The organism is Streptomyces sp. ITFR-21 (genome assembly GCF_031844685.1).
In the GTDB taxonomy this organism is placed as follows: domain Bacteria; phylum Actinomycetota; class Actinomycetes; order Streptomycetales; family Streptomycetaceae; genus Actinacidiphila.
Genome location: NZ_CP134605.1, coordinates 6,572,081 through 6,628,387 on the forward strand (window position 1 = coordinate 6,572,081; position 56,307 = coordinate 6,628,387).

Consider the following 56,307-nt stretch of genomic DNA (forward strand, 5'->3'; position numbering starts at 1 on the left):
GGCGCCAACGTCATCTCGCTCCAGGCCGTCACCGAGCGCTGGGGCGGGGTGATCTGCGCCGAGACCGCGCACATCAACACCGACGAGTGCGGGGCCCCGGAGCGGGTCGGCGGCCTCAAGCTGCTCACCGTGCCGACACCGGACGGCAAGCTCACCCCCGAGCTGATCGACCGGCAGGCGTTCGGCTTCACCGACGAGCACCGGGCCCAGCCGCAGGTCGTCGCGATCACCCAGTCCACCGAACTGGGCACCTGCTACACGCCCGAGGAGCTCAGGGCGATCTGCGACCACGCCCACGACCTGGGCATGGCCGTCCACCTGGACGGCGCCCGGATCGCCAACGCCGCAGCCTTCCTCGACGTGCCGCTCGCCCGCTTCACCACCGAGGCGGGCGTGGACATCCTGTCCTTCGGCGGCACCAAGAACGGCCTGCTGTTCGGCGAGTGCGTGGTCGTGCTCAGCCCGGACCGGGTGCGCGGCCTGCCGTACCTGCGCAAGGAAACGATGCAGCTCGCGTCGAAGATGCGGTTCGTCTCGGTGCAGTTCGAGGCGCTGCTCACCGGCGACCTGTGGCTGCGCGGCGCCCGGCACGCCAACGCCATGGCCGGCCGCCTGGAAGCGGCGCTGCGGACGGTCGACGGGGTGCGGGTGCAGCGCCCGGTGCAGGCCAACGCGGTCTTCGCGGTACTGCCGCGCGAGGTCACCGAACGGCTCCAGAAGCGCTACCGCTTCTACGTCTGGGACGAGCGGACCGGCGAGGTGCGCTGGATGTGCGCCTACGACACCACCGAGGACGACATCGACGGCTTCGCGGAGGCGATCGCCGAGGAACTGCGCGCATACGCGGCCCAGCACGACCGCTCCGGCGTGACCGGCCCGGCGTGACCGGCCCGGCGTGACCGGCCGGGTGTGAGCCGCCCGGTGTGAACGGAGGCGGCGGGGCCGGCGGTTGCGCCGCCGGCCCCGCCGCGCCGTCTCAGGCGTGCGCTGTGGTGGCCCGCTTGATCAGCAGGTACATCTGGCAGCCCAGGCAGAACGCGAAGGCGGCGTTGAGGAAGGCGGCGGCCAGGGCGAACGCGGTGGCGACCGTACCGAGCCACTGCGGGCCGACGAGGTAGCCGACGACGCCGACGAGGGTGAAGACCAGGCCCACGGCCTGGGCGAACTGCGGCGGCGCCGCGTCCTCGGTGGCGGGCGGCGGGCCGAGCCTGGGCCGTACCACGGTACGGAACAGCCAGCCCCACGGTGAGTTCTGCGCGCCGGCGGCGGCGCCGACGGCGAAGAAGACCGCCTGCGCGGCCAGCAGCCAGCCGTTGCCCGTGACCAGCGTGATCATCAGTACCACGGTGGTGAGGGCGGCCCCGAAGCGGGGCCCTCGGACATCAATCTCCATCGTCAGATCATCGCTCACAAACGGCGGATCCGCGCCCCCGGGAATCATTGCGGTCGGATGAACGCTGCAATCGCTGAAGCGCTGCCGCCGCGACGCGGCCGGTCGCCCCAACGGCCGCCGGCGGCAACGGCGTGCGGAACGGCGGGCGGCGGGAAATGCCCGGCGGGAAGCACCGGGAACGAGAACCACCGGGAAGCGGAAAGCGGCCGGTATCGGGAAAGGGTGGGAGACGCGGAGATGACCGGACTGATCGTATGCCTGGCCGTGCTCGCTGCCGCGAGCGTCTACGGCGTCATCCACCGGCGCAGGGACGGGAGGGTCCGGGTGCGGGCGAAGGACGACGGTGAGCGGCTGACGGCCGAGGACCTCGGCGGGCCGCTGGGGGAGCGGGCGACGCTGGTGCAGTTCTCCAGCGCGTTCTGCGCGCCCTGCCGGGCGACCCGGCGGGTGCTCGGCGAGGTGACCGCCATGGTGCCGGGCGTACGGCATGTGGACATCGACGCGGAGAGCCGGCTGGAGCTGGTCAGGCGGCTGAACATCCTCAGGACGCCGACCGTGCTGGTGCTCGGCGCGGACGGGTCGATCGTCCGGCGGGCGGCGGGACTGCCGCGCCGTGCGGACGTCATCGCCGCGCTGGGCGCGGCGGTCGAACCGGTCTGAGCGCGGGGAAGCCGGCCGAGGCCGTGGGCATAGGCGGCCGGTCCGAAGATCACGCCATATGTCCATATAGTGGGAGACCCCTTGACGAGGCACCCCGGGAATCGTCACTCTTGCGTTGCGTCCCTTTGTGTGTCCCTTGACCCCCTTCTGCGCACACGGGCCGATGTCGATCTCGGGCGTCATTCCAGTGCGCGCTGTCGGGTCCGCTGAGCGTCTTCGACTCGCCCCACAGGCCCGCTCGCCCCAGAAGGACATCACGTGACCGCCACGATCGATTTGGGCCCCGCCCATGACCAGGCCGGCGATCCCGGCTTCGACCCGACGCTCTTCCGCTCCGTCTTCCGCCGACATGCCGCCGGTGTCGCCGTGATCACCGCGATGGGCACCGCCGGCCCGGTCGGCTTCACCGCGACCTCCCTCACCTCGGTGGCCGCCGAACCGCCACTGCTCTCCTTCGGCATCAGCCTGGGCTCGTCCAGCTGGCCCGCCGTCGCCGACGCGTCCTCCGTGGGCGTGCACATCCTCGGCGAGCACCAGGAGGACCTGGCGGCCGTCTTCGCCCGCAGCGGCGCCGACCGCTTCGGATCCGACACCGCGTGGTCGGTGGGACCCCACGGGGTGCCGCTGCTCGACGAGGTCTCCGCCTGGCTGGCGTGCCAGGTGATAGCCCGGGTGCAGGCCGGGGACCACTGGCTGGTGATCGCACGGGCGATGGCCGGCGACTCCGAGGGCCCCGGCGGCCCGCTCCTCTACCACGAGGGGAACTTCCACCGCCTGCCGCGTTGACGTCCACGCCCCCGGGGTGCTCCGCTCTCCGCCCGGGGGCGTCGGGCAGGTCACAGTGCGCGAGCCTTGCGGTTGTGTCGGCACGTCTGTGTACTGGCGAGTAATATTTCGCTCGGAACAGTTGCCGTGCCCCGGCCGGGAGCTGTCCCCGCAGGCGCCTATGCTGCCGTAACGGGGTGCCTGCCGGACTTCCGGTCCCGTCGCGGGCCGGGGCTTCGGCCGCCTTGTCCGGGGGCAGTTCACGAAGACGTGCAGGACGATGCAGTAGGAGAGCAGGCGTGAGCTTGAGGATCGTAGTCGCAGTGAAGTATGTGCCCGACGCCACGGGCGACCGTCACTTCGCCGAGGACCTGACCACCGACCGCGACGCGGTCGACGGCCTGCTGTCGGAGCTGGACGAGTACGCGGTGGAGCAGGCGCTGCAGATCGCCGAGGCCGCCGGCGACGCGGAGATCACCGTGGTGACGGTGGGTCCCGAGGACGCCAGGGGCGCGGTGCTCAAGGCGCTGCAGATGGGCGCGGCCAAGGGAGTCCACGTCGAGGACGACGCGCTGCACGGCACCGATGTCATCGGTACGTCGCTGGTGCTGGCCAAGGCGATCGAACACATCGGCTACGACCTGGTCGTGACCGGCATGGCCTCCACCGACGGCACCATGGGCGTGCTGCCCGCGCTGCTCGCCGAGCGGCTGGGCGTCCCGCAGGTGACCCTGCTCTCCGAGGTCGCGGTCGCCGACGGCAAGGTCACCGGCCGCCGTGACGGCGATGCGGCCAGCGAGCGGCTGGAGGCGTCGCTCCCGGCGCTGGTGTCGGTCACCGACCAGTCCGGCGAGGCCCGTTACCCGTCCTTCAAGGGCATCATGGCCGCCAAGAAGAAGCCGCTGGAGTCACTGGACCTGTCCGACCTGGACATCGACCCGGCCGAGGTCGGCCTGGCCGGCTCCTGGACCGCCGTCGAGGACGCCACCGCGCGCCCGGCACGCACCGCGGGCACGATCGTCAAGGACGACGGCGAGGGCGGCAAGCAGCTCGCGGCCTTCCTTGTGGAGCAGAAGTTCATCTGACGAGCCGTCCGGCCGCGCCCCCGTCCCGCCGACCGGGTCCGGGCCGTGCCGTCCCCGCCGCCCAGCGGCGCGACCGACGGCCGCCCGGCCTCCGGCCCGCCCCCGCCCGCAGACCTTCCGCAGGAGTGCATTCCCATGGCTGAAGTCCTCGTCTACGTCGACCACGTGGACGGCGCCGTCCGCAAGCCGACCCTCGAACTGCTCACCCTGGCCCGCCGCCTGGGCGAGCCGGTCGCCGTCCACCTCGGCCCCGGCGCCGACACCGCCGCCCCCGTGCTCGCCGGGCACGGGGCGGTCAGGGTCCTCACCGCCGACGCGCCGGAGTTCGCCGACTACCTGGTCGTCCCCAAGGTCGACGCCCTGCAGGCCGCCGCCGAGGCGGTGTCCCCGGCCGCCGTGCTGCTGCCGTCCTCCGCCGAGAGCAAGGAGATCGCCGCCCGTCTGGCGCTGCGGCTCGGCTCCGGCATCATCACCGACGCCGTGGACCTGACGGCGGACGAGCAGGGCCCGGTCGCCACCCAGTCGGCGTTCGCCGCCGCCTTCACCACCAGGTCCCGGGTCACCAGGGGCATCCCGGTGATCACCGTCAAGCCCAACTCGGCGCCTGTGGAGAGCTCCCCGGCAGCCGGCACCGTCGAGCAGCTCGCGGTGGTTTTCGGCGGCCTCGCCACCGGTACCAAGGTCGTCCAGCGCGCCGAGCGCACGTCCAGCGGGCGTCCGGAGCTGACCGAGGCCGCGATCGTGGTCTCCGGCGGGCGCGGCGTCAACGGCGCTGAGAACTTCACCGTCATCGAGCAGCTCGCCGACTCCCTCGGCGCGGCCGTGGGCGCCTCCCGCGCCGCGGTGGACGCCGGCTGGTACCCCCACAGCAACCAGGTCGGCCAGACCGGCAAGTCGGTCTCGCCGCAGCTCTACATCGCCAACGGCATCTCCGGCGCCATCCAGCACCGGGCCGGCATGCAGACCTCGAAGACCATCGTGGCCGTCAACAAGGACGCCGAGGCGCCGATCTTCGACCTGGTGGACTACGGCGTGGTCGGCGACCTCTTCCAGGTCGTCCCGCAGCTCACCGAGGAGATCAACGCCCGCAAGGGCTGATCCCGGTCCGGCCGGACGGCCCCCTCGCGCCCCGCCGGGTGGCGGGGGCCGCCCGGCCGGGGGCCTGTTGACCCCCGCCCGGCTCCCGGCTAGCTTTCGCTTCAACGGTCCGTTGAAACCGGGAGGACGCGGATGGCGGCCCTGACGAGCCTGGCGGACACGGTACGTACGGGCATCGGCGCATCGCTCGCCGCCACCGACGCCGAACTCGCCCGCCGCTACCCGGGCGACCCCGGCACCCGGCAGCCGGTGCACACCGTCTACGTACCCGCCGACGCCTTCACCGCCGGGACCGTACGGCAGTGGGGGGACCGGGCGCTCGCCGCGCTCGACGCCCACGCGCCGGACGCCGCCGCCCTCGCCGCCGTGCTCGGTCTGCCCGCCGGTCCCGCCGCCGAGGTGCACGACCGGGTGCGGGCCAAACTGCGCCGCGAACCCGTCGAGGACCTGCGGATCGACTTCGAGGACGGCTACGGGCCGCGACCGGACGCCGAGGAGGACGCCGCCGCGGTCGCCGCCGCCCGTACCGTGACCGCGGCCGTCGCCGACGGGACCGCGCCCGCGTACATCGGCATCCGCATGAAGTGCCTGGAGGCGGCCGTGCGCGACCGCGGCATCCGCACCCTCGACCTGTTCCTGACCGCGCTGCTCGACGGCGGCGGGCTGCCCGGCGGACTCGTCCTGACCCTTCCCAAGGTCACCTTTCCCGCGCAGGTCGCCGCGATGGCCCGGCTCTGCGCGGAGTTCGAGCGGGCCGCGGGACTCCCGGCCGGCCGGATCGGCTTCGAGATCCAGATCGAGACCACCCAGGCCGTCCTCGGCCCGGACGGCACCGCGACCGTGCCCCGGCTGATCGACGCCGCCGCCGGCCGCGCCACCGGGCTGCACTACGGCACCTTCGACTACAGCGCGGCCTGTGGGATCAGCGCCGCCCACCAGTCGTTGGACCACCCCGCCGCCGACTACGCCAAGGCGGTGATGCAGGCCGCGGCCGCAGGCACCGGCGTACGGCTCTGCGACGGCTCCACCAACGTGCTCCCCGTCGGCCCCGCCGAGCGGGTGCACTCCGCCTGGCGGCTCCACTACGGCCTGGTCCGCCGCTCGCTGGCCCGCGCGTACTACCAGGGCTGGGACATGCATCCGGCGCACCTGCCCACGCGCTACGCCGCCACGTACGCCTTCTACCGCGAGGGGCTGCCCGCAGCCGCCGACCGGCTGGCCGCCTACGTCGCCAGGGCGGGCGGCGAGGTGATGGACGAGCCCGCGACCGCCCGCGCGCTCAGCGGCTACCTGCTGCGCGGCCTGGACTGCGGCGCCGTGGACACGGCAGAGGTGAGCGGGCGCACCGGACTGGGCCGGGCGGAACTGGACGCGCTGGCGGGGCGCTGACGGCGCCCGTCGCGGCGCCGGTCCGCCGGACCCGGTCCCGCGGGGGCGGCGCGGCCGGGGCGGCGCGGTGGGGCGGTCGGGCGGCGATCAGTCCCCGGGCCCGCGGGACGGCGGGATCTCGCCGGAGCCGCGCGGCACCAGCCGGGTCGGCAGCTCGATCCGGGTCGGCCGCTCGTCGGGGAGGAGGCCGTCCAGCCGGCGGAAGAGCAGCTGGGCGGCGGTGCGGCCGATGCCCGGCGCGTCCTGGGCCACCACGGTCACCGGCGGGCTGAGCAGGTCGGCGAGCTCGAAGTCGTCGAAGCCGACCAGGGCGACCGGGCGGGCCAGGGCGGACAGCAACCGGACCGCGGTGACGGTGACCCGGCTGTTGCCCGCGAAGACCGCGGTGACCGGTTCCGGCCCTGACAGCATCGCGTCGAGGGCGGCCCTGACCCGTTCCGGGGCGGTGGGGCCCATCGCGTACCACTCGGGCCGCACCGGCAGTCCCGCCCCGGCCATCGCCTCGTGGTAGCCGCGCAGCCGCTCGGCCGCGGTGTGGATGCTCCGCCGGTCGCCGATGAAGCCGATCCTGCGGTGGCCGTGTGCGACCAGGTGGGCCACCCCCTGCCGGGCGCCGCCGGCGTTGTCGGTGAGCACCACGTCCGCGTCCAGCAGGCCCGCCGGCCGGTCCACGAAGACGGTGGCCACCCCCGCCTCGATCTCCGGACCCAGATAGCGGTGGTCGTCCGAGGCCGGCACCACCACCAGACCGTCCACCCGGCGGGCGCAGAAGGCCAGGACCAGCTCCTGCTCGCGCCGCGGGTCCTCGGCACTGGACCCGGTGAACAGCAGCGCCCCGTGCGCCCGCGCCACATCCTCCACGGCGCGGCTCAAGGACGCGTAGAACGGGTCGGCGAGGTCCTCCAGGACCAGCCCGACGCTGGACGTGCGCCTGGTCCGCAGCAGCCGCGCGCTGTCGTTGCGGCGGAAGCCCAGCGCGTCGATCGCCGCCTGCACCCGGGCCACCGTGTCCGGCGTGACGCCCGCTTCCTCGTTCACGACCCGGGAGACCGTCTTGAGCCCGACACCCGCCCGCGCGGCGACGTCCTTCATGGTGGGCCGGGGAGGGCGGCCGGGTGCGTGGGTCACGGTCGTAGTATTCCCTGCGGCAAGTGATGGACAACGTTGTCAGAGGTAGGCGAGACTATCCCCGGGGGCCGTTTCCGCGGAACCCCGGCGACCGAAGCCGCCTCCGGGCCCGTCGCGGCGGCTTCGCCGCGCCGTCCCCCGGGCCGACACAAGAGGGAGACCCCCAGACGATGCACCCCTTCGGCGCGACCGGTCCACTCGTGGCCGCCCTGGACATCGGCGGTACGAAGATCGCCGGGGCGCTCGTGGACGCGGAGGGCCGCCTGCTGCTGCGGTCCCGGCGGTGGACGCCCGCCGCCGAGGACGCCGAGACCGTGATGCGGGCGGTCGCCGAGGTCCTGGCGGAGCTGCGGGCGGCCCCGGGGTGGCCGGCGGTGGTGGCGGTCGGCATCGGCAGCGCCGGACCGGTCGACGCGGCGCACGGCACGGTCAGCCCGGTCAACGTGCCCGGCTGGCGCGCCTTTCCGCTGGTGCCCCGGGTGGCGGAGGCCGTCGGCGGCCTGCCCGTGGTGCTCACCGGCGACGGCGTCGCCATCGCCGCGGCCGAGCACTGGCAGGGCGCGGCCCGCGGCTACGACAACGCGCTGTGCATGGTGGTGTCCACCGGCGTCGGCGGCGGCCTGGTGCTCGGCGGCGCGCTGCTGTCCGGCCCCACCGGCAACGCCGGACACATCGGCCACATCAGCGTCGACCTTGACGGCAACCTGTGCCCCTGCGGGTCGCGCGGCTGTGTCGAGCGGATCGCCAGCGGTCCCAACATCGCCCGCCGCGCTCTGGACTCCGGCTGGCGGCCACCGGCCGGCACCGAACCCACGGCCGCCGCCGTGGCCGGGTCCGCCCACGCCGGCGACCCCCTCGCGCTCGCCTCCTTCGACCGGGCGGCCCAGGCGCTCGCGGCCGGGATCGCCGCGACCGCGACCCTCGTCGAGATCCACGTCGCCGTCGTCGGCGGCGGCGTCGCCAACGCGGGCTCCGTCCTCTTCGACCCCCTGCGCGACCACCTCACCCGCTACGCCACCCTCTCCTTCGCCGCGGGCGTCCAGGTCGTCCCCGCCGCCCTCGGCACCGACGCGGGCCTGGTGGGCGCGGCGGCGGCAGCGGCCCGGGCCCTCGGCCTGGGGGCCTTCAACGTGGGGGCGTAAGGCTGCCCGGGCAGGCCCCGGAAAGGGCCGTCCGCGGGACGACACCGGCGGCCCGCCGGCGGCTCCTGGCACTCGGCGGGAGACCCCGGGCCGGCGCTCGGGGGGTGGCTCAAAGGCGTCTCTCTGCGGCGTCTCGGGGGCGGCGAGCGCCGGGGCGGCCGGACGGCGCGCGTTCCGCGGCGGGGGTCCGCCCCGGCCCGACGCAGCCCGGCGCGCCGCCCTTGGCGGCCGAAACGCCGCGGCTTCCGCGCCGCGGTCCCGGGCGAGCCGCCGGGCGGCGCGCCCGGCGGCTCCGCTCACGGACGTCCGGCCGCGTCGCCGGTCGCCGGCGGAACGGGCCCCGCCGTTTCGGGCGTGTCGGCTCAGCGGCCGCTGTTGCCGCCGGGCGGGTGCACCGGAGGCGGTGGCGCGTTTGCCGGGGTCGATGATCCGGGCAATTCGTAGGAGTCTACGGAGAAGGGGGCACCGTGATCATCTGGGTGAACGGGGCGTTCGGCGCGGGCAAGACCAGTGCGGCACGCGACATGCTTGACCTGATACCGGCAAGCACCCTGTACGAACCCGAGGTTTTCGGGGGCTGTCTGCGCCAGCTGCTGCCCGAGAGGCAGCTCCGGGAAGTCACCGACTACCAGGAGTCCCCCACCTGGCGGCGGCTGGTGGTGGAGACCGCCTGCTCGCTGCTGAACGAGGTCGGCGGGGTGCTGATCGCCCCGATGACCTTGCTGCGGCAGGACCACCGCGACGAGATCTTCGGCGGCCTCGCCGCCCGCGGCATCGAGGTCCGGCACGTCCTGCTCGATCCTGGAGAAACGATCCTGCGTGAGCGGATCGCCCTCCGGCGGGACCACCCTGACGACGAACGGGCCGACGACACCGCCCGCTGCTGGGCGCTGGACCGCATCGCCGACTACCGGCAGGCGCTGCCCTGGCTCACGCTGGACGCGTACGTGCTGCCCACCGCCGGGCTGACCGCCCGGCAGACGGCCGAGGCGGTCTGCGAGGCAGTGGGCAGCGGCGCGGGGGTCTGCGGCATCGTGCAGACCCCCGCGCCGCGCGCGGAGACGGTGGCCGCCGGCGTGCTGCTCTTCGACGACGACGACCGGGTGCTGCTCGTCGACCCCACCTACAAGCCCGGCTGGGAGTTCCCCGGCGGCATCGTCGAACGCGGTGAGTCACCCGTACGGGCGGGCCACCGCGAAGTCGCCGAGGAACTCGGGATCGAGCTGACCCGCGGGCTCGAACTGCTGGTGGTGGACTGGGAACCGCCGCAGCCGCCCGGACACGGCGGCCTCCGGCTGATCTTCGACGGCGGCCGGGTGCCCACCGCCGACATCGCCCGGGTGCTGCTGCCCGACGCCGAACTGCGCGACTGGCGATTCGTCACCGAGGACGAGGCGGCCGGCCTGCTCCCCCCGCTGCGCCTCGACCGCCTCCGCTGGGCCCTGCGCGCGCGGGAACAGGGCCGTCCGCTCAACCTCGAAGCGGGCCACCCGGCGCAATGACCCCGCCGGCCCCGCGGCGCCGTCCCGGCCGCCCGCGAAGGCGGCTGGGACGGGCAGGCGGGCGCCGTCCCCGTCCGGGGCCCCGTCCGGGGCCTTGGCCGTCACCCCGGTTCAGACGCCGAGGCCGGCCGACTGCGACGCCGCGTAACGCCGCAGGAACAGCGCCTCCGTCAGCGACATCAGCTCCAGCTCCCGAGGGGACAGGCTCTCGTTGGCCGCGTGGATCTGCGCGTCGGGCCCGCACAGTCCGATCAGCAGGATCTCCGCCTGCGGGTACAGCCCGGCCAGCGTGTTGCACAGCGGGATCGAACCGCCCAGCCCGGCCACGGCCATCTCCCGGCCGTACGCCTCGCGCATCGCGTCGGCCATCGCCTCGTACGCCGGGCTGCCGGTGTCCGCGGCGAACGGCTGACCGCTGCCGCGGACCGTCACCTCGACCCGCGCGCCCCAGGGCGCGGCCGACCTGAGGTGCGCGGTCAGCAGTTCGACGGTCTTGTCCGCGTCGAAGCCCGCCGGGACACGCACGCTCACCAGCGCGCCCGCGGCCGCCTGCACCGAGGGGGTGGCGCCGACCACCGGGGGCGCGTCGATACCGAGGACCGTCACCGACGGACGGGCCCACAGCCGGTCCGCGATCTCGCCGGTGCCGACCAGTTCCACCCCGTCCAGCACCTTCGCGTCCCGCCGGAAGTCGGCCTCCTCGTAGGCCAGTCCCGACCACCGGCCGGTCCCGTCCAGGCCGTCGATCGTGGTGGCACCGGTCTCGTCGCGCAGCGAGGACAGCATCCGGATCAGCGCGGCGAGGGCGTCCGGCGCCGCCCCGCCGAACTGTCCCGAGTGCAGGTTTCCCTCCAGCGTGGCCACCCGCACCTCCAGCAAAGCCATGCCGCGCAGTGAGGAGGTCACCGTCGGCAGACCAGCCTGGAAGTTGCCGGCGTCGCCGATCACGATGGTGTCCGCGGCCAGCAGCTCCGGGTGCCGGCCGACGTACTGCTCCAGGCCGCCGGTGCCCTGCTCCTCCGAACCCTCCACGATCACCTTGACGTTGAGCGGCAGCCCGCCGTTCTCCTTCAGCGCCCGCAATGCGGTCAGGTGCATCAGCAGCCCGCCCTTGCAGTCCGCGGCCCCGCGCCCGTACCAGCGGCCGTCCCGCTCGGTCAGCTCGAACGGCGGCGACAGCCACGCCGACTCGTCCAGCGGCGGCTGCACGTCGTAGTGCGCGTACAGCAGCACCGTCGGCGCGTCGGCCGGGCCCGGCAGGAAGCCGTACACCGACTGCGTGCCGTCAGGCGTGTCGAGCAGCGCCACCTCCTGGAAGCCCTCCTGCCGCAGCGCCTCCGCCACCCACGCGGCGGCCCTTAGGGACTCGCTCCTGGGGAATTGGCGCTCGTCGGCCACCGACGCGAACGACACCAGCTCGGTCAGCTCGGCCTTTGCACGGGGGATCAGCGACGCCACGGTGTCGGCGAGCGGAACGGAGGGCATGAGGACTCCTAGGGTCTGTCGTGTGGACCTGCGCGGCGCCGCGTGCCCCGGTACTGCGCACCTGCCGCGTTCCCGCCGGTCGGCGACACACCACGTCGCCTCCCTCCTCGGCCGTGCACGCGCACGCACCGGACCCCGCTCCTCGACCCGCGGAGATCCGAACGCAAGACCCTAGCAGGGACGGGCGGCAATTCTTCCGGCCGGCGCGGTCGTTGACCTCCGCGACGGCTCGCTGCCGATGGTGCCACAGCGAGCAGTCGTCACCAGGCGCCATAGGATGCGGCTGAACAGCGAAGACAGCCGAGCGGGCCGAGCGGGAGCGTAATCAGACGTGAGCGGTGAAGAAGCGCAGGACAGCGGTGCGGCGGACGACGGAACCTCGTCGGTCTGGGACGTCGTCGTGATCGGCGCGGGCCCCGCCGGAGCCTCGGCGGCCCACGCGGCGGCCGTGACCGGTCGGCGCGTCCTGCTGCTGGAGAAGGCCGAGCTGCCCCGGTACAAGACCTGCGGCGGCGGCATCGTCGGCTATTCCCGGGACGCGCTGCCTCCCGGGTTCGAACTGCCGCTGCGCGACCGGGTGCACGCGGTCACCTTCAGCCTCAACGGCAGACTCACCCGGACCAAGCGCTCCCGGCAGATGCTCTTCGGCCTCATCAACCGGCCCGAGTTCGACGCCGGGCTGGTGGAGGCGGCCCGCGCGGCCGGCGCCGAGGTGCGCACCGGAACGACCGTCTCCCGGGTGGAGCAGCACGGCCCCGGTGTCCCCGACCGCCGTACCGTGGCGGTGATACTCGGCTCCGACGGCAAGCGCGAGGAGGAGACCGTCTACGCTCGGGCCGTGGTCGGCGCCGACGGCAGCGCCAGCCGGATAGGAGCCCATGTGGGCGTCAAGGTGGACCAGGTGGATCTCGGCCTGGAATCCGAGATCCCGGTCCCCGCCTCCGTCGCCGAGGACTGGGCCGGACGGGTGCTCATCGACTGGGGGCCGCTGCCCGGCAGCTACGGCTGGGTCTTCCCCAAGGGCGACTCCCTCACCGTGGGTGTGATCTCCGCCCGCGGCGACGGCGGCGCCACCAAGCGCTACCTCGACGACTTCATCGCCCGGCTCGGTCTGGCGGGCTTCGAGCCCAGCGTGTCCTCGGGCCACCTGACCCGCTGCCGCGCCGACGACTCCCCGCTGTCCCGGGGCCGGGTGCTGGTGTGCGGCGACGCCGCCGGGCTGCTCGAACCCTGGACCCGCGAGGGCATCTCCTACGCGCTGCGCTCCGGCCGTCTCGCGGGAGAGTGGGCGGTGCGCATCGCCGAGTCCCACGACGCCGTCGACGCCCGCCGCCAAGCCCTCAACTACGCCTTCGCGGTGAAGGCCGGGCTCGGCGTCGAGATGGGCGTCGGCCGCCGGATGCTCGACCTGTTCGAGCGGCGCCCCGGGCTGCTGCACGCCGTGCTCACCACCTTCCCGCCCGCCTGGCGGGCCTTCGCGGGCATCACCCGCGGCAAGAGTTCGCTGGCCGAACTCGTCCGCACCCACCCGCTGGCCCGCCGCGCGCTGGGGGCCGTGGACCGGGCCTGAGCCTCCCGCCCCCGCCGCGAAGACCCGGCCGCGAAGACCCGGCCGCCGGGCCGACCGACCGCGGGCCGTCCGGCCGCTCACTCGCCGTCGGCGGGGTGGACCCGGAACACCGGGTGCCTGGGCGCTATCGCGCGCAGCTCCTCATCCGAGGAATCCGGGCCCACCCCGTCGAAGAACACCCCGACCTCGGCCTTCCAGCGCTTGAGGTACGCCCGCAGAAGGACGGGCTTGTCGTCGTCGGGGACCTCGGTCGCGGTGAACTTCTCGACCTTCCGGCCCAGCAGCAGCTGCCCGCCGCCGGCCGCCCGCATGTTGTGCGTCCACTGCACATGCCCGCGCGGGGCCACCAGATAGCGCCGCCCGTCCACGGTCAGCGGGTTGACCGGGGTGCGGCGCCACTCGCCGGACTTGCGCCCCTGTACCGCCAGCACCCGCGAGCCCCAGACGCTGAGGCCGCGCCGGGTCAGCCAGGCGACGGTGCGGTTGAAGACGTGGACGGTGAGCCAGCCGGGCTTTTTGACGTGCAGGGTCTGTTCGGACATGGCGGTCTCCCGGTTCGTAAGGCATGAGTGACGTGGGTGGGTGGTGCCCGGCGGACCGCGTTTCGTGAGCGGTGCTCTCGCCTGAGAACAGCCTGACACGTTCCGGAACGACTGACAAGAGCACTGCTCTATATTCCTTCTCCCGATCTCATTCTTGATCGACGCTCGCGGCGTGTGGCACACTCTCCGCATGAGCGTCATTCGAGGAGCCAGAGAACGCGCCCGCGTCGAAGTGACCGCGGCGATCAAGGACGAGGCGCGGCGACAGCTCGCGGCCGAGGGAGCGGCCCGCCTGTCGCTGCGCGCGGTGGCGCGCGAACTGGGCATGGTCTCCTCCGCGCTCTACCGCTACTTCCCCAGCCGGGACGACCTGCTCACCGCCCTGATCATCGACGCGTACGACGCGATAGGCGCCACCGCCGAAGCGGCCCTCGCCACGGCCGCCGAGGCGGACCCCGTCGACCGCTGGACAGCGGTCTGCCGTGCCGCCCGCGACTGGGCGGTGCTCCACCCCCACGAATACGCCCTCATCTACGGCTCGCCCGTGCCCGGCTACAGCGCGCCGGCCGACACCGTGGGCCCCGCCTCCCGCGTCGCCCTGGCCCTGGTCGCGGTGGTCCGCGACGCCTACCGCGCCGGCCGGCTCGGCGACCCGCCCGGCCGCCCCCTGGCGGCCCCCGTCCGCACCGACGCCGCCCATCTCGCCGCCGAGTTGGCTCCCGAACTTCCCATCCCGGTCATCGCCGCCCTCGTCGCCGTCTGGGCCCAGGTCTTCGGGCTCGTCAGCTTCGAGGTGTTCGGCCAGTTCAACCAAGTGGTCGAGGCACGTGGCCCGTTCTTCGACCAGGCCGCCGCCGCGCTGGCGGGACAGGTCGGACTCGACGTGCTCCCGGCGGAGTAGGCACGGCGCCCCGGCCGGTGGACGCACCACCGAGGACCGGGCGTCCGGCGTGGCACGCACGGCACATGTGCAACCGTCCGGGCCGTCGGGGCACCGCCCCCGCCGCGGGACGGCGGGTCCGGCTCCGCGCGACCGCACCCGACTGGCTGCGTTCGCCTACGAGTCCTGCCTGGTCCGCCCGGGCCGGCTCGGCCGACCGGCCGACACGTCGGCGCGCGGCAACCGGTTCTGCCGCTCGAAGCGCCGCAGTGTCAGCGCCACCCGCCAGCAGAAGATGGCCGCGGACGCCACGACCGCCCCGGTGAAGCACCCCTCACGGGCCGTACCGTGCGCCGCGTCCGCCAGCACCGGACTGATCGCCGCGGCGAAGGCCATGGCGGCGAACAGCGCGCCGGTGACGACCGCGTAGACCGTCTCCACCGTGACCGCGTCCTGCTCCTGCTGCGTCCTGACCCTGCGCATCCCCGGTTCCTCTCCGCCACGTCCCCCGACGGCGCGTCAAGTCTGCCATGAAGACGGGGCCACGGTTCGGCCCGCGCGTCCCCCCGCTAGCCGCGGGACCGAGGAAACCGGCCGCTCGCCCGATTCCGCCGCGGACCGCAGTCCCGACAAGCCCGGCAGCAGGTCCGTGGGCGCTGGGCATGCGGTCAGGCCCCGGACGGCGATGCGGCGGCTTCCGGCGGATCGCCGTCCGGGGGGCGCCGTGTCCGTGCTCGTCCCGTGCGCGACCGTGCTCCGCGCGGAGGCGGCGGAGCACGGCCGGCCGGTGAGGGTCAGCCGTGGCGCCGGTGCCAGATCACGACCACCGTGACGGTGGCGACCCCCGCCTGATGCGCGGCGCCGCGTACGAAGTGTCCGAGGAGCGCACGCCTTTGCGTTCTGACCGTTTGTGCAAGGTCGAGAATGATTCTGCTAATTAATACGATGAACTTTTCAATGTGGTGTCTGGGTGGGCACAAGATCGCGGTTACCTTGCGGAGCGTAACTCCAGTGTGGTTTCGTAACATGGGTTTCCTCTCGCTGCTGACCAGGGCGTCAGGGGGCCACGCAAGGAGCCCCTTGCTCCCCCGCGGTTGGCGCCGCGGGGGGTGATGAGCGGGGGCTCCTTAGCGCGTTCAGCCGACTTTATGCGCGGTCGATGGAGTGTGCGCCCGCCGGCGGCTGACCGGGTCGCTCGTCTTGATTTCAGGTTCACCCGACTGGTCGATGCCTTATCGGTGCAAATCGCTGTGAAATTTCCACTCGGTTTGCACTGTCGTGCCTGCAGAACTGACGGGGGTGATGTGTGGTGCGCCAGGTTGACGTTGTTACGTGGCGTTCTATTTCTCCGCCGGCGGGTCGGCAACGGTGTGCGTACACGGACTGCGCGAACGGCCGGCCGCCGCATTCGATGGCGCTGCCGGGTGCCATTCCGTGCGCAGGCCCGTCTCCTCTGCACGCGTTTGTTGTTCGAACATGTTGTTTTCCGGACTGCTACCCTCGCCGCATGACCGGCGACAAGGATGAGCGGGCGCTCGTGGCCGAGTGGCGGGAGATCCTCGCCGTCCACGCGCGCACGACGGGCGAGATTGACCGCGAGCTGCACCCGTACGGACTGCGTGCCAGTGATTTCGAGGTACTCGACGTACTGGTGGGCGGGGGTACGCAGGACGGCGGCTCCGCGTTCCGCGTGCAGGAACTGGCCGACCGGGTCCACCTCAGCCAGAGCGCGCTGTCCCGGTTGGTGTCCCGGTTGGAGAAGGACGGCCTGGTGGGCCGCGACACCTGCAGTGAGGACCGGCGCGGGGTGCGGGTCGCCATCACGGCGGCGGGGCGCGAACGGTACGAGGAGGCACGGCCGGGGCATCTGGCCGTGCTGGAGCGGATGCTGCCGAGGGGCTGAGGCTCCCGGCCGCCCGCTGCCGACCCGAATCCCCGCCGCGGCCCGGTGGTTACGCGGTCGCGCCGCTGTTCCGTGCCGCGTACGCGATCCCCGCCGCTACGGCGGCCAGCACCGAGACCGTGAGCAGCGCGGTCGGCAGGCCGAAGGCGTCGGCGAGGAAGCCGATCGAGGGCGGGCCCAGCAGCATGCCGCCGTAACCGAGGGTGGAGGCGGCGGCCACTCCGCTGGGGCCGGTCAGCTCCCCGGCCCTGGCGATGGCGGTCGGGAAGAGGTTGGCCAGGCCGAGCCCGGTGATCGCGAAGCCGATCATCACCAGCGGGATCGCCGGCGCCAGTGCCCCGAGCAGCATTCCGGCGCAGGCGACCACGCCGCCCAGCACCAGCGCGCGGGTCTGCCCGAGCCGGACCAGCAGCCCGGTGCCGGACAGCCGCCCCAGCGCCATGGCCAGGGTGACGCAGGCGTAGCCCGCCGCCGCGATGCCGGAGCCGCCGTGCAGATCCTGCTGGATGTGCAGCGGCCCCCACTCGGCGAGCGCGCCCTCGCCGTATGCCGTGCAGGCCGCGATCAGGCCGAAGACGGCGACCAGCAGGGTGGAGGGATTCTTCGGTGCGGGTGCGGGTGCGGGTGCGGGTGCGGGCGCGGGCGTCGGCGTCGTCGTGGTGGGAACCGGCACCGACGCCGCCGGTGCGGGCCTGTGCTCCACGTCCACGGCCCTGGTGCCCGCGCGCCCGCGCGCCGTGGGTCCGCTCAACGGGTGCGCCACCATGACACGCCCGGCCGCCACCACCGCGACCAGGCCGATCGGGGTGAGCAGCAGCAGGTGCGTGGCGGGGGAGAGGTGCGGCGCGACCAGTCCGCCGATGCCCGCGCCGGTCAGCCCGCCGAGGCTGTAGGCGGCGTGGAAACCGGACATGACCGGGCGGCGCAGCGCCGCCACCAGGTCCACCGCCACACTGTTCATCGCGACGTTCATGCCGCCGTAGGAGACGCCGAAGCACAGGAGGACCAGGCCGAGTGCGAGCGCCGAGTGGGTGCGCGGCGGAAGGGCGATGCTCAGCGACAGCAGAACGCCGGTGGCCACGGTCACCCGCTCGCTGCCGAACGTCCGGCACAACCGTCCGGTCAGCACCATGGTGGCCACCGCTCCGGCCGACACACCCAGCAGAGCCAGGCCCAACTGCCCGGCGGAGGCGCCGACCTGGGCCTTGATGGCGGGGATGCGGACCACCCAGCCGGCGAAGAGGAAGCCGTCCACGGCGAAGAAGACGGTGAGGGCGACGCGAAGCCGCCGCAGGGCGGGCTCGGCGGCGGCGGTGTGATGGGATCGGGGCGGCATGGAAAAATTCGAGAGAACAGTCCCTATTTTGTTTAGCGTCGGCACAAAGTCAGAATAGGGGGGTGACACAGATTCGGACAAGGCTTGAGCGGGGCCGGGGTGCGCTCGGACCGGCGCTCTCCCTGGTGCACACCGGACGCGCGGCGACCCGCGCGCTGCTCACCGCGGAACTCGGGGTGACCCGGGCCACGGCGGGCGCGGTCGCCGCCGAACTGGAGGCACTCGGGCTGATCCGGGTCGACACCCGGCCCGCCGGGCCTTCCGGCGCCCAGGGCCGCCCCTCGCACCGGCTCGACGTCGCCCCCGGCGGGCCGGTCGCGCTCGCCGCGCAGGTGCACGCCGACGGCTTCCGGGCCGCGCTGGTCGGGCTCGGCGGGGAGATCGTGACCACGTCGCCGCGGACCATGGCCGTACCGGCCGACCCGGCGCACGTACTCGGCGCGGTGGTCGAGGCGGGGGCGGAACTGCTGCGGGAGTACGGGCGGGTCTGTGTGGGCGCCGGGCTCGCGGTGCCCTCGGCGGTCGCCGAGCCCGACGGCACCGCGCTCAACCCGCTGCACCTGGCATGGCCGGCGGGCGCCCCGGTACGCGAGGTGTTCGCCGGGCAGGTCGCCCGGGTCGGCATCCTCGGGCCCGACGGCGAGCCGGTGCCCTCCTTCGTCGGCAACGACGTCAACGTGGCCGCGCTCGCCGAACACCGACACGGCGCCGGGCGCGACGCCCAGCACCTCCTGGTGGTCGCCTCGGGACACCGCGGCGTCGGCGGCGCGCTGGTCCTCAACGGCCGCCTGCACACGGGTAGCTCGGGCCTCGCCTTGGAGGTGGGACACCTCACGGTGCTGCCCGACGGCCGCCCCTGCCACTGCGGCAGCCGCGGCTGCCTGGACGTCGAGGCCGATCCGCTGGCCTTCCTGGAAGCGGCCGGCCGCGACCCGGGCCCGGAGGTCTCGCTGCTCCAGCAGTCCGTCGACCTGCTCCGCGAGGAGTACGACGACCCGTCCGTCCGCGAAGCCGCCCACGTCCTGATCGACCGGCTCGGGCGCGGCCTCGCCGGCCTCGTCAACGTCCTCAACCCCGACCGCATCCTGCTCGGCGGCCTCCACGGCCACCTCCTGAACGCCGACCCCGAGGCGCTCCGCGCGGTCGTGGCCGACCGCAGCCTGTGGGGACGCAGCGGAAGCGTCCCCGTACTCGCCTGCGCCCTCCACCACAACAGCCTCGTCGGCGCGGCGGAACTGGCCTGGCAGCCGGTACTGGACGACCCTCTGGCGGTCCTGGGCGGCTAGGGTCAGTCGGCGGGAGCTGCGCGGCGTCGCGGGGTCCGGTACGCACGTGTGCCGCGTTTCCGCCGGTCGGCGACACACCGCGTCGCCTGCCTCCTCGGTCTTCCGGCCGTACGCACCCGAACCCCGTCCCGCCACCCCCGCAGACCAACACCACAGGCCCTGGTCAGCGTTCGCCGGGGGAGGCGCGGCCGGGACCGGACCGGCCGCCGTCTGAGGGCTGGAGGCGGTGGCCGTTCCGGTCCCGGCCCGGGATCCGCCAAGGCCGTCAGGCGACCGAGGCGGCGACGGCGACCCGTTTCGGAGCGATCCGCTCCATCGGCATGCCCGCGGCCTTCAGGGGCGCCGGCGTGGGCGCCGCCAGCGGGGTGCGCAGCACGAACCACACCACCTTGCCGGCGTCGTCCGGCAGCAGGTCCGTACCCCAGCTGTCGCTCATCGCCTCGACCATGGCCAGTCCGCGGCCGGTGGTGGCGCTCGGCTCCATCGGCCCCAGATGCGGCAGCCGTGGGTCGTGGTCCGTGACGGCCACCAAGAGGCGGTCGGGGGCCAGGCTGAGCTTCACCGCGCAGCGCTTGTCGGGTCTGGCATGGCGGTGGACGTTCGCGAGCAGCTCGCTGATGCCGGTCGACGCCGCGTCGACGAGCGGGTCGAGACGCCAGTAACGCAGCTGAGCGGACACGATGCGGCGGATCTGCTGGATCCGGTACGGATGGGCTTCCAGGTCGAGCGAGCACTCTCGGGCCGCTGGATCGGCTTGGTCGGCTTGCATGATCACGGCTGCGACTCCCTCCGCGGCGGGGCGGTCCCCGCACACGCGGGGCCGGCCATGTGCCGCTCCTATGGGAACTGAGCGAAAATGCGTAGAGTGACTACTGCAGTACTCCGTGATGCGTATTCCGCGTTTTCAGGGTGACCCGGCGGCGGGCGCGGCGCAACTCGCGGCGTGACGCTGCGTGGGCGCGGGGCGACACCGCGGGGGCCGCGCGGCGGTCGCACGGCGGGACGCCGGGTCGCCGCGGGCCCGCCGTCTCAGGCGTCGGCGCGGGGACCGCAGGTCGCGGGAAGCGGACGCAGGGCGGGCCAGCGGGACTCGACGGCGCCCAGCAGTGCGCCGGTCAGGGCGCCGACCTCGGACAGCCGCGGGTGGTCCGCGGTGAGTCCGGCGACGACACCGAGCCGGTGGCGCAGCCGCTCCCGGGCGGAGCAGGCGCCCCAGCGCCAGTCGCGCCGTACCGCGCGGGCCAGATAATCCCGGGTCCCGCGCCGGGCCTGCGGCACCAGAGCGTCACCGCGGATCAGCCAGCCCACGCACGCGTCCGCCGGGTCGCCCGGCACCTCGGTCCCGGTGGCCTCCCGCCAGGCGGCGGCGTAGGCGGCCTCGGCCGCCGCCAACTCCCCGGGCGGCAGCCCCAGCGCGCCCCAGCCGGTAGGGAAACCCAGCCGCGGGAAGACGAGTTCGACGACGCCGCTGCCGAGCGCGCCGCCCTCGAAGTCGACGAAGACCGCTCCGCCGCCGGTGTACAGGTCGTTGCCCAGTCACGGGTCGCCGTGCGGCAGCGCGTGCTGTCCGGCGGCGCCGTCCGCCAGCCGCCGGACGGCGCCGAGCAGTTGGCGGCGCGCCCGGGGCCCGGCGGATACCCCGAGGGCGGTGGCGAAACCGCGGAACGCGTCGGCGTCCGCCGCCGTGGGCCCGGTCCAGACCGGCAGCACGGCGGCGTCCCGCGGCCGGCCGGTCGCGTGCAGCCGGGCCAGTGCCTCCAGGCAGCCGACCACCCAGTCGGCCGGCGCCGGCCTGCGCCCGACCCGGGCGAGCACCATCACCCGCGCCGCCCGGTCCGCCGCCAACAGCGGCGCCGCCACCGGCTTCCCGGCGCGCCCCGCCACGTGGAACGTGGCCACCTCGCGGCCGAACCGGGCACTCGCGCCGGAACCCGCCACGACGTGCTTGACCACCACCGGGACCGTCCCGGCCCACAGCCGGGAGCGCGGACTGCTCCTGATCGCCCGCACCCCGGTCAGCCGCCCCAGCTCCGCGCGCAACCCGTCGCTCCCCGGCACTCTTCGCAGCATGCGGCGACGCTACCGCCGGTCAGCCGGGGGAGACGTCGTCGGGGTCGGTCCGCGCCAGCGCGGCGAGAGCCGCCAGGGTCTGCCGCAGGACCTGCGGCGGGGGAGAGGCCAGGCCGAGCCGGACCGCGTTGGGCGTGCGGTGCGGGAGTACGGCGAAGGAGGCGGCCGGGGTCACGGCGACGCCCCGGCGGGCGGCGGCGGCCACGAAGGTGTCGGCCCGCCACGGCTCGGGCAGCTCCCACCAGCAGAAATAGCCCCGCGGGTCGGCGCGCACGGTGAAGCCGCGCAACTTCTCGGCGGCGATACGCTGCCGGTCGCCAGCGTCGGCCCGCTTGGCCGCGGCGACCGTGGCCGCGGTGCCGTCGGTGAGCCAGCCGGTGGCCGCCTCCAGCGCGTACCCCGAGGCCGTCCAGGCACCCGAGCGGAGCGCCGAGGCGAGCCGGGCGGCGAGCGCGGGGGGTCCGACGGCGAAGCCCAGGGTCAGCCCGGGGGCGAGCCGCTTGGAGAGGCTGTCGGTGTGGACCACCCGCTCCGGCGCGTACGCGGCCAGCGGCGCCGGACCGTCCGGCCGCAGGAACGACCACACCGCGTCCTCGACGGCCACCGTGTCGATCTGCCGCAGGGCGACCGCGAGTTCGGCCCGCCGGTCGTCGGGCATGGTGACGCCGAGCGGGTTGTGCAGGGTCGGCTGGACGTACACCGCGCTCAGCGGCGCGGCCCGGTGGGCGGCCAGCAGCGCGTCCGGGCGCAGGCCCCACTCGTCACCGCCGACCGGTACCAGGGTGATGCCGAGGCGGCCGGCGATCGCCTTCACCACGGGGTACGTGAACGCCTCGACGCCCAGCCGGCCGCCGGACGGGACCAGCGCGGCCAGCGCGGCGGCGATGGCCTGGCGGCCGTTCCCGGCGAACAGCACGGACGCGGGAGTGGGGGACCAGCCCGCGCGGGCGAGCAGGGCGGCCACCGCCTCCCGGGCCGCCGCCGTGCCCGCGGCCCCCGCCGGGCAAAGCGCGGCGGCCAGCACGTCGGGGCGCGCGAGCCGGGCGAGTCCGGCGCCCAGCAGCTCCGACTGGCCGGCCACCACGGGGTGGTTCAGCTCCAGGTCCACCCGGGCCGGGGACGGCTCGGCCAGCGCGGGCCCGGCCACCGGCGGCGCCGCCCGTACGAACGTGCCCCGCCCCACCTCTCCGACCACGAGCCCGCGGCGGGCCAGCTCCCCGTACACCCGGCCCGCCGTGGAGTCCGCGATCCCCTGCCGGCGGGCGAACGCCCGCTGCGTCGGCAGCCGGTCCCCGGCCCGCAGCCGCCCCGCGGCGATCTGGGCGGCGACCTCGTCCGCCACCCGCCGGAAATCCCGCACGGTTCCCCTTTCCCGGGCCACCACGACCCCTCGTCGACCCGCGCCGGCTCACCCGTTCAGCGCACCGCCCACCGGCGTCCCCGCGCCACGTCGGCGCGGTGGCGCGGTGGCGCGGTGGCGGGTGCAAAGGGCCCTGGGGGCCCTTTGCACCGAGATCAATATAGGGATTGCCCTCCCAAAAGCCCAGCCATAGCCTCGACCCACAGCCGCGAGAGAGAGGGAACACCCAGGTGGGCACCGTATTCGTGCACGGCGTCACGATCGCCTATGAGGACACCGGGTCCACCGGAGCGGACGGCGGCCCTCCCGTACTGCTCGTCCACGGGCATCCCTTCGACCGCACGATGTGGCGGCCGCAGACGGACCACCTGGCCCGGCACGGCGTGCGGGCGCTCGCGCCGGACCTGCGGGGGGTACGGACGGACCACGGTGGTGCCCGGGACCACCGCGCTGGAGACGTTCGCCCGGGATCTGGCCGGGCTGCTCGACCGTCTGGGGGTGGCGCGCGCGGTGCTGGCCGGGGCGTCGATGGGCGGGCAGATCGCGCTGGAGTTCCACCGGCTCTTCCCGGGGCGGGTGGCCGGCCTGCTGCTCGCGGACACCTCCGCGCGGGGCGAGACCCGTGCGGGGAAGCGGGAGCGCAACCGGCGGGCGGACCGGCTGTCGGCCGAGGGCATGGCCGGCTACGCCCACGGCGTGCTGGACTCGATGATTGCGCCCGCCACCGTGGGGGCGATGCCCCAGGTCGCGGAGCACGTGCTGCGGATGATGCTGGAGGCGCCGCCGGAAGGGGCCGCGGCGGCGCTGCGGGGGCGGGCCGAGCGGCCCGACTACACCGGGACGCTGCCGGGGATCGGCGTACCGGCGCTGGTGGTGGTCGGGCGCGAGGACGTGTTCACGCCCGTCGCGGACGCGGAGTTCCTGCGGGACCGGATCCCGCGGGCGCGGCTCGCGGCGATCGAGGGGGCCGGGCACCTGCCGAACCTGGAACGGCCCGCCGCGTTCAACCGGGAGCTGGCCGCGCTGCTGGCCGCCGTCACGGCGGCCCGGATATGACGAAACCCTGACGTTCACCGGTTGCCCCTGGCCGGCGGGCCGCCGGCGTGCTCGAATCGGTCCATGGAAGACCGTACGTCGCACCCGGTGAGGACGCCGGAGCCGTTCCAGGAGGAGGACCCCGAGGAGCGGCGGCACGGCAGCCCCGTGGGCCGCCGGATGGTCCTGGGCATGCTCGGGCTCGGCGCGGCGGGCGTCGCCGTCGGAGGCGGTGTGCAGGACAGGCTGGACTCGATCCTGGCCTCCGTCACCACCAAGGACCCCACCGGCATCACCGGACTGCTGCCCGGCAGCGGCGGATTCCGCTTCTACTCGGTCTCCGACTCCATCCCGCACCGCGGCGAGGCCGACTACCGGCTGACCGTCGGCGGCCTGGTGGAGCATCCTGTCAGCTACCGCCTGTCCGACCTGCGGGCACTGCCCCAGGTGCGTATGGTGCGCGACGTGCAGTGCGTGACCGGCTGGCGGGTGCCCGGGACGGCCTTCTCCGGGGTGCGGCTGTCCACCCTGCTGGACGCCGCCGGGGTGCGCGCCAAGGGCACCGCCCTCCACTTCACCTGCTTCGACGGCCTGTACAGCGAGAGCCTCACCCTCGAACAGGCCCGTCGCAGCGACATGCTGGTGGCGCTGACCATGAACGACAAACCGGTCACCGACGCGCACGGCGGCCCGGTGCGGCTTTACGCCGCGCCCATGTACTTCTACAAGTCCGCGAAGTGGCTGTCCGGGATCACGGTCACCGAGGACGTCGAGCGCGGCTACTGGGAGCACTACGGATATGACGTGGACGGGTGGGTCGGCAGGTCGAACGGCCGCCATGATGACCCGACTTCATGAGTCGATGGCCCGGATCGAGCAGTCCCGGGCGGCCGGCGGGGTACGCCGCTTCACCCGCGCCGAGACCTGGGTGCACCGCTCGCTGGCCTGGGTGACGGGCGTCTGCGTCCTCACCGCGGCCTGCCTGTACTTCCCACCGCTCGCCGAGATCGCCGGCCGCCGCCGACTGGTGGTCGCCGTCCACGAGTGGTCGGGCATCGCGATCCCGCTGCCGCCGCTGCTGGGCCTTGCCTCCCGCGCGTTCCGGGCCGACGCCGGCCGGCTCGGCCGGTTCCTCCCGCACGACTGGCGCTGGCTGCGGGTGGCGCTGCGCCGCCGCAGGCGGGAACCGGGCCTGGCGGGCAAGTTCAACGCCGGGCAGAAGCTCTACGCGGCCTTCGTCGCGGGTGCGGTGCCGGTCATGGCCGGCACCGGGCTGATCATGTGGTTCCCGAGGATGACGCCGCTGGTCTGGCGCACCGGGGCCACCTTCGTGCACGACTGGCTCTTCCTGCTCATCGTGGCGGCCGTCACCGGCCACGTCCGGTTCGCGGCCAAGGACCCCGAGGCCCGCCGCGGACTGCGGACCGGATACGTGCCCCAGTGGTGGGTCCGCGCGGAGCACTCGCTGTGGCGCCCCGAGCGCACTGAGGGACCCAGGCGTCCTCAGGAGGCCGGGGATCCTGAGGGGCGCGAGCACCCGGTGGAAACCGGGCAGCCGGAGCGGCGGGTCCCGCCCGCCCCGTAACCGGCTGAGCGTGGGAGTCGCGCTTCGCAGCCGTTCCGTTACCCCCAGGACACCGCGCGGTCGCCACGAGGCCCCCGGGGTTCCAAGGGCCCGCCCTGGCGTCGCACCATGACGACGCCACAGGTGACGCGGCCACCGGCGGGGGGGCAGGCCATCCACCGCTGTGGCGCCCCGCCCCGAGCCCTACCGGCCGTCCCGCCGCCCTGCCGCCCTGCCGCCCGGCCGGGGCCGCGCCGATTCGGAACGGGCGCGGCGACGGCCCTCGCCCTGCTCGCCGCCCTGTGTGCGCTCACCGTCATCGGCTCGGTCGCCGTCCGGAACGACACCGACGCGCTGCGCACCGCCGTCATCCAGCGGGCCGCCGTGGCGGGCCGGTTGCGGCTCGCGCTGGCCGACCTGGACGCCCAGCGCGCCGACACCCTCGCCCCCCGGGGTATCCGCCACCAACCCGAACGTGGACATCGGCAACGAACTCGTCGCGCTCATCACCGGCCAGCAGCGGCGGGCCAGGTCAGCGACCTGCTGCGGCGACTGGCCGCCGACGCGGACCAGGGCGGCCAGGTCCGCGCGCCGCTCGACGCCCTGGGCCGCTACGACGACCCGAGCGGACGGGCCGCCTATGTCGACGAGCAGGCGTCGGGCCGCACGGCCGGGCACCCGCCGCCGATCGCCGTCTCCGTGAACGTCCAGGCCGGCGAGGTGATGCGGAACGAGCTGCTGCCCGCAGCCACCGACCTGTCGAACGCCTACCAGGAGCAGGCCGCCCACCGGCAGGGCCAGGTCCACGACTCCGCCGTGCGGTGGGCCCTGGCCGTCGGCGTGCTCACCCCGGTGTTGCTGTGGTGGCAGCGCCGGCTCGCCCGTGACTACCGCCGGCTGCTCAGCCTGCCGCTGGTGGCCGGCGCCGCCGCGGTGCTGGCCGTCGCCCTGACCGGCACGATCACCCTGACCTCCCGCGTGAGCGGTGTGGACACCGCGGTCAGCCAGGGCCAGCGCCCCTGGACGCAACTCGCCCAGGAGCGGGCGGCCGCCGCGCATCCGGGCGCTCCGGTGTCACCGGCACCGCTGAGACCAGGCTGCGGCGCCGCGGCGGACTGGGCGCCCTGGCGGGCATCCTGCCGCTGGTCGTGCTCGCGCCCGGCCGCGCCTGGTCCCTCATCCGGGGCAACGGCTGGCAGGACGGCGGCGCCCCCGCGCCCGCCGGCCCGGTGCTTCACGGCTGACTCCCGGTCGGCGGCAGGGCCCGCGCCGGGGCCGCGCCGCAGCCCGCGGCGCTGCCGGATCAGCTCTCCGCGCCCTCCCCGGCCGGCTCGCCCGCGACGATCAGGTCCGCCAGGTGCTCGGCGATCTCCGCGCGCAGCACCTCCGGGATGCCCGCGTCCGTCACCAGGGTGCCCACGTCCTCCAGCGAGGCGAACGAACTCAGGCCCACCGTGCCCCACTTGGTGTGGTCGGCGATCACCACCACCCGCCGGGCCGAGCGGACGAACTGCCGGTTGGTCTCGGCCTCCGCCAGGTTCGGCGTGGACAGGCCCGCCTCCACCGAGATGCCGTGCACCCCCAGGAACAGCAGATCGAAATGCAGCGACTGGATCGCCCGGTCCGCCACCGGCCCGACCAGGGTCTCCGACGGCGTACGCACCCCGCCGGTGATCACCACGGTCGCCGTCGCGTCGCCGTGGCCGGTCCCCGGCCGCCGCTGCCCGGACTGGAAGACGTCGGCGACCCGGACCGAGTTGGTCACCACCGTCAGGTCCGGCACGTCCAGCAGATGGTGGGCCAGGGCGAACGCGGTGGTGCCGCCGGCCAGCGCGATGGCGCTGCCCGGGGGGACCAGGGCTGCCGCCGCTCGGGCGATGGCCTCCTTGGCGCCCAACTCCAGACCCGACTTCGCCTCGAAACCCGGCTCGTGGCTGCTGGCCTCCACCACCGGCACGGCGCCGCCGTGCACCTTCTCCACCACCCCCTGGCGGGCCAGTGCGTCGAGGTCGCGGCGCACGGTCATGTCCGAGACGTTCAGCCGGCGGGTGAGCTCGTTGACCCGTACCCCGCCGCGCCGTCGTACCTCGTCCAGGATCAGGGCCCGCCGCTGCTCCGCGAGGAGGTTCTGGTTGTCGCTCACCCGTGACCCCGTCCCGTCCGTTTCGTTGTCCACCGTTGCCGTACGCCGAAGTGCTCCGGTCATCCTTCCACGCGCGGGTGCGGCCGGTGCACGCCGCACGGAGCCGGAGCGGCTCAGGGCAGCTCCGGCAGATCCTCCGGGTAGAGCAGTTGCAGCTCCTCGTGGGTGGGTTCGGCCACATGCGCGAGCCGTACCGCGTGCCGCTCCACCATCGCCTCGAACGTCTGCCGTGCCGCGCGGCCGTTGCCGAACGCCGGACCCTTGGGCAGCGCCTCGAAGTACTTCAGCAGCGCGTCGCCGGTGTCCTCACCGAGCCGGTACTCGTGCTCGGCCACCTGCGACTGCACGATCCGCAGCAGTTCCTTCGACGTGTAATCGCCGAAGGTGATGGTCCGTGAGAACCGCGACGCGACCCCGGGGTTGGTGGCCAGGAACCGGGCCATCTCCTCGGTGTAGCCGGCGACGATCACCACCACCGCGTCCCGGTGGTCCTCCATCAGCTTGACCAGGGTGTCGATGGCCTCGCGGCCGAAGTCCCGCCCGGCGTCCTCCGGGGCGAGCGCGTACGCCTCGTCGATGAAGAGCACCCCGCCGCGCGCCCGGTCGAACGCCTCCTGGGTGCGGATCGCGGTGGAGCCGATGTGCTCGCCCACCAGGTCGACCCGGGAGACCTCCACCAGGTGGCCGCGCTCCAGCACACCCAGTGACGCCAGGATCTCCCCGTAGAGCCGGGCCACCGTGGTCTTGCCGGTGCCGGGGGAGCCGGTGAAGACCAGGTGCCGGCGTGCCGACGGCGCCTTCAGCCCGGCCTGCTCGCGGCGGCGGCCCACCGAGATCAGGTCGATCAGGGTGCGCACCTCCTGCTTGACGTTGTCCAGGCCGACCAGCGCGTCCAGGTCGCCCAGTACGTGCTCGCTGGCCCGGACCGCCGGCGCCGGCGGCTGCTCGGCCGGCCGCTGCTCGGGTACGGCGGCGGGCCGCCCGTAGGACTGCGCGGCCGTCGCGTGACCCAGCACCCCGCCGTCGGTCGGCGGACCGGCCGGTACGGGCAGCGGGTTCTCCACGGACGCCGCCTGGTCGCTGGAGCAGTCCTCGGTGACCGGGCCCGGCTCGGCGAACTCGTAACCGCCCCTGGCGCAGCGCTCGGTACGGCAGCGGGTCAGTGTGGAGCGGCAGCCGTCGATGATGTGGAAGCCGTAGCCGCGGCTGCCGGTGACCCGCACCCCGGTGAAGGTGCCGCGCCCCTCGGCCGAGACGTACACGCCCGACTCCACCGGGTTGGTGACCGTGCAGCGCTCCAGGGTCGGATCGGCGCCCTTGGTGACGATCACCCCGGTCGCCGTCTCGTCGATGGTGACCTGGGCGAGGGTGCCGCCGCTGCCGTGGTCGCGGAACCAGGCGCCGGTGGCGGCCTTGCTGATCCGGCAGTCGTCGAGCTGGATGCCGGCGCCGTCGCTCACCGACACCGCGGTGTTGCGGATCTGGGTGAAGTCGCTGTCCACCACGTCCGCGCGGGAGCCGCGGTCCAGCACGAACAGCGCGTCGGGCACGTCGTGCACCCGGCAGGAGTCCAGTATGGCGACCGCGCCGTCGCTCACCCACACCGCCGGGTAGTCGCCCGTGCTGTCGTGGATCTCGCAGCTGTCGGCGTCCACCCGGGTGCCCGGGTCCCACACCGACAGGCCGTTGCGGCCGAAGCGGTGGACCGCGCAGCGGGTGAGGGTGAGCACCGAGCGGGCCCGCAGGTCGACCGCGTTCTCCGGGATGTCGTGGATGTCGCAGTCGGCCATCGCCAGCACCGCGTCGGTGTCCAGGGTGATGCCGTCGCCGGTGGTGCGGTGCACCTGGCAGTCGGTGAAGTGCCCGGTGGCCCGCGCGGAGACCTGCACACCGGTGCCGCGGATCTCGAACACCTCGCAGCCGACGGCCTCCAGGGAGCTGTTCTCACCGGTCACCGAGAGCCCGGCGCCCGACGTGTGGTGCACCCGGCAGCGCTCCAGCCGCGGCCCGGCGCCGCCGCGTATCGCGATCCCGGACTGGCCCGCGGCGACCACCTCGCACTCCTCGTACAGGCCGCCGGCGCCGTCCAGCACGCTGATGCCGAGCCCGGCCGGGTTGTCCACGGTGCAGCGCCGCACGGTCGGCCGCGCGCCGCCGCGCACCTCAAGACCCACCGCGGAGCGGGTGTTGATCCGCAGTCCGGACAGCTCGGGGGAGCCGGCCTCCACCAGCAGTGCGGCGGACGAGGTGTCCTGACCCTCCACCAGCAGGTCCTGCACGGTCGCGCCGGCGCGTACGGTCAGCGCCACCCCGGAGGCGGGTGCGATCCGTACCGTGCCCGGACCGTCCGCGCAGCGCAGGACCACCGCGTGGTCGAGGACCAGGTTCTCCCGGTAGGTACCGGAACTCACCGACAGCACATCACCGTCGCCCGCCGCCTCGAGCGCCGCGGCGAGGGTCTCGTACTCGCCAGTGCGGCGGCGCCACCGCGAGCTGTTCTGATTGGTGACCTGCACCACGCCATGTGCCATCGGGCTGCTCTGCCCCCACCTCTTGCGTCGGCCGACCGGGGATGCAACCGTAGCGCGCGCCGGGACCCGGTGCTGACGCCTGCCGGCGCGGGGTCACCCGCCGGCGCCCGCGCGGCCCCAGTCCTGGCCGACCCGGGCCCACTCCCGCTCCCAGCCGTCGAGCCTGCGGCGCATCAGGCGCCACATCACCACCTGGCGGGTGATCAGCAGCAGGCCGCCCGCCGAAGCGGCGGCCGCGGTGCCGGCCAGCACGGAGTGGGTGGTGGCGGTCGCGGAGTCCAGCGGCGGCGGCACCAGATGGCCGGCGCGGTCCGTCCACAGCAGTATCCTGCCCTGGTCCCACACCTCGAGGTCCACCGAGACGGTCGTGACGTGCACCGAGTGGTCCGGGGCGGTCCACTTCAGCAGGTCCCCGCGGACGTTGGACTCCCGCTCCTGGGCCGTGACGTCCGCGGCGGCCAGCGCCATGGCGGGCGCCCCGGCGGACGGCTGCCGCGCCGCGCCGCCGACCGCCCTGCCGGCTGCCTTGTCGGACCTGCCGGACCTGCCGGGCGACACGGCCGTCGCGGTCACCAGGAAGCGCTCGGCCCGCTGGACGCGCACCACCCGCTGCAGGGTGCGGTCCACCGACTGGCCGGACCACCAGCCGAAGACGGGCACCAGACAGAACAGCAGCCCGGTGAGCACCCCCAGCCACGCCTCGGCCATATCGGTGCGGCGGCGCAGGCTGTTGCGCCGCCACTGCCAGCCCGTCTTCTTCAGCCTTTTGCGGCGACGCGCTGACGGGCTCGCTGACGGACCCATTGGCAGCCACCCCCTTCACCACCCGTTCGATTACCGCGAACGGAGCGACTCATGCACAGCACACCCTGGGAAGTGTTACTCCACCACCAAGAACGGATCACCGACCCGCAGGGTTCCGGAGTGCTCGGGAATCAGATTCTGGCCGAAAACCAGTTGGGCACCGAGCTTCCGGTGCCGGGCCAGGGTGCGCAGCGGCTCCTTGCCGCGCGCGCCGGTCCGCTGGTCGGTGGTGGTGATCACGCAACGTCCGCAGGGTTTGGGCACCCGGAACTCGACCGACCCGATCCGTACCCGGCGCCACTTGTCCTCCTCCCAGGCCGCGGTGCCGTCGATGACGACGTTGGGCCGGAACCGGTTCATCGGCAGCGGCCCCTCCTCGGCCCGGTCGCCCGCCGCGATCAGCGTGTTCAGGGCGGCCAGCGAAGCGGTGGTGGTCACCAGCAGCGGAAAGCCGTCGGCCAGGCTCACCCGGTCCTCGGGCCGGGCGAACCGCGGGTCGACCGTCCGGCGGACCGCCGGGTCGTCCATGTGCACCAGCCGTACCGGCGCGTCCAGGAACTCTTCGAACCAGCGGTCGGCCGCCCCGCCCACCGGGAGCACCTCGATCTTGTTCGCGAACAGCTCCACCGTCTCCAGCGGCCCCGGCGGCGGCACGGCGAGGTGCAGCGGCTGCCGTCCAGGGGCGTGCACCCGTACGCCGTCACCCCCCACGGGCTCGGCGGACAGCAGTGCCAGGCGGGCGTCCTCCCGCTGTGTCACGGCCTTGTGCGTGCGGACGTCGATCAGCATCCAGCGGCGGTCCCCCGCGAGCCCCCACGGCTCCACGACCGCCTCGCCGGGACTGACTCCGCGCAGCGACTTGACCGGATACACGTGCAACGCGCCCACTGCGGGCGCGATCCTGCGCGGCGCGTCGATACCAGGCGTGGTCATACCGCCATCCTCGCAGGCGCCGGACCTGCTCGATCCCCGTCAGCTCGGGTAGTAGCCACCGCCCTGCTGCGCCGGGGGCACGCCGAGACCGAGGTTGCGCCGCGGGTACTGCTCCTCCGGGTGGCCGCCGGGCATCTGCCGCGGCTGCGCCGGACGCGGCGGTACCGGACGCGCGGCCTCGTACCCGCCGGGCGCCGGCTGCGGGGGCTGCGCGGGGTAGCCGTTGCCGTTGTACGGGGGCCGCGGGGCCGGAGGCTGCTGCGGGAGGTACGCGGTCTGCTGCTGCTGCGCGTAGCCGGGCGCCGGATAGCCGTTCTGCGCGGGGCTCGGCGTCGGGCTCTGCACCGGTGCCTGGGGCTGCGGGTACTGCGACGGTGCCGACGGGCCGGGCGGCAGGGCCGGGAGGGCGGCGGGCAGCGCCGGAAGGCTGCTGCCGCCGTAGGAGTTGTAGCTGCCCGAGTCGTACGGCGAGTAGGCGGCGGGCACGCGGATGGGGGCGATCTGCGGGGTGCCTCGCTCGGCGACGAGGCTGTCGTAGATCGGAGTGTCCGGAAAGGACGAAGACGAGGAGGAGTAGCCGCCGTAGCCGCCACCGTACGAACCGCGGGGGGTGCTCATACGGCATAAGTTAAGCCCACGATGTGGTCGTTGGGGAGACCGATCAGAAGGTTGATTGGCGGGTGCGGAGCGGCCCGCTGTCCCCAATATGAGCGAATCCGCGAAAAACGGTCACCGGCTCATGATGTGATCAGGTAAAACGCATGCGCCGGGGGGTTACCGGGGGTCTCGGCGGACCGGGGAGGGGGCGCGGACGAGCCTGCGCAAAGGGGAGAACACCGGCCTGCCGGCGGCCGTCGTACGGCTGGAGTTCGAGCGCCGCGCGGCAGCCGGCACACCGAGGGCTTACGCGTGCGCCCTGCTCCTCGCCGAAGGCCCGTCGGGCGCCGCGGTACGCGGTCCCGCCGACCTGGTGCACCCGGGCGATCCGGTGCACGCCTCCGGGGCGGTCCGGCACGAAGGCAGCACCGCCGGCGGCGGATTCGCCCTCGACACGCTGACGGTGGACCTCGCGTCACTCGAAAGCGCCGTCACCTCGGTACTGGTGGTCGCGCGTGGCGACGGCTCGCCCTTCGGGCGGATTCCGGGGCTGTCCATACGTGTCGCCGCACCGGCCGCGGGAACGGACCGGGACCGGGACCGGTCGGGGAACTGGCGCGGTTCGACCGCACCGGGGCGACCGGCGAGACCGCCTACGTCCTCGGCGAGTGCCACCGCCGGGCCGGCGGCTGGCGGTTCCGCGCGGTCGGGCAGGGCTACGAGGGCGGGTTCGTCGAACTCGCGCGGCGCTACGGACTGGCGGCGGTGCGGAGTCCACCGCCGGGGCGGCGGCGCAGGCGCCGGGCGCCGCCGCGGCGACCGCCGCTCCCGTCGCGCTCTCCAAGGTGACGCTCACCCGGCGCGCGCCCGCCGTGTCGCTGGCCGAGCGGGGCGCTACGTCGGGCACCCCGCGGGTCGGCCTCGGCCGGCAGCCGCCCAGCGGACTCCGCAAGGACGGCGTCGACCTCGGCCTGTGCGCCCTGTTCGAGCTGACCGGCGGCGGCAAGGGCGTCGTCCGGGCGCTCGGCGGCGCCTTCGGCTCCCTGGGGCAGCCGCCGTTCATCCTGCTCGACGGGGACGACCGCACCGGCGGCAGGGCTGAGGGCGAGAACCCCATCGTCAACCTCGACCACCTCGCCCGCTTCCGGCGGATCCTCGTCTTCGTCACCGTCTACGCCGGCGCCGCCGGCTTCGCCGGACTCCACGCCTCGGTCACCCTGCGCCCCGAACACGGCGCGGCCGTCGACTTCGCGCTCGACGAATGCACCGTGCAGTCCAGGGTGTGCGCGCTGGCGCTGCTCACCCGTGACGGACCCGACCTCGTCGTCCGGCGCGAGGCCCGCTACCTGGAGCTTCGCGCGGGGATCAGCCCGCAGCGGACCGTCGACTACGCCTACGGCTGGGGGCTCGACTGGACGCCGGGCCGCAAGTGAGGCCGTGCCGGGGGCCGGTCAGACGGTGGCGTCCGGGCGGGCGTAGGTGCGGCCCTTCCAGGCCGCCCCCCGGCCTCGGTAGTGCTCGACCGCCGAGTCCACGGTCATCAGCAGATACAGGGCCGCGGTGTACGGCAGCAGGGGCGCGAGCCACAGCGGCTGCCCGTAGTAGCGCAGCATCGGCAGATAGCTGCCGGTCATCAGGACCCACCCGGCCAGGCCCAGCGCGCACAGCGGCCAGGCGCCGGCCAGCGCGCCGCCGACGGCGGCGACCGGCGGCACCAGGTAGACAAGCGCCAGACCGAGCACCGTGCCGGCGAGCACGGCGGGGTTGTGCCGCAGCTGGGCGTAGGCGCTGCGGGACACCATGCGCCACAGCTCGCCGAGGCCCGGGTAGGGGCGGACGCTGTCCACCCGCTCGGCCAGGCCCAGCCAGATCCGGCCGCCGGATCCCTTGACGGCGCGGGCCAGCGCCACATCGTCGATGACCGACTGGCGGATCGAGTCCGGTACGCCGGCCGCGGTGACCGCGGTGGAGCGGATCAGGACGCAGCCGCCGGCCGCGGCGGCGGTACGGGAGCGCGGCCGGTTGATCCACCGGAAGGGATAGAGCTGGGCGAAGAAGTAGACGAACGCGGGCACGATCAGGCGCTCCCAGCCGGTCCGCACCCGCAGTCTCGCCATCTGGGACACCATGTCGAGATCGGCGGTGACCGCGGCGGCGGCCAGGGCGCGCAGGCTGTCCGGGCGGTGCGCGATGTCGGCGTCGGTGAGCAGCAGGTACTCGGCGCCGGTCCGCTCCCGGGCCAGCTCGATGCCGTGCCGCACGGCCCACAGTTTGCCGGTCCACCCGGCGGGCGGCTCACCCGGCGAGGTCACCGTCAGCGGCAGGCCGCCGTGCGCGGCGCCCAGCTTCCCGGCGAGCTCCCCGGTTCCGTCCGTGCTGCCGTCGTCCACCAGGAACACCTCGGCCCGGCCCGGGTACGCCTGCGCCAGGACGGACGGCAGGCTCACTCCCAGCACCTCGGCCTCGTCCCGGGCCGGCACCACCACGGCGACGCCCGGCCACACCGCGGGCTCCCCGCCGCCCCGGGGCAGCCGCACGTCCGTCCGCCAGAACCCGCCCTGCCCCGCCACCAGCCACACCCAAGCGGCGAGCGACACTCCGGCAACCGTCCACAGCACCATCACGCCCCGCAGTCTGCCACCCCCCGCACGGGGCGCCCGACCGGGACACGGCCCGCCGCCGCGGCGCGGCGGACCGGCGCGGCGGACCGGGCCCGGGCGGTCCGCCCGCGCCGCCCGGCGATCCGTAGGCCCGGCGCTCGGGAACGCGGTCCGCGGGGGTGCGGGTTCGCCGGGCGCGGGACCGGGCGCCGTCCGCCAGGGGGCCGCCCGGCGGACGGCGGCGGGGAGGGACGGGGCCGGGGTGGCTAAGGTGAGAGGGTGAAGATCGGGCTGGTGGATTCGGGGATCGGGCTGCTGGCCGCGGCCGCGGCCGTGCGCAGGGCCCGGGGCGACGCCGACCTGGTGCTGGCGTCGGACCCGCAGGGGATGCCGTGGGGGCCGAGGTCGGCGGCGGACGTGACGGCGCGGGCGCTGGAGTGCGCGCGGGCCGCGGCGGACGGCGGCCTGGACGCGCTGATCGTGGCGTGCAACACCGCCACCGTGCACGCCCTGCCGACGCTGCGCGCCGCGTTCGAACCCGGACTGCCGGTCATCGGCACCGTGCCGGCGGTCAAGCCGGCCGCGGCCGAGCACCGGACCGTCGCGATCTGGGCCACCCCCGCCACCACCGGCAGCGCCTACCAGCGCGGACTGATCGCCGACTTCGGCAACGGCGCCCGGATCACCGAGGTGCCCTGCCCGGGTCTGGCCGACGCCGTACAGGCCGCTGACGAAGCCGCGGTAGAGGCCGCCGTCACCGCCGCCGCCGCCCTCACCCCGGCCGGCGTGGGCGCCCTCGTCCTCGGCTGCACCCACTACGAACTGGTCGCCGACCGGATCGCCGCCGCCGTCCCGGGCGCCGAGCTGTACGGTTCCGCGGACGCCGTCGCCGCTCAGGTGCTGCGCAGGATCGGCGCGGCCCCCGCCGCCCCGGCCGGCCCGCCCGGCGCCGTCACCGTGATCCTGGGCGGGCTGCGCGCCGCCCGGCTGCCCGACGCGGCCCTGGCGTACCCGCAGGGCATGGCGCTGGCGGCGGCGCCCGCCACGACCTGAGCGAAGAGTGCTGCCCTATTCCCGCGGCCTTAGTACGCTTCCTGGCATGAAGCACGCGCCCCGGCAGCAGACCGGCGCGTCCCAGGAGTGGACGGGCCGGGCCACCAACCGCATGCAGTGGGTGCTCGCCGCGGCGGGCGCCGCCTGCCTCGCCCTGGGCATCGACCTCGCGGTGGACGGGCCCGGCACGTCCGGCCTGGCCCCGCTGGTGATGTCCGTCGTCGGCTGCCTGGCCGTGGGCCTGCTCGTCCTGTTCGGCACGATCGCCTTCACCCACGTGCACGTTCGGATCGACTACGACGCGGTCCACGTGCGCTGCGGTCACATCGGGGTCCCCCGGCGCCGCATTCCGCTGGAGGAAGTCAGCGGGGCCCAGGTCGACACGCTGATCAGCCCGCGCAGCTGGGGCGGCTGGGGGTATCGCTGGCGTCCCGAGATGGGCACCGCCGTGATCGTACGGCGCGGCCCCGGCCTGGTGATCGACCTCGGCGGCGGGCGGCACTTCACGGTCACGGTGGACGATCCGGAAGGCGCCGTTCAGGCCATCAGGGACTGCCTGCTGCTGCGTGGCACCCGCCCCGCCGCGGGTACCGGCAGCGCCTGACCGCCTGACCCGCCGGTTCTCAGCGGCGTCGCTCCGGCGCCTTACCGTCACCGCTGCCGCCCGCGTCGTCCGCCAGCGGCCGGGCCGTCGCGATACCGGCGAGGAACCCGGCGCCCGCGGTCACCACGGCGTAGCTCAGCACCTGGTCGGCGGTCGCCAGCAGCGCCAGCCCGGTCAGCGCCGCCGCCGCGGTGAGCACGACGGGTGCGGGCCGGGAGGAGCGCCACAGCGCGCACAGCAGCCAGCCGTACGCCACCGCGAGCAGCGCGACCCCGGGGCAGCCCTGTTCGGCGGCCAGCTGGAGGGGCGCGGACCGCGGGGTCCCGGCCGGCGGCGTGACGGACCCGTAGGGGAGCGCCCCGGACTCGTCGGCGAAGCGTTCGGGCCCGACCCCGCGCAGCGGATGGCGCCCGGCGAGGGCGGCCGCCTGGTGCCACAGCTCCACCCGCGGCCGGGTCAGCGCGTCGGTGAGGGGGGCGGACACCCGGTTCGGCAGCGCGTCGGCGGCGAGCGCGCAGCTGCCCCCGGCCGCGAGCGCGGCGGCCAGCGCGAGGCCGGCGAGACCCAGCAGGCGGTGGCGCCCCATCCGGGCGGCGGCCAGCGAGCACACCACGACGGCGAGGCCGACCGCGAAGCCCGCGGCCGAACCCAGCGCGAAGGCGGCGGTCGCCGCGAACACGGCGACCAGTTGCAGCGCCGTCCGCCGTACCCGGCCCCCGGCCGCCCACGCGGCGCAGCAGGCCGCGCCCGCCGCCAGCACCAGCAGGGCCGCGTCGGCGCCCGTGTACCCCAGGAACGGCGCCTCGGAGCGGGCCGACACCCGGTCCGGCGGAAGCAGTACCAGCGCGAGCACGGCCACGGCGCCCGCCGCCGGCGCCAGCACCGGCAGTACGGCGCCGAGGACGCGCCCGGCGGCGTATCCGGCGGTGACGGCGAGCAGTGCCAGCAGGGCGCCCTCGGGGCGGGCGGACCGTCCGGCGGCGGCGATCAGCACCCAGACGGCGCAGCAGGCCAGCACCGCGATGCCGACCGCGTCGACGGCGCCGTTCTGCGGCCGTACCGCAGACACCTCCCGGGGGTCCAAGCCGCCCGGCAGGTCGGTGCGGGCCGTGTCCGGCGTCTCGTCGGCCGTCCTGTTCATCCCCCGGTACCCCCTGCCGCCACCCGGGCGTGACGGGGTGCCGTCATGCCCGCGTTCCCCGCGTGGGCGCTGTCTTCGGGGTCACCGTAACGGGTGAAGGCGGGTGTTGTGGATATCCAGCGCGGTGACCTTGTCCAGGTTGTGAAACCTGGTGCTGATGTGGCGTTCACCCTTTGTCTCGTAGGCTCGGGGCATGGCGACTCCCCGGTTCATCCTGGACATCCGCGAGAAGGCGGGAGACATCCTGCTGTTCCTGCCCGGGGTGGTGATGGTGGTGTTCGACGCCCGCGGCCGCATCCTGCTGAACCGGCGCGTGGACAGCGGGCGCTGGGCCCTGATCAGCGGCATCCCCGATCCGGGCGAGCAGCCGGCCGAGGCGGCGGTCCGGGAGATCCTGGAGGAGACGGGGGTGTCCGCGGTGGTGGAGCGGGTGCTGAGCGTGTTCACCAACGAGCCGGTGGTGTACGACAACGGCGACCGCGCCCAGTACGTCGACATCGTGCTGCGCTGCCGGGCGGTCGGCGGCCAGGCGCGGGTCAACGACGACGAGTCGCTGGACGTGCGCTGGTTCGCTCCCGACGAGCTGCCGCCGCTGGGGCCGATCGCCCGCGGCCGGATCGAGCTGGCGCGGCGCGACGACCCCACCTGGTTCGCCCCGGCGCCGGCGCCGGGCCTGGCCGACCCTGGCTACTCGGTGCCGTAGCCGGCGCCGCGGCACCCGCCCGGGACCCTTGGACGGGTGCCGTGCGGGCTCGGCCGCCCGTGCCCCGGGCGAATCGGCAGGAGAGACTGCTCCACCATTTCATATATCGATCAATTTCTTGCGTGAATAACTATTGAATTTACGTCATTATTCTGATAAGATGCGACGTGCTCCGGCGCGACCTGACCCGCGCCGGAGCACGTCGCGGCGGTCGCCGCCGGGCCCCGCCCGAACCGGTCGTCCTCGCTCCGGCCAGCGGGTCCTGTCGGTGCCCAGCGGTAAAATCGACAGTGTTCGAGAGGGTTGGCCGACGCCTCTGGAGGATGCCGATGGCCGCTGCCGTACTGCCCCTGCCGAAGAACCGACCGACGCAAGCACCGCTGTTCGCGGCGCCGTTGCCCAAGAAGCCGCTGCCCGCCGGGCTGCCGCGCGAGTGGTACGTCGCGCACAACCGCCGTCTGAAGACCATGCGCCTGGTGATCGCCCTGCTGGATTCGGGTGTGTACGAGCCGGCGCAGGCCGGCAACGCGCGGATCCGGGACACCGCCGAGCGGATCGGCGTGTACCCGCCGTCCGACGTCACCTGCCGGATGGTGCGCGCGCTGCTCGGCTACGGGCGCTGAGCGGACCCGCTTCACCAGCCTCCCTTGCCGCACGGTTCGCGGCAAGGGGGGCCGCCGGGCGTGCGGCGGGCCGGCCGCCGGGGCGGGCCCGTCGGGGCGGCGGGACTCAGTTCTTGCGGTACGTGTACGCCTCCGCTGCCGCCGCCTCCACCGCGGCGAGGTCCGCGCCGGCCGAGGCGGTGACGACGGCGGCGACCGCGCCCTCCAGGAAGGGGGCGTCGACCAGGCGGGTGCCCTCGGGCAGCTCCGCCTCCGCCAGCAGGGCCTTGACGGTCAGGACGGCGCTGCCGAGGTCGACGATGACGGCCACGCCCGCACCGCGGTCCACCGAGCGGGCCGCCGCCGCTATGCGGTCGGAGCTGGTGCCGAGGCCGCCGTCCGGGCCGCCGCCGGCCGGGGCCACCGGGACGTCCCCGGCGCCGCCGGTGAGGCCGGCGGCGAGTTCCGCCACCGCCTCGGCCACCGCAGCGCTGTGGGAGACCAGCACGACACCGACGAGGGGGGCCGCCCCCTGGGGGGAAGCGGGGGCCCCGGTCATACGGCGGCGCCCTTCGCGGTGTCGGCCAGCGCGGTGATCAGCAGCGCCGCCGAGGTGGCTCCCGGATCCTGGTGGCCGACGCTGCGTTCGCCGAGGTAGCTGGCCCGGCCCTTGCGGGCGCGCAGCGGGACGGTGGCCCGCACGCCCTCGTCCGCGGCGGCAGCGGCGGCGCCGAAGGCCTCGGCGGTGGAGCCGCCCCCGTCCAGGGCGGCGGTCAGCGCGTCCACGGCCGGGTACAGCGCGTCGAGCATCGTCTTGTCGCCGACCGCCCCGCCACCGAGTTGGGCGACGGCCTCCACCCCGGCGCGCAGCGCGTCGCGCAGTTGCGCGGCGGACACCGCGGGCTCGTCCCCCAGCGCCTTGCCGGTCCGCCGCAGCAGCGTGCCGTAGAGCGGTCCGGACGCGCCGCCGACCGTACTGATCAGCTGCCGGCCCAGCGCGACCAGCACACCGCCCGGTGTGTCCGGCGGCTCCTGCTCGACGGCGGTGCGGGCCGCCAGGAAGCCGCGGCGCATGTTGGCACCGTGGTCGGCGTCGCCGATCGGGGAGTCGAGATCGGTCAGCCGTTTGGACTCGCGGTCGATGACGGTCGCGGCCGTGTCGAGCCAGCGGCGCAGGAAGGCCGCGTCGATCGCGGTGCCGTCCGCGGGGAGCGCGTTCATGAGGTGCCTTTCACCGAGTTCACGAAGTTCACCGAGTGCACGGGTTCACCGGATCACCGGCGCCGAACCCGTCGGGGCCACCCGTTCCGCCGGGTCCGGCGATCTCGCCGGGACGGCGCGGGACGACCGGGGTGTCACGGGCCGAGGGGGTTGTCCGGACTCAGCAGCCCCAGCGCAGGGCGGGAGTCGAGACCGGCGCGTCCCACAGCCGCAGCAGCTCCTCGTCCACCTGGCAGATGGTCACCGAGGCACCTGCCATGTCGAGCGAGGTCACGTAGTTGCCGACGAGGGTACGGGCCACCGGAAGGCGGCGTTCGGCCAGCACCCGGTGCACCTCGGCGGTGAATCCGTAGAGCTCCAGCAGCGGGGTGCCGCCCATTCCGTTGACCAGCAGCAGCAGCGGCGCGTCGGGACGCAGGTCGTCCACCACCGCCTCCACCGCCACGTCCGCGATCTCGCCGGAGGTCATCATGGCCCGCCGCTCCCGGCCCGGCTCGCCGTGGATGCCGACGCCGAGCTCCAGCTCGCCCTCGGGCAGGTCGAAGGTGGGTCCGCCCTTCTCCGGTGTGCTGACCGCGGTCAGCGCCACGCCGAAGCTCCGGGACACTTCGTTGACCCGGCGGGCGATGCCGGCCACCCGGTCCAGCGCGGCCCCCTCCTCGGCGGCGGCGCCGGCGATCTTCTCCACGAAGAGGGTGGCGCCGGTTCCGCGCCGGCCCGCGGTGTACGTGCTGTCGGTGACCGCCACATCGTCGTCGACCAGCACCGTGGCGATCTGCACGCCCTCGTCCTCGGCCAGTTCCGCGGCCATGTCGAAGTTCAGCACGTCACCGGTGTAGTTCTTCACGATGAACAGCACACCCGCGCCGCTGTCCACCGCTGCCGCCGCCCGTACCATCTGGTCTGGAACCGGTGAGGTGAAAACCTCCCCGGGGCACGCGGCGTCCAGCATCCCCCGCCCGACGAACCCGCCGTGCAGCGGCTCGTGCCCCGAGCCGCCGCCGGACACCAGCCCGACCTTCCCCTCGTAGGGCGCTCCCCGCCGGATGATCACCCGCTGTTGCACGTCGACCGTCAGCTCCGGATGGGCGGCGGCTATCCCGCGCAGCGCGTCGGCAACCACCGTCTCGGGCACGTTGATCAGCATCTTCATCGGTATCTCCTGGTGGGACTAGCAGCGGGGCTCACGGCCTGTGTCCGCGCAGACCGGAGCGCGATCCGAGGCGCCGACCCGGGGAAGGGGGGCGCCGGGTCCCCGGGGTCCTGCCGTAGCTGCTCTCAGCCGGCGCATACCCACCAGTATCCGTCCGTGATCGACGGGCGTCACGGCGGCGGCGCGGACGACCGCGGTGCGGTCGCTCACTGTGTCCGGTGCGGGGCCTCCCGGTTCCTTCCGTGACGCAGCGCGACCCGGCGGCTGCGCGGGCGGCTGCCGGGCCGCGCCGGTCGGCCACCGGGTCGCCGGAGGGTCATCCCGTCTGCGCGGGGACCGTCGCCGTCACCTCAACCGGGTCTTCCCCTTGCAGGCGGCGTCGGGGCAGAACCAGTCGAGGGTGTAGGCGGGGTCGGGGCGCGGCTCGGCCGTCTCGACCTTGACCGCCGCGGGGCGGACCGTGCGCTTGCAGTAGGGACACGTGCGGGACAACCCGGCCAGCTCACTCTCGTGGCACCGCCGGGGCAGCGCTTGCAGTTCCATACCCGCACGGTGTCACGGAAAGGGTCCCGCCGGGCGCCGCGGGCCGCCCCGACCTGATCGGGCTCCCGCCGCGGCGTCCGCCGCGCCTGCGCGCCCGGCCGCCACCGATCGCGTTGCCGGCCCCCACCGGAAAGGGACGGCGTCCACCCGCGCGCCGGCACCGGATCGGGTCCGCGCGCACCGTCGCCGTATGCCACGCGGCCGTCCGCCACGCGTCGCGGCGGCCATCGGGACGCTGGACCGCGGTCGCCCTCCGACGCCCGGTGGTGCGGGAATTGTTCGGCGCGAATCAACTGACGGGAATTCCGTCGGCAAAAGGCGGCGGATGAGGGAAGCCGTACGCGAAGGAGAACCGTCGGCAGCCGGTGCCGATTCCCTGCAGCGGTATTGTCGGCGAATGCAAACGCGCTTGCCCCCGGCCGTACGGCCGGGGGCAAGCGCTCTCGGTGTGCGCGGTCAGGACTCCTCGCGGCCGTAGCGGCGGTTGAACCGCTCGACCCGGCCGGCGGTGTCCATGACGCGGGCGTTGCCGGTGTAGAAGGGGTGGCTCGCCGAGGAGATCTCGACGTCCACGACCGGATACGTGGCCCCGTCCTCCCACTGGACCGTGCCGTTGCCGGTGGCGGTCGAGCGGGTCAGGAAGGCGAGACCGGCGACCTTGTCGCGGAAGACCACGGAGTGGTAGTCGGGGTGGATGCCGTGCTTCACGGTGTGCCCTCGCTCTCTGCTGCGTCGTACCGGGGTGTGGCGGGAGGGCGGCCGGGCCGCGGGGGCCGGCCGCACGGGAGAGCCCGGAGGTCAGCGCTCTTCGCGGAAGAGCACGTGCCGGCGGGCGACCGGGTCGTACTTGGTCAGCTGCAGCCGGTCGGGATCGTTGCGACGGCTCTTGCGGGTGACGTAGGCGTACCCCGTCCCCGCCGAGGAGCGCAGCCGGACGATCGGTCGCAGTTCGCTGCGGGCCATGGGACCTGCCCCTTCCTGAGGGTTCCACCGGACCATGTCTGGAACGGTTTTCATTCTCGGTTCGGTGACGACAACGCTTCGCCCGCCTCCCGCATTCCCAGTGTCCCGCCGGTCACCCGGGTCGCGCCTGTCGGGCGCCGCGGTTGTCCGGGCCCGGGGTCGACGCGCGGGCGGCTCCCCTCCCGGCAGGCTCGGCATTGTTTAGTTTTTGTTTCAACAATCTCTTCGGTATCGGATCCGGCGGGCCACCGCCGGGGCGGTGCGGTGGATTGGCCCGGATTCATGCGGCATTGCGGAGTGCCTGAACTTCACCCCGCCGGAACGCCGCCGAAACAACAAACTGAACTTTCACGGACCGGTTCAGAAACTCCCCGGACGGCCTTCCACTGCTATTCCCAAGGTCATAAAGTCTCCTTCCGGGCCGCCATTCCCCCCACGTTCACCTTTTCCTTCGCCATGCGCCAACGAGGATAGGAAAGCTGTCGATGCCAGCAGAACGTGTACCATCCACGCACCCCGTGACCGCCGGATCACCGGCCGTGTCCGAGGTGCCCGAGACCCGTCACGGACTCAGCCGCCGAGCCGTGCTCGGCGGGGCCGCCGCCGTGACCGGAGCCGCGGCCGTCTCGGCCGCGACCGTGGTGCCCGCCGCCGCGCACTCCGCCGCGCCGCCCGCAAGCGCCTTCGAACACGCCTTTCCGGCTGTCTCGGGCATCAAGAAGCGCTCCCGGCTCGTCGACTACGAAGTGGTCGAACTCGCCGCCCTGATGCGGGCCCGCGTCGTCACCGCGGTACAGGTCACCAAGGCGTACCTGGACCGTATCGACCGCTTCAACGGCCCCTTCGAAACCTACGGCGACAACGGCCTCTACAACGCGTTCGTCCGGATCGACCGGCAGGGGGCGCTGGCCCAGGCCGCCGCCGCCGACGCCCGGTTCGCCAAGGCCCGGCACTCCCACGAGAGCCTTCCGCCGCTGCTGGGCATCCCGTTCGGCGTCAAGGACTCGGTGGCCGTCAAGGGACTGGAGGCGAAGGACGGCAGCCACGCGTTCGACGGGAACGCGGCCCTGCGGGACGCCACCGTCGTGCACCGGCTGCGCGAAGCCGGCGCGGTGATCCTGGGACACACCATCGCCTCGGCCTTCTCCGGCTCCATCACCGGCACCTTCGCCGGCAACGCCTGGAACAAGGCGTACGTGCCCGGCGGTTCGAGCCAGGGCTCGGGCGTCGCCCCCGTCGCGCGGCTGGCCGCCGCCGCCATCGGCGAGGAGACCGGCGGCTCCATCATGATGCCGTCGGCCGCCAACGGCGCCAGCGGCATCAAGCCCTCGCTCGGCACCAGTTCGGTCGCCGGGCTGATGCCGCTGTCCCCCGGGTACGACGTGCTCGGGCCGATCGCCCGGTCGGTACGCGACGCCTCACTGATCCTCTCGGTGATCCTCGGCCCCGACCCCGCCAACGACCCACTGACCCTGTCCGCCCCCGACCCGTTCCCCAGGATGCCGCACACCGCCCGACAGGGCCGCAAGCCGCTGTCCGGGATCACCATCGGGATACCGCAGTCCGACTGGATGCGCACCAACCGCGGCATCCAGGCCGGCACCTCCCCGCAGTCCCTCTACGACGCCGACCACCTGGCCGCCTTCAACCGGCTCCAGCAGCAGCTGACCTCGCTCGGCGCGAAGGTGAAGGAGTTCCCGGGCCTCGACGTCACCGTGCCGGCCAACGACCCGTACTTCTCCAGTACCGACGTGCTGGCCACCGTCGACGGCTCCCCGGTCTCGCCGTCCTCGGCGGTGCTGAGCCCCAACCGCTACGAGATCCGGTACTGGGACGCGGTCAAGGACTTCGCCGCCACCCGCCCCGCCGACCAGGCGGCGGCACTGCTCGCCCAGTACGGGCGCAGGGCCCCCGGCGAGACCACCGCCTCCTTCGAGTCCGCGACCCGGTTCGGCGGCGCCGTACCGGCCTCGGTACGGGTGGAGGGCGAACATCGGCGGCGCACCCTGCAGGCCAACTACCAGGCCGCGCTGGACCAGGCGGGCGTCGACTTCATGCTGGTGCTGTCCCTCGGCGCCCAGATCGGGCTGCGCACCGGCTCCGGCTTCCCCGTCTACCGCGCCTACTACCAGCTGCCCAACGCCCTGACCTGGCCCATGGTGTCCTTCCCCATCGGCTACGACGGCACGCTGGGACTGCCGATCGCGGCGCAGTTCTGGGGGCCGCGGTTCAGCGAGCCGCAGATCGTCCAGGCCGCCATCGACTACCAGGACCACTACCCGCAGTACCACAACGCGGCCCCGCCGGACCCGGTCGTGGCCACCGCGGCCAAGATCGCCCCGCACGCCCTGGTCGTCGAGGCGCCGACCCCGCCGGAGCTGTCCAACGACCCGCTCATCGCCGAGGAGGCCCTGCGATGAGCTTCCTCACCGTCGGCTGGGGACCGGTCCTCAACGCCGGGCTCCCCCCGCAGCACCCCGGGGACGGCACCTCGCCGGTGGCGACCGTGGGCTGGCTGCCCAAGCTCGGCACCGCCTTCTACCCCTACCCCGACGACGACCCGGATGCCGGCACCGCGGCCGACGCACGCACGACGTGAGACTGGGAACCGACCACCATGAACAGACAGATACCCAGCCGGGCGCTGCGACGCCCGCTCACCGCGCTGACCGCGGGCCTGCTCGCGCTGGCGGCCACCACGGCCGCCGCGGCGCTGCCGGCCACGGCCGACACCCCGGACGCCGGCTCGGCCGTGGTCGACTCCGGGTCCGACTGGACGGTGACCCAGGGCGCGGGCGGCTACGTCGTCTCGCTCGCCCTGGACACCGAACTGCCCGTCAAGGACGACATCCCCGTCCTGCTCGCCGACGGCGCGAGCCTCGGCCCCGCCGCCGAGTCGGCCGACGGGCACACCCTCCTGGTGACCACGTCCGACCCCTCGGTCGCCACCGCGAAGGACATCACCTGGCAGTGGTCCAGTGGCGGCGACGACACCGCCACCGGCCCGGCCGCCGTGCCGTCGGCGACCGCCCTGCTCAAGGCCCAGCGCGACAGCACCGTCACCAAGCCGGGCGGCTCCGGCAGCACCGGCAGCGACCCGACGACCATCGGCACCGGCCGCTACACCATCGCCGACTACAACTTCGGCGCCCAGTCCGTCGCCCTGGCCGACATCGGCGGCATCCGCGGCGAACTGGAAGGGCGTATCTACCTGCCGAGCAGCCGGGGCGAGCACCCGCTGGTGATCTTCCTGCACGGCCGGCACAGCTCCTGCTACAACACCACCACGCTGCGCGGCGCCAGCGGCTGGCCCTGCCCGACCGGCACCACCCCGATCCTCAGCTACGCCGGCTACGACGGCGCCGGCGAGGCGCTGGCGGCCGACGGCTACACGGTGGTGTCGATCTCGGCGAACGCCATCAACGCCAACGACAACCAGCTCTCCCCGGACGACGGCGCCATCACCCGCGGCCAGCTCGTCCTGGACACCCTTACCATGCTCAAGTCGGTCAACAGCGGTCACCAGGTCAGCTACCACGACGCCGCGACCGACCAGGACGTGACCCTCGGGCAGGCGCTGACCGCCGGCCTGGCCACGTACCCCACGGGCACCGTCACAGCACGGCAGCTGGCCGGCACGATGGACTTCGGCCGGATCGGCCTGATGGGCCACTCGCGCGGCGGCGAAGGCGTCGTCACCGCGGGCACCCTCAACGAGGGCCTGGCGCACCCGTGGAACCTCAGGTCGGTCTTCGCGCTGGCGCCCATCGACTTCACCCGCGCCACCCTGCCGGACGTGGTGACCACGACCCTGCTGCCCTACTGCGACGGCGACGTCTCGGACCAGCAGGGCCAGCACTTCTACGCCGACTCCCGCGACGGCACCTTCTCCGACGACGTGCAGCGCTCCGACATCTGGGTCATGGGAACCGACCACGACTTCTACAACTCCTCCTGGACGCCGCCGTACCCGGGCGCCTCGGACGACTGGTCGAGCACCAACGACCCGGTGTGCGGCACCAGCGCCACCGCACTGGCCTCGGGCAAGAACATCCGGCTCACCGCCGCCCAGGAGTACCAGGTCGGCTCGGCCTACATCTCCGGCTTCTTCGAGGCGACCCTCGGCGGACAGACCCGGTTCCAGGGCATGTTCGACGGCTCCGGGCAGGAGCCGCCGTCCGTGTCCGACTTCGCCGACGTCCGGACGGTCGCCCAGCAGCCCTCGTCGCTGCGCACCGACATCACCACCTTCAAGGCCGCCTCGCCGCTGGTGACGGCGACCGGCGCGGTCACCGCGACCGTCTGCGCCAACAAGTACGGCCGTACCGTGCCCGAAGCGCTGCCGTACTGCACCAACCCCGGCAGCACCCTCACCAACCAGCAGGTGCCGTACTGGACCCCCGCCAACTACGCGCCCAACGTGCCGCTCAACCCGATGACGCACCTCACCTGGACGGGGACGACCGGCGGCGTCACCGTCGCGGTCCCGCCCGGTGAGCGGGACGTCTCGCACTACGCCGAGATGACGGTGGACATGTCGCCGGACGAGAGCGTCGTCACCGGCACCGACGTCAAGCTGACGGTGTCCGACACCTCCGGCCGGACCTGGAGCGCCCTGGCGTCCGACCTCAACAAGTGGGGCGTCACCCGGATGCCGGCCAGCACGTCGACGAACCTGGGCAAGATCGTGCTCCAGCAGCTGCACGTGCCCACCTCGACACTCAAGAAGGCCGGCCTGAACCTGAGCCGCCTGTCCACGATCACCTTCGCTCCGGCCGTCGGTGTGGACGGCACCGTGACCGGCGGCGCGTACCTGTCCGACCTCGGGTTCGACAGCAAGGGCGTGGGCACGCCCCGGGTCCGGACACGGCCGACCGTCAACGTGGCGTCCACCACCGCCGAGGAGGGCTCGGCGGCCGGCACCGACCACGTCGCCGTGTACCTGTCCGCCCCGAGCCGGTCCAAGGTCACCGCGTACCTCACGGCGATCGGCTCCACGACCGGCAAGGTCGGGCTCGCCATGCAGCGGGTCGTCTTCCCGCCCGGCGGGACCTGCCAGGTGGTCGCGATCCCGGCCACCGGCGACACCGTCGCGGGCGCGACCTCTACCACCTCGTACAAGGTCGGGGTGTCGAACTCCACCGACGCGGTGCTGGGCAGCCACGACTTCGGCACCGTCACGGTCCGCGAGGACGACGGCATCACCGGCACGGCCACCCCGGCGCCGCCGGTCGGCGCCCAGGGAGACGTCTGCGCGGAGTACAAGGCGCTCTCGCACCCCGGCAAGCTGGCCGTCACCGACACCACGCCGGTTCCCGGCCAGAGCGTCACCCTCAACGGGTCGGGCTACCGCAGCGGTGAGAACGTCGCCTTCACCCTGGACTCGGTGGCGCTGGGCAGCGCCGTCGCCGACAGCCGGGGCACCGTCCTCCTCACCGCGGTGATACCCGCCGCCGAGGCATTCGGCAGCGCGGCGGTGTCCGCGGTCGGCGCGGGCTCCGGGCGTACGGAGACGGCGACCGTCCACGTCACCCGTCCGCCGGTCCACGGAGGCCACGGCGGCCACTGAAGCGGGTGACCGGGTGACCGGGCGACCCGTCGTCCGGTCACCCGGACGAGGAGGGCCCCCGCGGGCGCGAGCCCGCGGGGCCCTTTCGCGTTCCCGCGGCCCCCGAGCCCTTCGGCGGGCGGTCAGCCGGTGGTCGGCCGGTAGGAGTAGACGGTGGTAACCACCTCGCAGACGCCCGGCGACACGATCTCCACCCGCAGCACCTTGGCGGCCGGGTCGTAGTCGACGCCCTCGGTCTCGAAGGCACCCGAGCAGATGCTCGACTGCGGCACCTGGAAAAGGGTGCTGACCTGGCCGGTGACCGGCGTCCCGTCGAGCTGGTGCGGCAGGTCCACCTGGAAGACGTCCTTGGCGCCGTCGTCGGACGCGCACACCAGCCGGGTGGCGGAGACGAAGTCGCAGCCCTGGACGTCGTCGACGCTGCGGCTGAGGGTGATCTGTCCGGCCTGGGGGAGGGTGCCGCCGGTCGCCGGAGTGCTGGGATTGGTCAGCGGGGCAGGGAAGACCTGGAGCCGGTTCACGGTGTTCCACTCGCCCGCCACCAGCCACTGGGAATCGGGCGAGACGGTGGCGAAGGAGTTGTTGAGCAGCTCACCGGAGTCCAGCGGGTGCGTGTAGTCGTAGGCGTGCCCGGAAGGCGTGGTCACTTCGAACATCTTCGAGGTGGCGCTGTCGCCGCCCTGGTAGGCGTCGAAGACGTAGCCGCCCGCGATGTCGGGGTCGCCGACGTGGTTCCAGCCGGCGAACCGCAGGCCCAACGGGATCGAGCCGAGGCCGCGGGTCAGCAGCGAGCCGTCGGCCCGCGAGGCGACACCCTCGCCGCCGGTCAGCGAGTTGACGAGCGAACTGCCGGTCTGCACCCATCCGCCGGGGGAGTCGGCGTGCGCGGTGGAGGCGCCGGCCGCAGTAAGGGCGGCGACGGCGAGCAGGGTCGCGGTGGTACGGCGGAACGGCGCGGTCGCGCGCAACGGAACCCCCAGGAAGACGTGGGCGGACCGCACCCGGCACGGGCGGCGGCCTCGGGCAGCAAGCAACTTAGCCTCACCGGCGCCTCCGTCACCATGGGCGGTCCACCAACTCAACTGGAACACAGAGTGGTTGGCCGGTACATCCAGGCCCGGCGACCGCCTGCCCGCCGGGGGCGCGAACCGCGCTGACGTGCCGCGATCCCTGACATCGCCCGCCCACGGTGACACACTCGGCTGACCGGGCCGGCACGAAGGTCCGGAAAGGTCAGGGGAAGTGCGGGAAAGTCCGGGAAAGGGATAACCGAATGGCGCAGCGGGTGCGGGGCGTTGTGGCCCTGGGCAAGGGTGAACCGGTCACCGTCGAGACGGTGGTGGTACCCGATCCGGGCCCCGGTGAGGCGGTCGTCCGGGTGCAGGCATGCGGGGTCTGCCACACCGACCTGCACTACCGGGAGGGCGGCATCAACGACGACTTCCCGTTCCTGCTCGGCCATGAGGCGGCCGGTGTCGTCGAAGAGGTCGGCGAGGGCGTGGCGGAGGTGGCGCCCGGCGACTTCGTGATCCTCAACTGGCGTGCCGTCTGCGGCCGCTGCCGGGCCTGTCGGCGTGGCCGGCCCTGGTACTGCTTCGACACCCACAACGCCCGCCGGAAGATGACGCTGGCCGACGGCACCGAACTGTCGCCCGCCCTCGGCATCGGGGCGTTCGCGGAGAAGACCCTGGTCGCGGCCGGCCAGTGCACCAAGGTCGACCCGGCCGCGGCGCCCCGGGTCGCCGGGCTGCTCGGCTGCGGTGTGATGGCCGGAATCGGCGCCGCCGTCAACACCGGCGCGGTCGGCCGCGGCGACTCGGTGGCCGTCATCGGCGTCGGCGGGGTCGGCGGCGCCGCGGTGATGGGCGCCCGGTTGGCCGGCGCCGGCGCGGTCGTGGCCGTCGACGTGGACGACCGGAAGCTCGCACAGGCGGTGCGGCTCGGCGCCACCCATACCGTCGACTCCCGGACCACCGACCCGGTGGCCGCGATCCGCGACCTCACCGGCGGCTTCGGCGCCGACGTGGTGATCGAGGCGGTCGGCCGCCCTGAGACGTACCGGCAGGCGTTCTACGCCCGGGACCTCGCCGGAACCGTCGTACTGGTCGGCGTACCCACCCCGGAGATGCGGCTGGAACTGCCGCTGCTCGACGTCTTCGGCCGCGGCGGCGCCCTGAAGTCCTCCTGGTACGGGGACTGCCTGCCGTCCCGGGACTTCCCCGTGCTGATCGACCTGCACCTTCAGGGACGGCTGGACCTGGAGGCGTTCGTCAGCGAGACGATCGGCCTCGGCGACGTGGAGGAGGCGTTCGCCACGATGCGCCGCGGCGACGTACTGCGGTCCGTGGTGCTGCTCTGACCGCGGTCCGGGTCCGTCCGGCCGAACGGTAGAATCGCCACCGGCGACGGCTCACGGCCGTCGCGCGGCGGTGGGGCCCGCCGTACCCGAACCGCGGTGACGCCGCCAACGGTCCCTGCTTGCGACGACGCGCACCTCGTACCCGGACGTGCGCCGTGACCGACGAGTAGGAGACGCCCGTGGCAGAACCCCGTTCCCGCACGGCCGGCGAGGCCGTGGACCCCGACGTCGATCTGCGGGTGCCCTCCCAGCGCGCCGAGACGCGCCGGGGGATGCGGCAGATCGTCGCCGCGGTCGCGGCCGGCGGCGCGATCGGCGCGGCGGCCCGCTACGGCGCCGCGCTCCTGTGGCCGACGGCGGACGGCACCTTCCCCTGGACCACCCTGGGCGTCAACGCGGCAGGCTGCGCCGTCATCGGCGTGTTCATGGTGCTGATCACCGAGGTGTGGAACCCGCACCGGCTGCTGCGCCCGTTCTTCGGCACCGGGGTGCTCGGCGGGTTCACCACCTTCTCGACCTACACCATTGACGTCCGGCGGCTCGCGGACGACGGGCATCCGCGGATCGCGGTGGCGTATCTGGGCCTCACCGTGGTGGTCGCCCTGCTCGCGGTATGGGCCGCGGCGGCCCTGACCCGGCAGCTGGCCGTACGAGGGCGACGATGAAGCGCCCGGTGACGAGGCGGCGGCCGGCCCGTCGGCAGCCGGTCCGCGCGGTGCGGCGGCCGGTGCGGCCGGCCGGCGCGGAGCGGGAGAGGCGGAACACCCGGTGAACTGGCTGCTCGTCGTCGTGGGCGCCGTCGTGGGCGCCCCGCTGCGCTACCTCGCCGACCGGGCGATCCAGTCCCGGCACGACAGCGCCTTCCCCTGGGGCACCTTCACGGTCAACGTCGTCGGCTGCCTGGTCCTCGGCGTCCTCACCGGCGCCGCCGCGGAGGGCGCCGCCTCCGCCCACCTGCAACTCCTCATCGGCACCGGGCTGTGCGGCGCGCTGACCACGTACTCGACCTTCTCCTACGAGACGCTGCGGCTCGCCGAGGACGGCAGCCGCTTCTACGCCGCCGCCAACGTCGTGGGCAGCGTGGCCGCCGGCCTCGGCGCCGCCTTCGCCGGGACGGCGGTCGCCGAGGCGGTCTGGGGCTGAACGGTCCGCCGAGCCGATCAGCGAGCCGGCCGGAGCGACGGCGGTCGGCAGCGGCTTTGGCAGCCGCTGCCCGCCGCAGCGGCTCGTCGGGATGTCCGCGGGCGGGGGAGCGGGGCCCGGTGCGTGTCGCCGCGAGGTGGAGGTGAAAGGTGACGCGGCGGGTGCGCCACCCCGGCCGCCAAGGCCGAGGGCAAGGCGACGCCTTCCCCTGCCCCCCGCCCGGGGTGCCTCCCCGGGTGTCAAGGCCGAGGGGGCCGTCGCCGGCCGGTCAGAACGCGGCAGGCGTGCGTGCCGGTTCCGCGACGCCGCGCGGATCCCGACGACAGACCCCGTGCCGCCCGCCACCGCCACCCGCATCTGCCAGCCGTCCCTTCCGACTCCGGGCCCGCGACCACCGCGGGCTCCGGACAGGACGAGCCGGCTTCCCGTCCGGTGACATCCACCCGCCGCCGGTCACCACGCCGACACCGGGACACGCGGGGTCGCGGCGTAGGCCGCGGCCGGGGTCATCGCCACACCGTTGACGGTGACCGACGCCGTGGTCGACACCTTCGCGCACGCGCCGCCGCCCGCCGCGGTGCGGCCCCTGGCACTCGAGGCGGTCGGCGACCCCGCCCGGCCGCCCGCACCGCCGGCCGCCCGGTCCTCGAAGGTCTCGTCGGCCGGCGGGCCCGGACGCGCCGTGCGCGGATGCCCGCCGGCGGCCGTCGGCGGTCCGGAGACCCGCAGCGGGCGGTCGGCCCCGATCGCGGCGAACAGGCCCTCGGCGGCCGGTTCCGGCACCAGCCGGTTCGGATCGGCGGGGTCGGGGCGGCTCGGCATCGTGGTGAACGCGAACCGCGCGGAGGGCACCTTCCGTACGTCGTCGGCGAGCCCCGACAGCTTGTCGACCGAGGCCAGCGCGGTGTCCACGGTCAGCGCGGTGGTCGCCGCGTCGGCCAGCGACAGCATGCCCGCCGGGCCGGCGGGCGCCCCGCCCTCGCGCATCCGGTGCGCGAGCGCGCCGAGGAACAGATGCTGTGCGTCGGTGCGTCCCAGGTCGCTGCCGTCACCGAAGGCATGCCGCGACCGCAGGAACTCAAGCGCCGAATCACCCTTCAGCTCATGCCGGCCCTTGGCGAGCTTCAGATGCGAGTAGGGGTCGTACACATTCCGGTCCACGCACACCGGCACCCCGCCCACCGCGTCCGACATCCGTACCACCCCGGCGAAATCGGCCAGCACGAAGTGGTCGATGGGCAGCGCGGTCAGCTTGTGCACGGCGGCGACCGTGCAACCCGGTCCGTACTGCAGCGTGGAGTTGACCGGGCCGCGGTGCGCCGCCGCGATACCGCCCCCGGCCGTGCGGCACGCGGGCAGCGCCGTCACGGTGTCGCGCGGGATGCTCAGCACGGTCGCGTGCGAACGGTCCGCCGCGATGTGCAGCACCATCTCCACATCGGCGTTCTGCCCCGGGCCGCAGTCCCCGCCGAGGCGGCAGTCCGCCCGGCCGGAACGGGCGTCGGAACCGATCACCAGGACGTTCAGCGGGGTCCGGCCGAACGCGTCCGGCCGTTCGCTGCCCGCGTTGCCGCCGATCCCGCCGAACAGCGGCAGCTCCCGCAGGCTGCCGTTCAGCCGGAGGTAGACGAACGCGCCCGCGCTCGCGGCCAGCAGCACCGCCACGGACAGGCCCACCGTCACCCGGCGCGCCACCTTCCACCACCCGGCGTGCCGCGCCACCGGCGCCCCCGCTTCCTGTTCGCCCTCCCTCTCCGCGGGCGCCGAGAGCTGTCCCGGTCCGCCCGTCGTCCTGTCGTGGTGGTCGTCGTCCTGCCCGTCGGCCATGAGTGTGTACGTCCTTGTGTCCGTGCGCGACCCGATGGACAAAACGCCCACCGGCGCCATCGCAGTATCGCCCACCCGGGCGCCGGATCCCGGCTGCCCGCGGGCGGGGTGTCGGCCGGTCGGCGCATCCGGCCGGGCGGTCGGGCGGCTGGGCGGCCGCGGTCCCGGTGCGGGGCGGGCCCGGACCCGCGCGCCGCTTGGGGGGACCACCCCCGTCAGGACGGGTGCGGCCCCTGCGGGGCGGGCGCTCCGCCCCGCACCCCAGCCGCTCCGTACCCGGCTCCGCCGCGCCCCGCCGGAACGCCGGATTCCGCTGTGTCCGCACAGTTCCCCCCGGTGGATGTCACCCCATGGATTTCGGTACACACACAGGGTGACAGAAGCCGCGACCGGTGCCCCGGAGTTGTCCACAGGCCCGATCCGGCCGGGCCGCCGCGAGCCGGACGCGGCCCGAGCCGGCCCGCCCCCGGACGCCCGGCGGCATCCCGGCCGGACTAGCGTGGGGCGGACGCAGCGCGAAGGAGGCCGCCATGAGCGACGCGGACCTGGACTCCGGGCGGTACTCGAAGCCCGCGCCGGCCCCGGAGGCCGTACCCGTCCCCGGAACGGACCCGCACCCGGGCACGCCGGCCTCGCCGCACCCCGGCGCGCCCGGACGGACCCGCCCCGACCCGCCGACGCGCACTCCCCCCGACCCGGGCCTCTTCGGACCCGACTCGGTGACCTGGCAGCTGCACGGCGACCCCGTCATGTGGATCGCCGGCGTCCGCGCGCTCTACCTGCAGGCCCTGCACCCGAGGGCGGTGCGCGGCGTCGTGCAGAACTCCGACTTCCGGCAGGACGCGTGGGGCCGGCTGCTGCGCACCGCGTCGTTCGTCGGCGAGATCACCTACGGCACGGCGCCCGCCGCGGAACGGGCGGGGGCCCGGATCAGGGGCATCCACCGGCGACTGTCGGCGACCGACCCCGACACGGGGGAACGCTTCGGCGTCGACGACCCCGAACTGCTGCTCTGGGTGCACTGCGCCGAGATCGACTCGTATCTGCACGTGGCCCGCCGCTCCGGCTTCCCGCTGACCGACGCGCACGCCGACGCCTACGTGGCCGAGCAGCGCGAGTCCGCCCGGCTGGTCGGCCTCGACCCGGCCGCGGTGCCCGCAGACACCGCCGAACTCGCCCGCTACTTCGACCGGGCGCGCCCCCGGCTGGCGGCCACCCCGGAGGCCTTCGACGTCGTCCGGTTCCTGAAGGCGCCGCCGGTGCCGGCCGTGCTGCTGCCGGCGCGGCTCGCCCTCTGGCCGGCCGTGGCCGGCACCGCCTTCGCCGCCCTGCCGCCGTTCGCCCACCGGCTGTACGGCCGCCGGGCGCCGTCCGAGGCGGCCACCGACCGGCGGCTGCGCATCACCGGGCGGCTGCTGCGGACCGTACCGGCCGCCCTGCGCCGGCGGTTGCCGCCAGGCCACATCCTCAAGGCCGTCGGGCGCCTCGGGCCCGGTACCCGTCCGTCCGCACACCGGCTGCACGCCGCGCGTACCGAATTGCGCTGACGCGCTGTCCCATGAGCCGCCCGCCCCGGCCATACTGGGACCGGGGAAGCACCGAAAAGTACGGGGGCGGCGGCGCGCGATGGCGGCTGTACATCATGACGGACACCAAGGACCGGAATACGCGATACCCGGTGGAACCGGGGTGAGCGGGACCCTGATCCAGGGCCGGTACCGGCTGCACGAGCTGATCGGCCGGGGCGGGATGGGCGAGGTCTGGCGGGCGCTGGACGAATCGCTCGGTCGCCGGGTCGCGGTGAAGTGCCTGAAACCCAGCGGGCCTTCGAGGGACGCCGGCTTCACCCGGATCCTTCAGGAGCGCTTCCGCAGGGAGGCCCGGGTCGCCGCGGCACTCCAGCACCGCGGCATCACCGTCGTACACGACTTCGGCGAACACGACGGCCTGCTCTTCCTGGTGATGGAGCTGCTCGACGGCCGCAACCTGCTCCAGATCCTGGACGACGCGAGCCGCAGCCCGCTGCCCGTGCCCGACATCACCGACATCGCCGAGCAGGTCGCCGACGCCCTCGCGTACACGCACGCCCAAGGCGTCGTCCACCGCGACCTGAAACCGGCGAACATCATCCGGCTCAGCGACGGCGCCGTGAAGATCTGCGACTTCGGCATCGCCCGCCTCGGCCACGACATCGGCTTCACCTCGCGCCTGACCGGCAGCGGTGTGGCCATGGGCACCCCGCACTACATGTCGCCCGAGCAGATCGACGCCTCCGAGGTCGACCACCGCAGCGACCTGTACTCGTTCGGCTGCGTGCTTTACGAACTGGCCACCGGGGCGCCGCCGTTCGACCTCGGCGACGCCTGGTCCATCCTCGTCGGGCACCGGGACACCGAGCCCGAGCCCCCGCGCGTCAAACGCCCCGAACTGCCCGAGGAACTCCAGCGGCTCATCCTCGACCTGCTCGCCAAGGACCCCGAGCACCGGCCGCAGGACGCCGCCGACGTCCACGGCCGGCTCAAGGCCATGCGAGCGGCGGCCGGCGTGGCCGCGCACCCGGTGGCACCGGCCGAACTGCCCGGCTGGGCCAGGGGGTTCAGCACCGGCTGTGCCGCCCACTCCACC

The 56,307-nt window shown here is 74.2% G+C and carries 52 protein-coding genes and 2 pseudogenes (2 of these 54 only partly in view); 28 read left to right on the forward strand and 26 right to left on the reverse strand.

The window, feature by feature from the left end:
• Positions 1-885 carry the 3' portion of a threonine aldolase family protein gene (locus RLT57_RS29380; RefSeq protein WP_311300289.1) on the forward strand. Its footprint begins 249 nt before the window's first position, so the window shows 885 of its 1,134 coding nt (coding positions 250-1,134); its start codon lies off the left edge, out of view; its stop codon occupies positions 883-885.
• Positions 886-976: 91 nt separating this feature from the next.
• On the opposite strand, the gene RLT57_RS29385 is transcribed toward RLT57_RS29380, so the two are convergent.
• Positions 977-1,393: a DUF4395 domain-containing protein gene (locus tag RLT57_RS29385; RefSeq protein WP_311300290.1), complete on the reverse strand. Its 417-nt coding sequence runs from the start codon at positions 1,391-1,393 to the stop codon at positions 977-979.
• A 237-nt stretch (positions 1,394-1,630) separates the two neighbouring features.
• Here RLT57_RS29385 and RLT57_RS29390 point away from each other — a divergent pair, with 237 nt between their 5' ends.
• The 5 genes from RLT57_RS29390 to RLT57_RS29410 all read left to right on the forward strand — a co-directional run bounded on the left by RLT57_RS29390 (position 1,631) and on the right by RLT57_RS29410 (position 6,390).
• On the forward strand, positions 1,631-2,053 hold the full coding sequence (locus RLT57_RS29390) for a TlpA family protein disulfide reductase (RefSeq protein ID WP_311300291.1): 423 nt from the start codon (positions 1,631-1,633) through the stop codon (positions 2,051-2,053).
• A gap of 258 nt (positions 2,054-2,311) precedes the next feature.
• Positions 2,312-2,839, forward strand: coding sequence for a flavin reductase family protein (locus tag RLT57_RS29395; RefSeq protein WP_399129648.1), 528 nt, complete (start codon positions 2,312-2,314; stop codon positions 2,837-2,839).
• 278 nt (positions 2,840-3,117) lie between these two features.
• Entirely contained in the window at positions 3,118-3,903 is a 786-nt protein-coding gene (locus RLT57_RS29400) for an electron transfer flavoprotein subunit beta/FixA family protein (protein WP_311300292.1), read from the forward strand.
• A gap of 135 nt (positions 3,904-4,038) precedes the next feature.
• A complete protein-coding gene (locus RLT57_RS29405) occupies positions 4,039-5,001 on the forward strand; it encodes an electron transfer flavoprotein subunit alpha/FixB family protein (protein ID WP_311300293.1) in 963 nt (320 codons plus the stop codon).
• 132 nt (positions 5,002-5,133) lie between these two features.
• On the forward strand, positions 5,134-6,390 hold the full coding sequence (locus RLT57_RS29410; protein ID WP_311300294.1) for a DUF6986 family protein: 1,257 nt from the start codon (positions 5,134-5,136) through the stop codon (positions 6,388-6,390).
• 87 nt (positions 6,391-6,477) lie between these two features.
• Here the strand turns inward: RLT57_RS29410 and RLT57_RS29415 are convergent, their stop codons facing one another.
• Positions 6,478-7,482, reverse strand: coding sequence for a LacI family DNA-binding transcriptional regulator (locus RLT57_RS29415; RefSeq protein ID WP_311300905.1), 1,005 nt, complete (start codon positions 7,480-7,482; stop codon positions 6,478-6,480).
• Positions 7,483-7,688: 206 nt separating this feature from the next.
• Here RLT57_RS29415 and RLT57_RS29420 point away from each other — a divergent pair, with 206 nt between their 5' ends.
• Both RLT57_RS29420 and RLT57_RS29425 read left to right on the forward strand, forming a co-directional pair.
• A complete protein-coding gene (locus RLT57_RS29420) occupies positions 7,689-8,660 on the forward strand; it encodes an ROK family protein (RefSeq protein WP_311300295.1) in 972 nt (323 codons plus the stop codon).
• A 467-nt stretch (positions 8,661-9,127) separates the two neighbouring features.
• On the forward strand, positions 9,128-10,162 hold the full coding sequence (locus tag RLT57_RS29425; protein ID WP_311300296.1) for an NUDIX hydrolase: 1,035 nt from the start codon (positions 9,128-9,130) through the stop codon (positions 10,160-10,162).
• 111 nt (positions 10,163-10,273) lie between these two features.
• Here the strand turns inward: RLT57_RS29425 and RLT57_RS29430 are convergent, their stop codons facing one another.
• The gene (locus RLT57_RS29430; RefSeq protein WP_311300297.1) at positions 10,274-11,647 is read right to left on the reverse strand and encodes a dipeptidase; all 1,374 of its coding nucleotides are present in this window, start codon (positions 11,645-11,647) and stop codon (positions 10,274-10,276) included.
• A 331-nt stretch (positions 11,648-11,978) separates the two neighbouring features.
• Here RLT57_RS29430 and RLT57_RS29435 point away from each other — a divergent pair, with 331 nt between their 5' ends.
• Positions 11,979-13,217: a geranylgeranyl reductase family protein gene (locus RLT57_RS29435; RefSeq protein ID WP_311300299.1), complete on the forward strand. Its 1,239-nt coding sequence runs from the start codon at positions 11,979-11,981 to the stop codon at positions 13,215-13,217.
• Positions 13,218-13,294: 77 nt separating this feature from the next.
• Here the strand turns inward: RLT57_RS29435 and RLT57_RS29440 are convergent, their stop codons facing one another.
• The gene (locus tag RLT57_RS29440; protein ID WP_311300300.1) at positions 13,295-13,759 is read right to left on the reverse strand and encodes a nitroreductase family deazaflavin-dependent oxidoreductase; all 465 of its coding nucleotides are present in this window, start codon (positions 13,757-13,759) and stop codon (positions 13,295-13,297) included.
• Between the two features lie 190 nt (positions 13,760-13,949).
• Between RLT57_RS29440 and RLT57_RS29445 the strand changes: the two genes are divergently transcribed.
• A complete protein-coding gene (locus RLT57_RS29445) occupies positions 13,950-14,660 on the forward strand; it encodes a TetR/AcrR family transcriptional regulator (protein ID WP_311300301.1) in 711 nt (236 codons plus the stop codon).
• A 156-nt stretch (positions 14,661-14,816) separates the two neighbouring features.
• Here the strand turns inward: RLT57_RS29445 and RLT57_RS29450 are convergent, their stop codons facing one another.
• Positions 14,817-15,122, reverse strand: coding sequence for a DUF6332 family protein (locus RLT57_RS29450; RefSeq protein WP_311300302.1), 306 nt, complete (start codon positions 15,120-15,122; stop codon positions 14,817-14,819).
• Between the two features lie 1,024 nt (positions 15,123-16,146).
• On the opposite strand from RLT57_RS29450, the gene RLT57_RS29455 reads away from it, so the two are divergent.
• Positions 16,147-16,542 carry a MarR family winged helix-turn-helix transcriptional regulator gene (locus RLT57_RS29455; RefSeq protein WP_311300303.1) on the forward strand — a complete coding sequence of 132 codons (396 nt, stop codon included), beginning with the start codon at positions 16,147-16,149 and terminating at the stop codon, positions 16,540-16,542.
• Positions 16,543-16,591: 49 nt separating this feature from the next.
• Here RLT57_RS29455 and RLT57_RS29460 read toward each other — a convergent pair whose 3' ends face one another.
• Positions 16,592-17,923: an MFS transporter gene (locus RLT57_RS29460; RefSeq protein WP_399129653.1), complete on the reverse strand. Its 1,332-nt coding sequence runs from the start codon at positions 17,921-17,923 to the stop codon at positions 16,592-16,594.
• Positions 17,924-17,940: 17 nt separating this feature from the next.
• Between RLT57_RS29460 and RLT57_RS29465 the strand changes: the two genes are divergently transcribed.
• Positions 17,941-19,164, forward strand: a complete 1,224-nt coding sequence (locus RLT57_RS29465) for an ROK family protein (RefSeq protein WP_311300305.1) — start codon at positions 17,941-17,943, stop codon at positions 19,162-19,164.
• Positions 19,165-19,429: 265 nt separating this feature from the next.
• Here the strand turns inward: RLT57_RS29465 and RLT57_RS29470 are convergent, their stop codons facing one another.
• From RLT57_RS29470 to RLT57_RS29485, 4 genes are all read right to left on the reverse strand, one after another.
• Positions 19,430-19,933, reverse strand: a complete 504-nt coding sequence (locus tag RLT57_RS29470) for an ATP-binding protein (RefSeq protein WP_311300906.1) — start codon at positions 19,931-19,933, stop codon at positions 19,430-19,432.
• A 260-nt stretch (positions 19,934-20,193) separates the two neighbouring features.
• The gene (locus RLT57_RS29475; RefSeq protein WP_311300306.1) at positions 20,194-20,556 is read right to left on the reverse strand and encodes a hypothetical protein; all 363 of its coding nucleotides are present in this window, start codon (positions 20,554-20,556) and stop codon (positions 20,194-20,196) included.
• Between the two features lie 144 nt (positions 20,557-20,700).
• Positions 20,701-21,234 carry a hypothetical protein gene (locus RLT57_RS29480; protein WP_311300307.1) on the reverse strand — a complete coding sequence of 178 codons (534 nt, stop codon included), beginning with the start codon at positions 21,232-21,234 and terminating at the stop codon, positions 20,701-20,703.
• A 19-nt stretch (positions 21,235-21,253) separates the two neighbouring features.
• On the reverse strand, positions 21,254-22,594 hold the full coding sequence (locus RLT57_RS29485; RefSeq protein ID WP_311300308.1) for a PLP-dependent aminotransferase family protein: 1,341 nt from the start codon (positions 22,592-22,594) through the stop codon (positions 21,254-21,256).
• A gap of 230 nt (positions 22,595-22,824) precedes the next feature.
• Here RLT57_RS29485 and RLT57_RS29490 point away from each other — a divergent pair.
• The 3 genes and pseudogenes from RLT57_RS29490 to RLT57_RS29500 all read left to right on the forward strand — a co-directional run bounded on the left by RLT57_RS29490 (position 22,825) and on the right by RLT57_RS29500 (position 25,214).
• Positions 22,825-23,650, forward strand: a pseudogene (locus tag RLT57_RS29490) (alpha/beta fold hydrolase).
• 63 nt (positions 23,651-23,713) lie between these two features.
• Positions 23,714-24,487, forward strand: coding sequence for a molybdopterin-dependent oxidoreductase (locus tag RLT57_RS29495; protein WP_399129656.1), 774 nt, complete (start codon positions 23,714-23,716; stop codon positions 24,485-24,487).
• On the forward strand, positions 24,471-25,214 hold the full coding sequence (locus RLT57_RS29500) for a cytochrome b/b6 domain-containing protein (protein ID WP_399129971.1): 744 nt from the start codon (positions 24,471-24,473) through the stop codon (positions 25,212-25,214). The genes RLT57_RS29495 and RLT57_RS29500 overlap by 17 nt, the downstream gene beginning before the upstream one ends.
• Before the next feature lie 183 nt (positions 25,215-25,397).
• On the opposite strand, the gene RLT57_RS29505 is transcribed toward RLT57_RS29500, so the two are convergent.
• From RLT57_RS29505 to RLT57_RS29530, 6 genes are all read right to left on the reverse strand, one after another.
• Positions 25,398-26,000: a hypothetical protein gene (locus RLT57_RS29505; protein ID WP_311300310.1), complete on the reverse strand. Its 603-nt coding sequence runs from the start codon at positions 25,998-26,000 to the stop codon at positions 25,398-25,400.
• Positions 26,001-26,496: 496 nt separating this feature from the next.
• Positions 26,497-27,336, reverse strand: coding sequence for a DeoR/GlpR family DNA-binding transcription regulator (locus RLT57_RS29510; RefSeq protein WP_311300311.1), 840 nt, complete (start codon positions 27,334-27,336; stop codon positions 26,497-26,499).
• 113 nt (positions 27,337-27,449) lie between these two features.
• Positions 27,450-29,867 carry a right-handed parallel beta-helix repeat-containing protein gene (locus tag RLT57_RS29515; RefSeq protein ID WP_311300312.1) on the reverse strand — a complete coding sequence of 806 codons (2,418 nt, stop codon included), beginning with the start codon at positions 29,865-29,867 and terminating at the stop codon, positions 27,450-27,452.
• A 93-nt stretch (positions 29,868-29,960) separates the two neighbouring features.
• Entirely contained in the window at positions 29,961-30,671 is a 711-nt protein-coding gene (locus tag RLT57_RS29520; RefSeq protein ID WP_311300313.1) for an Rv1733c family protein, read from the reverse strand.
• Between the two features lie 75 nt (positions 30,672-30,746).
• Positions 30,747-31,604, reverse strand: a complete 858-nt coding sequence (locus RLT57_RS29525) for an MOSC domain-containing protein (protein ID WP_311300314.1) — start codon at positions 31,602-31,604, stop codon at positions 30,747-30,749.
• A gap of 39 nt (positions 31,605-31,643) precedes the next feature.
• Positions 31,644-32,222, reverse strand: coding sequence for a DUF6643 family protein (locus tag RLT57_RS29530; RefSeq protein WP_311300315.1), 579 nt, complete (start codon positions 32,220-32,222; stop codon positions 31,644-31,646).
• A 199-nt stretch (positions 32,223-32,421) separates the two neighbouring features.
• On the opposite strand from RLT57_RS29530, the pseudogene RLT57_RS33755 reads away from it, so the two are divergent.
• A pseudogene (locus tag RLT57_RS33755) lies at positions 32,422-33,634 on the forward strand (TerD family protein).
• A gap of 18 nt (positions 33,635-33,652) precedes the next feature.
• On the opposite strand, the gene RLT57_RS29540 reads toward RLT57_RS33755, so the two are convergent.
• Positions 33,653-34,822, reverse strand: a complete 1,170-nt coding sequence (locus tag RLT57_RS29540) for a glycosyltransferase (RefSeq protein WP_311300908.1) — start codon at positions 34,820-34,822, stop codon at positions 33,653-33,655.
• A 258-nt stretch (positions 34,823-35,080) separates the two neighbouring features.
• Here RLT57_RS29540 and RLT57_RS29545 point away from each other — a divergent pair, with 258 nt between their 5' ends.
• The gene (locus RLT57_RS29545) at positions 35,081-35,854 is read left to right on the forward strand and encodes a glutamate racemase (RefSeq protein ID WP_311300316.1); all 774 of its coding nucleotides are present in this window, start codon (positions 35,081-35,083) and stop codon (positions 35,852-35,854) included.
• Between the two features lie 46 nt (positions 35,855-35,900).
• Positions 35,901-36,458, forward strand: coding sequence for a hypothetical protein (locus RLT57_RS29550; RefSeq protein WP_311300317.1), 558 nt, complete (start codon positions 35,901-35,903; stop codon positions 36,456-36,458).
• Between the two features lie 19 nt (positions 36,459-36,477).
• Here the strand turns inward: RLT57_RS29550 and RLT57_RS29555 are convergent, their stop codons facing one another.
• Positions 36,478-37,599: an O-antigen ligase family protein gene (locus RLT57_RS29555; protein WP_311300318.1), complete on the reverse strand. Its 1,122-nt coding sequence runs from the start codon at positions 37,597-37,599 to the stop codon at positions 36,478-36,480.
• Between the two features lie 193 nt (positions 37,600-37,792).
• On the opposite strand from RLT57_RS29555, the gene RLT57_RS29560 reads away from it, so the two are divergent.
• Both RLT57_RS29560 and RLT57_RS29565 read left to right on the forward strand, forming a co-directional pair.
• Positions 37,793-38,302 (forward strand): NUDIX hydrolase, encoded by a 510-nt coding sequence (locus tag RLT57_RS29560; protein WP_311300319.1) that lies wholly within the window; start codon positions 37,793-37,795, stop codon positions 38,300-38,302.
• A gap of 329 nt (positions 38,303-38,631) precedes the next feature.
• On the forward strand, positions 38,632-38,925 hold the full coding sequence (locus RLT57_RS29565) for a hypothetical protein (protein ID WP_311300320.1): 294 nt from the start codon (positions 38,632-38,634) through the stop codon (positions 38,923-38,925).
• A gap of 106 nt (positions 38,926-39,031) precedes the next feature.
• Here the strand turns inward: RLT57_RS29565 and RLT57_RS29570 are convergent, their stop codons facing one another.
• From RLT57_RS29570 to rpmG, 6 genes are all read right to left on the reverse strand, one after another.
• On the reverse strand, positions 39,032-39,463 hold the full coding sequence (locus RLT57_RS29570; protein WP_311300321.1) for a PTS fructose transporter subunit IIA: 432 nt from the start codon (positions 39,461-39,463) through the stop codon (positions 39,032-39,034).
• On the reverse strand, positions 39,460-40,125 hold the full coding sequence (gene dhaL / locus RLT57_RS29575) for a dihydroxyacetone kinase subunit DhaL (protein ID WP_311300322.1): 666 nt from the start codon (positions 40,123-40,125) through the stop codon (positions 39,460-39,462). The genes RLT57_RS29570 and dhaL overlap by 4 nt, the downstream gene beginning before the upstream one ends.
• Positions 40,126-40,285: 160 nt before the next feature.
• Positions 40,286-41,278 (reverse strand): dihydroxyacetone kinase subunit DhaK, encoded by a 993-nt coding sequence (gene dhaK, locus RLT57_RS29580; RefSeq protein ID WP_311300323.1) that lies wholly within the window; start codon positions 41,276-41,278, stop codon positions 40,286-40,288.
• 345 nt (positions 41,279-41,623) lie between these two features.
• Positions 41,624-41,821, reverse strand: a complete 198-nt coding sequence (locus RLT57_RS29585; protein WP_311300324.1) for a hypothetical protein — start codon at positions 41,819-41,821, stop codon at positions 41,624-41,626.
• A gap of 456 nt (positions 41,822-42,277) precedes the next feature.
• Entirely contained in the window at positions 42,278-42,529 is a 252-nt protein-coding gene (locus RLT57_RS29590) for a type B 50S ribosomal protein L31 (RefSeq protein ID WP_311300325.1), read from the reverse strand.
• Between the two features lie 90 nt (positions 42,530-42,619).
• Positions 42,620-42,784: a 50S ribosomal protein L33 gene (gene rpmG / locus RLT57_RS29595; protein ID WP_311300326.1), complete on the reverse strand. Its 165-nt coding sequence runs from the start codon at positions 42,782-42,784 to the stop codon at positions 42,620-42,622.
• Positions 42,785-43,302: 518 nt separating this feature from the next.
• On the opposite strand from rpmG, the gene RLT57_RS29600 reads away from it, so the two are divergent.
• The 3 genes from RLT57_RS29600 to RLT57_RS29610 are packed head-to-tail and all read left to right on the forward strand — an operon-like array spanning position 43,303 to position 48,353.
• Positions 43,303-45,204: an amidase gene (locus tag RLT57_RS29600; RefSeq protein WP_311300327.1), complete on the forward strand. Its 1,902-nt coding sequence runs from the start codon at positions 43,303-43,305 to the stop codon at positions 45,202-45,204.
• Positions 45,201-45,383 (forward strand): hypothetical protein, encoded by a 183-nt coding sequence (locus RLT57_RS29605; protein ID WP_311300328.1) that lies wholly within the window; start codon positions 45,201-45,203, stop codon positions 45,381-45,383. Before RLT57_RS29600 ends, RLT57_RS29605 begins: the two co-directional genes overlap by 4 nt.
• Before the next feature lie 18 nt (positions 45,384-45,401).
• The gene (locus RLT57_RS29610; RefSeq protein ID WP_311300329.1) at positions 45,402-48,353 is read left to right on the forward strand and encodes a hypothetical protein; all 2,952 of its coding nucleotides are present in this window, start codon (positions 45,402-45,404) and stop codon (positions 48,351-48,353) included.
• 122 nt (positions 48,354-48,475) lie between these two features.
• Here RLT57_RS29610 and RLT57_RS29615 read toward each other — a convergent pair whose 3' ends face one another.
• The gene (locus RLT57_RS29615) at positions 48,476-49,321 is read right to left on the reverse strand and encodes a hypothetical protein (protein WP_311300330.1); all 846 of its coding nucleotides are present in this window, start codon (positions 49,319-49,321) and stop codon (positions 48,476-48,478) included.
• A gap of 305 nt (positions 49,322-49,626) precedes the next feature.
• Between RLT57_RS29615 and RLT57_RS29620 the strand changes: the two genes are divergently transcribed.
• The 3 genes from RLT57_RS29620 (at position 49,627) to crcB (ending at position 51,855) form a co-directional block, all read left to right on the forward strand.
• Entirely contained in the window at positions 49,627-50,712 is a 1,086-nt protein-coding gene (locus tag RLT57_RS29620) for an S-(hydroxymethyl)mycothiol dehydrogenase (RefSeq protein WP_311300331.1), read from the forward strand.
• Between the two features lie 179 nt (positions 50,713-50,891).
• A complete protein-coding gene (locus RLT57_RS29625; RefSeq protein WP_399129667.1) occupies positions 50,892-51,377 on the forward strand; it encodes a fluoride efflux transporter FluC in 486 nt (161 codons plus the stop codon).
• A gap of 103 nt (positions 51,378-51,480) precedes the next feature.
• Positions 51,481-51,855 carry a fluoride efflux transporter CrcB gene (crcB, locus tag RLT57_RS29630; RefSeq protein ID WP_311300332.1) on the forward strand — a complete coding sequence of 125 codons (375 nt, stop codon included), beginning with the start codon at positions 51,481-51,483 and terminating at the stop codon, positions 51,853-51,855.
• A gap of 453 nt (positions 51,856-52,308) precedes the next feature.
• Here crcB and RLT57_RS29635 read toward each other — a convergent pair whose 3' ends face one another.
• Entirely contained in the window at positions 52,309-53,682 is a 1,374-nt protein-coding gene (locus tag RLT57_RS29635) for an LCP family protein (RefSeq protein WP_311300333.1), read from the reverse strand.
• Between the two features lie 530 nt (positions 53,683-54,212).
• On the opposite strand from RLT57_RS29635, the gene RLT57_RS29640 reads away from it, so the two are divergent.
• Both RLT57_RS29640 and RLT57_RS29645 read left to right on the forward strand, forming a co-directional pair.
• Entirely contained in the window at positions 54,213-55,229 is a 1,017-nt protein-coding gene (locus tag RLT57_RS29640) for an oxygenase MpaB family protein (protein ID WP_311300334.1), read from the forward strand.
• A 142-nt stretch (positions 55,230-55,371) separates the two neighbouring features.
• On the forward strand, positions 55,372-56,307 hold the start of the coding sequence (locus tag RLT57_RS29645; RefSeq protein ID WP_311300335.1) for a serine/threonine-protein kinase. It continues 1,224 nt past the right edge of the window; the window shows 936 of its 2,160 coding nt (coding positions 1-936); the start codon lies at positions 55,372-55,374; the stop codon falls past the right edge of the window.

Bases quoted from the DNA above. Each gene is read 5' to 3' on its own strand.
- RLT57_RS29430 (WP_311300297.1), bottom strand. From the start codon at position 11,647: ATGCCCTCCGTTCCGCTCGCCGACACCGTGGCGTCGCTGATCCCCCGT.
- RLT57_RS29385 (WP_311300290.1), bottom strand. From the start codon at position 1,393: ATGGAGATTGATGTCCGAGGGCCCCGCTTCGGGGCCGCCCTCACCACC.
- RLT57_RS29610 (WP_311300329.1), top strand. From the start codon at position 45,402: ATGAACAGACAGATACCCAGCCGGGCGCTGCGACGCCCGCTCACCGCG.
- RLT57_RS29525 (WP_311300314.1), bottom strand. From the start codon at position 31,604: ATGACCACGCCTGGTATCGACGCGCCGCGCAGGATCGCGCCCGCAGTG.
- RLT57_RS29420 (WP_311300295.1), top strand. From the start codon at position 7,689: ATGCACCCCTTCGGCGCGACCGGTCCACTCGTGGCCGCCCTGGACATC.
- RLT57_RS29445 (WP_311300301.1), top strand. From the start codon at position 13,950: ATGAGCGTCATTCGAGGAGCCAGAGAACGCGCCCGCGTCGAAGTGACC.
- RLT57_RS29470 (WP_311300906.1), bottom strand. From the start codon at position 19,933: ATGCAAGCCGACCAAGCCGATCCAGCGGCCCGAGAGTGCTCGCTCGAC.
- RLT57_RS29585 (WP_311300324.1), bottom strand. From the start codon at position 41,821: ATGGAACTGCAAGCGCTGCCCCGGCGGTGCCACGAGAGTGAGCTGGCC.
- RLT57_RS29405 (WP_311300293.1), top strand. From the start codon at position 4,039: ATGGCTGAAGTCCTCGTCTACGTCGACCACGTGGACGGCGCCGTCCGC.
- RLT57_RS29500 (WP_399129971.1), top strand. From the start codon at position 24,471: ATGACCCGACTTCATGAGTCGATGGCCCGGATCGAGCAGTCCCGGGCG.
- RLT57_RS29450 (WP_311300302.1), bottom strand. From the start codon at position 15,122: ATGCGCAGGGTCAGGACGCAGCAGGAGCAGGACGCGGTCACGGTGGAG.
- RLT57_RS29550 (WP_311300317.1), top strand. From the start codon at position 35,901: ATGAAGCACGCGCCCCGGCAGCAGACCGGCGCGTCCCAGGAGTGGACG.
- RLT57_RS29495 (WP_399129656.1), top strand. From the start codon at position 23,714: ATGGAAGACCGTACGTCGCACCCGGTGAGGACGCCGGAGCCGTTCCAG.
- RLT57_RS29480 (WP_311300307.1), bottom strand. From the start codon at position 21,234: ATGCTGCGAAGAGTGCCGGGGAGCGACGGGTTGCGCGCGGAGCTGGGG.
- RLT57_RS29605 (WP_311300328.1), top strand. From the start codon at position 45,201: ATGAGCTTCCTCACCGTCGGCTGGGGACCGGTCCTCAACGCCGGGCTC.
- RLT57_RS29515 (WP_311300312.1), bottom strand. From the start codon at position 29,867: ATGGCACATGGCGTGGTGCAGGTCACCAATCAGAACAGCTCGCGGTGG.
- RLT57_RS29415 (WP_311300905.1), bottom strand. From the start codon at position 7,482: ATGAAGGACGTCGCCGCGCGGGCGGGTGTCGGGCTCAAGACGGTCTCC.
- RLT57_RS29440 (WP_311300300.1), bottom strand. From the start codon at position 13,759: ATGTCCGAACAGACCCTGCACGTCAAAAAGCCCGGCTGGCTCACCGTC.
- RLT57_RS29570 (WP_311300321.1), bottom strand. From the start codon at position 39,463: ATGACCGGGGCCCCCGCTTCCCCCCAGGGGGCGGCCCCCCTCGTCGGT.
- RLT57_RS29640 (WP_311300334.1), top strand. From the start codon at position 54,213: ATGAGCGACGCGGACCTGGACTCCGGGCGGTACTCGAAGCCCGCGCCG.
- RLT57_RS29455 (WP_311300303.1), top strand. From the start codon at position 16,147: ATGACCGGCGACAAGGATGAGCGGGCGCTCGTGGCCGAGTGGCGGGAG.
- RLT57_RS29540 (WP_311300908.1), bottom strand. From the start codon at position 34,822: ATGGTGCTGTGGACGGTTGCCGGAGTGTCGCTCGCCGCTTGGGTGTGG.
- RLT57_RS29620 (WP_311300331.1), top strand. From the start codon at position 49,627: ATGGCGCAGCGGGTGCGGGGCGTTGTGGCCCTGGGCAAGGGTGAACCG.
- dhaK (WP_311300323.1), bottom strand. From the start codon at position 41,278: ATGAAGATGCTGATCAACGTGCCCGAGACGGTGGTTGCCGACGCGCTG.
- RLT57_RS29565 (WP_311300320.1), top strand. From the start codon at position 38,632: ATGGCCGCTGCCGTACTGCCCCTGCCGAAGAACCGACCGACGCAAGCA.
- RLT57_RS29555 (WP_311300318.1), bottom strand. From the start codon at position 37,599: ATGAACAGGACGGCCGACGAGACGCCGGACACGGCCCGCACCGACCTG.
- RLT57_RS29390 (WP_311300291.1), top strand. From the start codon at position 1,631: ATGACCGGACTGATCGTATGCCTGGCCGTGCTCGCTGCCGCGAGCGTC.
- dhaL (WP_311300322.1), bottom strand. From the start codon at position 40,125: ATGAACGCGCTCCCCGCGGACGGCACCGCGATCGACGCGGCCTTCCTG.
- RLT57_RS29520 (WP_311300313.1), bottom strand. From the start codon at position 30,671: ATGGGTCCGTCAGCGAGCCCGTCAGCGCGTCGCCGCAAAAGGCTGAAG.
- RLT57_RS29530 (WP_311300315.1), bottom strand. From the start codon at position 32,222: ATGAGCACCCCCCGCGGTTCGTACGGTGGCGGCTACGGCGGCTACTCC.
- RLT57_RS29410 (WP_311300294.1), top strand. From the start codon at position 5,134: ATGGCGGCCCTGACGAGCCTGGCGGACACGGTACGTACGGGCATCGGC.
- RLT57_RS29560 (WP_311300319.1), top strand. From the start codon at position 37,793: ATGGCGACTCCCCGGTTCATCCTGGACATCCGCGAGAAGGCGGGAGAC.
- RLT57_RS29635 (WP_311300333.1), bottom strand. From the start codon at position 53,682: ATGGCCGACGGGCAGGACGACGACCACCACGACAGGACGACGGGCGGA.
- rpmG (WP_311300326.1), bottom strand. From the start codon at position 42,784: ATGGCCCGCAGCGAACTGCGACCGATCGTCCGGCTGCGCTCCTCGGCG.